This is a genomic window from Pseudomonas reactans (genome assembly GCF_013385825.1).
In the GTDB taxonomy this organism is placed as follows: Bacteria; Pseudomonadota; Gammaproteobacteria; order Pseudomonadales; family Pseudomonadaceae; genus Aquipseudomonas; species Aquipseudomonas reactans.
In genome coordinates, this window is the sequence record NZ_JACAPG010000008.1 from 336,999 (window position 1) to 394,669 (window position 57,671).

The window sequence follows — 57,671 nt, forward strand, 5'->3', positions numbered from 1 at the left end:
CGTCAAAGAGTTCGTTGCTCCGCTGGCTGCACTGAACAAAGAGTGGGGCGAGTTGACCATGAAGGTCGGCATGGCCGCGATGAAAGACCGCGAAGAAGTGGGTGCCGCCTCGGTGGACTACCTGATGTACTCCGGTTACGCGTGCCTGGCTTACTTCTGGGCCGACATGGCGCGCCTGGCTGCCGAAAAACTGGCTGCCGGCACCACCGAAGAGGCGTTCTACACCGCCAAGCTGCAGACTGCGCGCTTCTACTTCCAGCGCATCCTGCCGCGTACCCTGGCCCATAAAGCCACCATGCTGTCGGGCGCAAACAACCTGATGGACATGAAAGAAGAAGACTTCGGCCTGGCTTACTAAGCCTTACCGGGTTCACTTCAAGAGCCGCCGCTCCTTCACGGGAGCGGCGGTTTTTTCGTTTCTCTGTAGGAGCGAGCTTGCTCGCGAAAAAACCACAAGCACCGCGTTTATTCAGGCGCCCCCCGTCATCGTTGACGACCTTCGCGGGCAAGCCCGCTCCTACAGAAAGCGTTGCAACAAAAAGCTCAGGGATTGGCGAAGCCTGCCGTTACAGTGATGGCAATGTGATACATGCGTGCCAGGTTGTGCTTAACTGTCGGCGTAAGGGCACAGTGCCATCATCTTTTTGCGGGTCGGAGTTTTACCCTTGTCGCGCGTGTCTGCTGTACGTTTCAGTCATTTTTTACCTTCGTTGCTGCTCTTGCTGGCCGGGCTCTCGGCTGCGTATGTCAAGGACCTCAACGTCTTCTTCACGTCACTGTTCAATGTGTTGCCGACCCTGGTGCTGTTGCTCGGCGGTTCGTATTGCGCGGTGTATCGTCGTCAGCGCGAACTGTTCCTGATGATCACGGTGTACATCGCCTACTTCCTGCTGGATACCCAGACCGACTTCTACCGCGACAACGGTCGCGTGCGCGAAGACGCGGCTGTGGTGTTTCATTTGTGTTGCCTGCTGTTGCCGTTGTTGTTCAGCATCTACGCGCTATGGCAGGAAAAGACCCACCTGTTCCGCGACTTCGTCGCCCGTGGCGCGGTGCTGCTGGCGGTGGGCAGCGTGGCGCTGGCGCTGGAGCAGAGTTATCCCCAAGCCGTGCTGAACTGGTTGGCGGAAATTCGCTGGCCGGCGCTGCATGGCAGTTGGATGAGCCTGATCCAGCTGTCGTATCCGATGTTCCTGATCGGTTTCCTGACCCTTGCGGCACAGTACTGGTACCAGCCGCGCCCGCTGCACGCGGCGCAACTGGTGGGCCTGCTGGGCCTATTCTGGATGTTGCCGCAGACTTTCATCTTGCCGTTTACCCTGAACATCATGTGCAGCCAGGTGATGCTGATGATCGCCGCCGGCGTGGCCCACGAGGCTTATCAAATGGCCTTTCGCGATGAACTCACCGGCTTGCCAGGGCGCCGCGCGCTGAACGAGCGCATGCAGAGGCTGGGGCGCAACTATGTGTTGGCGATGAGCGACGTCGATCACTTCAAGCGCTTCAACGACACCCACGGCCATGATGTCGGTGACCAGGTGCTGCGACTGGTGGCGAGCAAGTTGTCCAAGGTCAACGGCGGCGGGCGGGCTTATCGCTACGGTGGTGAAGAGTTCGCCGTGGTGTTCGCCGGCAAGACGGTCGAGGAGTGCTTGCCGCACCTGGAGGAGATCCGCGAGATCATCGCGGATTACGATATCAAGCTGCGCAATGCCGACCGCCCTCAGGACGACCACCAGGGCCGTCAGCGCCGTGCGGGCAGCGGTGCATCGAGCGTTTCGGTGACCATCAGCATCGGCGTGGCCGAGCGCCAGGCCGAGCAGCGCACGCCCGAAGAAGTGCTCAAATCCGCCGACCAGGCGCTGTACGCCGCCAAAGGCGCCGGGCGTAACTGCGTGGTCGCGGCCGGGCAAACCCGTCGTGGCGCAGTGCGCACGGAAGGCGCTGCCAGTTGAGTGATGGCGCTGTATTCAGCAGCGCTACAGTGATTGTCCGAGGCAATGCCCGGCAGTAGGTTGAAACATCTGCTGACGGAGACATTGCCATGCCTGACTACAAAGCTCCCCTTCGTGACATGCGTTTTCTGATCGACAACGTGTTTGATTTCCACGGCCATTACGCCGCGTTGGGCGTGACCGACGCCAGCCCGGACATGGTCAGCGCGATTCTTGAAGAAGGCGCCAAATTCTGCGAAAACGTGCTCGCACCGCTCAACCGCAGCGGCGACGAAGAAGGCTGTCATTTCGACAACGGCGTGGTCACTACGCCCAAGGGTTTCAAGGAAGCCTTCGCCCAGTACGTGGAAGGCGGCTGGCACGGCCTGGCGGCAGACCCGGCCTATGGCGGCCAGGGCTTGCCGTCGTCGCTGGGCCTGGTGCTCAGCGAGATGATCGGTTCCAGCAACACCTCCTGGGGCATGTACCCAGGGCTGACCCACGGCGCGATGTCGGCGATCCATGCCCACGGCACCGCCGTGCAGAAAGACACGTTCCTCACCAAACTCACCGCCGGCGAATGGACCGGCACCATGTGCCTGACCGAAGCCCATTGCGGAACCGACCTGGGCCTGATCAAGACCCGCGCCGTGCCCCAGGCGGACGGCAGCTATGCGGTCACCGGCAGCAAGATCTTCATCTCGGCCGGCGAACATGACATGAGCGCCAACATTATCCACCTGGTGCTGGCCAAACTGCCGGACGCACCGGCGGGCACCAAGGGCATCTCGCTGTTTATCGTGCCCAAGTTCCATGCGGATTCGGGCGAGCGCAACGCGGTGCACTGCGGCTCCATCGAACACAAGATGGGCATCAAGGGTTCGGCCACCTGCGTGTTGAACTTCGACGGCGCCAAGGGCTTTTTGATTGGCGAGGCGAACAAAGGCCTCAACTGCATGTTCACCATGATGAATCACGCGCGCCTGGGCACCGGCATGCAGGGCTTGTGCAATGGCGAAGCGAGCTTCCAGGGCGCGATCAAATACGCCAACGACCGCCTGCAGATGCGCTCGTTGACCGGCGCCAAGGCTCCGGATAAAGCCGCCGACCCGATCATCGTGCACCCCGATGTGCGCCGCATGCTGCTGACCATGAAGGCCTTCAACGAAGGCAACCGCGCACTGACCTACTTCACCGCACAGTTGCTCGACACCGCGCACCTGAGCCGCGACGCCACGCAGCGTCAGGACGCCGAAGACCTGCTGGCGTTCCTCACGCCGATCTGCAAAGCCTTCATGACCGACACTGGCCTTGAGGTGACCAACCACGGCATGCAGATCTTCGGTGGCCACGGCTACATCCGCGAATGGGGCATGGAACAACTGGCCCGCGACGCACGGATTGCGCCGATCTATGAAGGCACCAACGGCATCCAGGCCCTCGACCTGCTGGGGCGCAAAGTGTTGGGCAGCCAGGGCAAGTTGCTGCGTGGGTTTACCAAGATCGTGCATAAGTTCTGCGCGGCGAATGCCGAGCACCCGCAGATCAAGGCCTATGTGGCGCAGCTCAACCAGCTGAACGGGGAGTGGGGCGAACTGACCACTAAAGTCGGCATGGCCGCGATGAAGAACCCCGATGAAGTCGGTGCGGCGGCCGTGGATTACTTGATGTACAGCGGCTACGTGATCCTTGCCTACCTGTGGCTGCGTATGGCGATGGCTGCCCTTGAGCAACCGGACTCGGATTTCTCCAAGGCCAAGCTCGCGACCTGCGACTTCTATTTCAAGCGCCTGCTACCGCGTACCGCCACCCACCGTGCTGCGGTGGAAGCGGGCAGCGAATGCCTGATGAGTCTGCCTGCGGAGGCATTTGCGCTGTAGTGACTTAAAAATACCGATCAGTCACAAGTGGACCCTATGTGTCTGAAAAGTTGTTCGGGTACACTCTGAGCCTGTAAAACCGACTCTTACCGAATTACTTTTCACGTTCTCACGAGGTTTGCCATGGCTGATTACAAAGCGCCGCTGCGTGATATGCGCTTCGTCCTCAACGAAGTCTTTGAGGTCGCCACCACTTGGGCCCAATTGCCGGCATTGGCAGACACCGTTGACGCCGAAACCGTAGAGGCCATCCTCGAAGAAGCTGGCAAGGTCACCGCTAAATCCATCGCCCCGCTCAGCCGCGGTGGCGATGAGCAGGGTTGCCGCTGGGACAACACCGCGGTGTTCACGCCGGACGGTTTTCCACAGGCCTACAAAACCTATGCCGAAGGCGGCTGGGTTGGGGTAGGTGGTGACCCGATGTTCGGCGGCATGGGTATGCCCAAGGCGGTGTCGGCCCAGGTTGAAGAGATGATCAACTCGTCGAGCCTGGCGTTTGGTTTGTACCCGATGCTGACCTCCGGCGCCTGCGTGTCGATCAACACCCACGCCAGCGAAGAACTGAAAGCCGCTTATCTGCCGAAGATGTATTCCGGTGAATGGGCCGGCTCCATGTGCCTGACCGAAGCCCACGCCGGTACTGACTTGGGGATTATCCGCACCAAGGCCGAGCCACAGGCGGACGGTTCCTACACAGTCAGCGGTACCAAAATCTTTATCACCGGTGGTGAACACGACCTCACCGACAACATCATCCATCTGGTGCTGGCCAAGCTGCCGGACGCACCGGCCGGTCCCAAGGGCATATCGCTGTTCCTGGTGCCGAAATTCATGGTCAATGCCGACGGCAGCCTGGGCGCGCGCAACACCGTGAGCTGCGGTTCCATCGAGCACAAGATGGGGATCCAGGCGTCGGCGACCTGCGTGATGAACTTCGACGAAGCGGTGGGCTACCTGGTGGGTGAGCCGAACCGTGGCTTGGCGGCGATGTTCACCATGATGAACTACGAGCGTCTGGGTGTGGGTATCCAGGGCCTGGCGTCCGGCGAGCGTTCCTACCAGAACGCCATTGAATATGCGCGCGACCGCGTGCAAAGCCGTGCACCGACCGGCGCACAGCATAAAGACAAAGTGGCCGACCCGATTATCGTGCACCCCGACGTACGGCGCATGCTGTTGACCATGAAGGCCGCGAACGAAGGTGGCCGGGCGTTCTCCACCTATGTGGCGACGCAGCTGGACATCGCCAAGTTCAGCGACGATGCCGTTGCGCGTGAGCGCGCCGATAACCTGGTTGCGCTGCTGACTCCGGTAGCCAAGGCGTTCTTGAGCGACCTGGGCCTGGAAACCACCGTGCTCGGCCAACAAGTGTTCGGCGGCCATGGCTACATTCGCGAGTGGGGCCAGGAGCAATTGGTGCGGGACGTGCGCATCACCCAGATCTACGAAGGCACCAACGGCATCCAGGCCCTGGACTTGATGGGGCGCAAGATCGTCGGCAGCGGCGGGGCGTTCTACACCCTGTTTGCCGATGAGATCCGCGCGTTCATTGCCTCGGCGGGTGCCGAGCTGAGTGAGTTCACCAAACCGCTGGGCGCAGCGGTGGATAACCTGGATGAGCTGACCGCCTGGGTGCTGGACCGCGCCAAGACCAACCCGAATGAAATCGGCGCGGCGTCGGTGGAGTACCTGCACGCCTTCGGCTACATGGCCTACGCCTATATGTGGGCACGCATGGCCAAGGCCGCGTTGGGCAAGGAATCTGAAGAAGATTTTTACGCCAGCAAGCTGGGCACTGCACGTTTCTATTTCGCCCGCTTGTTGCCACGCATCCACTCGCTGAGTGCGTCGGTAAAATCCGGTAGCGAATCGCTGTTTTTGCTGGATGAGGCACTGTTCTAAGGGCTTGGAGGGCGTGTAAGCATTCTCTTACATGACGTGCTGCTAATCGTCCTCTATCGCCATATTGGATCCACGGATAATCTACTTCACATGGACGTCGCGCAGGAAGCGCAAAGCAACAACACGGACACGTAGGATTCTGCCAGGACGGCGGAGTGAAATGGATGTCAGGGAAACAGTCTGCAAAGCCCCGCTTCGGCGGGGTTTTCTTTTGCCCGCGAAAAAGTCAGCCCGCTTGAGTTCAGGGCTGTGCCTGCGGGGCATTCATCACGTCTTCCAGCAGAGTGCGCAGCAACGCCACTGTCGCTTGCTGGCGTTGCACATCGCGGCACACCAGGCCGACTTTCAGCGGCACTCTGGGTTCACTCAAGGGTTTCCATAGCAGCGACTGACTGTTGTGTTCGTCCTGCGAGCGCCCCGGCAGCACCGTCGCCAGTTTTGTGTGCGGCAGACTGTCGAGAATCCCCACCATGGTGTTCAACTCTGCCTGAACTTGCGGGCGTCTTCCGAGGTTGGACAGCTGTCCTTGCCAGATCTGCCGGACCTGGAACTCCTCCCCCAGCAGCAACATCGGCAGCTCCGCCGCCTGCTTCAGCGAGACTTTCTTGAATTCCCGCAGGGGATGGTCTTCGGGGATGACGACTTTCAGCTCATCTTCGTACAGCAACACGCCGTGCAGCCCCGGCTGGCGTGGCGGCAAGTAGCTTATGCCGATATCCAGCGAGCCGTTGAGCAGTCGTCGCTCGATCTCAAGTCCGGTCAATTCGTAGATCTGCACCACCAGATGTGGCTGGGCCTTGCGCACGCGCTCGAGCATCTGCGGCACCAGGCTGGTGTGCACGGTTTGCAGCACGCCGATAGCCAGGGTGCGCATCGCCTGGCCCTTGAAGTTGCGCAGGGCTTCAACCGCCTGTTGCATGCCATCGATCAGCGGCAAGGCATGGTTGTACAGCGTGTGCGCCGCAAGCGTCGGCAGCAGCCGCTTGCTGCTGCGCTCGAACAGACTCACATCCAGGTTCTGCTCCAACTGGCGAATCTGCTGGGACAGCGCCGGCTGGGAGATCGACAGGCGCTCGGCGGCACGGCCTACGTGGCCTTCCTCATACACCGCGACGAAATAACGCAGTTGCTTGAAATCCATAAGACTTACTTATCGAAAAAGCTGGAAAAACGAAATGGCTGTTGGCCCCTGAGGAGCCTAGTCTAGCGCCTATTCGCAGGGCTTACAGGGCCGGATCGGGCAATGAACAGCGTTTATGTTGATAGCGTTTACATAGGCAAGGCAAAAAACCTGAAGGCAGTATTGGCGTGTCGCAACGACCAAAGTCCGGTTGCTATTGGGGGTGAGCTATGAATCTGTTCCGTCGCCCCGCGCCGAGCCTGGACGATTTGATTCTCGAGGCGCCCGGCGATACGTCTTCCAGCGAATCCCTGATGCCCTCCGTCGCTCGCCCGCCGCAAGTTTTCGTACGCGGCCAGGGTTCCTGGCTATGGGACAGCGACGACCGTGCCTACCTGGATTTCAGTCAGGGCAACGCGGCCAACAGCCTCGGCCACAGCCCTCAGGCGCTGATCAAGGCGCTGGCTGACCAGACCCAAGCGCTGATCAACCCCGGCAACGGCCTGCATAACCGCGCTCAACTCAACCTTGCTGAACGCCTGTGCCATCGCACCGGCAGCGATCAGGCATACCTGCTCAACAGCGGTGCGGAAGCCGTTGAAGCCGCGATCAAGTTGGCGCGCAAATGGGGCCAGCTGCATCGCGGGGGAGCGTATCGCATCCTCAGTGCCAGCGCTGGTTGCCACGGCCGCAGTTTTGCAGCGATGTCGGCGTCGGCGGGTGGTCCAGAAAACCGTTTCGAACCGCAATTGCCCGGCTTCAGCCATGTGCCCTTCAACGACCTGCCGGCGCTGCATGCGGCCGTCGACGCGCAAACCGTCGCGATCCTGCTCGAACCGATCCAGGGCGAAGCGGGCGTCATCCCTGCGACCGAGCATTACCTCAAAGGCGTCGAGCGCTTGTGCCGTGAACTGGGGATCCTGCTGATCCTCGACGAAGTGCAAACCGGCCTGGGCCGCTGCGGCACCTTGCTCGCCGAGCAGCAATACGGCGTACGTGCCGACATCATCACCCTCGGCAAAGGCCTGGGCGGCGGGGTGCCCCTTGCAGCGCTGCTGGCACGGGGCAAAGCCTGTTGCTTCGACGTGGGCGAGTTGGGAGGTACTCACCACGGTAATGCGCTGATGGCTTCGGCCGGGCTGGCAGTACTCGACTCCGTGCTGGAGCCCGGCTTTATGGATCACGTGCGCGAGTCCGGCGTGTACCTGGGCGAAGGTCTTGCGCGCCTGGCCTACCGCTACGACCACGGTCAATTGCGTGGTCACGGCCTGATGTGGGGCCTTACGTTGTCGGATGATTCTGCGGATGCTGTTGTAAAAGCGGCGCTGCACGAAGGTCTGATCCTCCAAGCTCCGCAACCCAACTGCCTGCGCTTCACCCCGGCCCTGACTGTGAGCAAAAGCAACATCGACGAAATGCTCCTGCGCCTGGCCCGCGCCTTCTCCCGCGTGCGTACCGCCCAACTGCAATGCCGCAAGGGCATCGCCGTTTAACCCCCTACTCCTGAACCGTCTCGCGGTCTACGCGGCGCCTCCGGCCTGATTCTTTTGGCTGGGGGCGTTTTTTTGGGCGTGTCATTTTTGGATTGAAAATGTTGATTGAGCGTTTGTGAAAACAATGGCTTTTTAGCGGGCGTCGGCAAGGACTGCCGATGGGGCACAGCGTGCTCTACTTCTAATCTATACCACTGGGTGGTATGTTTGTGGGCAGGGATATCCATGAGGCTGAGGTTATTCAAGACACGGCGGTTTGCTGATGCGGCCAGCAAGGCCTGGATTTGTGATTCGGAGTTGAGGGAGGCATTTGGCGAATTTCTGAAGGGGCAGGCAGATAATCTGGGGGGAGGTGTTTGGAAAAAACGTCTCAACCAGAATAGGCATCGCTCCATAGTGTTGGCTAAGGGCAGACATTACTGGGTCTATCAGATGCTGTTCGCCAAGCAGGACCAAGGCAATATCAGTCAGAGCGAATTGGCTGGGTTCCGGTCATTGGCTAAGACGTATGAAAGTTTTAACGAAGCGCAGATACAGCAGATGCTGGATCTCAAGGAGTTTGTGGAGATACATCATGACCAAAAAATATAAAAGCGAGGCATTTGAGTCTATTCACCATTCCGCCGAAGCGCTCTATGCCATCGGCGCCATCAGCAAAACCACGCTTCGCGAATATGACGAGGCCTGCTTATCTGCGGTCCCTGAGCAAATCCCGGCCGACCAAATCAAGCAGCTTCGTGAAAGCAGCCATGTGAGCCAACCTGTGTTCGCCCGCTACCTGAACACCAGCGCTTCCACCGTGAAAAAGTGGGAGTCCGGCGAGAAGCAACCCAGCGGCATGGCGCTCAAGTTACTGAGCATCGTGAAGAAACACGGCTTGGAGATTCTCGCCTGAAAGTGGCCCAACGCCAGATCCCACTGAACCCTCACGAACGCCCAAGGTCGATTAGCTACACGGCTCACACGAGCCGATTTTCTGGAGCTTACCCATGGACATCATTCGTATCATCATCGCCATTCTGCTGCCGCCACTGGGTGTGTTCCTGCAAGTGGGTTTCGCCGGTGCATTCTGGTTGAACATCCTGCTGACCTTGTGCGGGTACTTCCCGGGCATCATCCACGCGGTGTACATCATCGCCAAGCGCTGAGGCCGTCAGCCTTTTGCGATGAGCCGTGAGTTGCGCTCGTTGCGAAAGGCCAACTGCTCGATGGTCTGGGTGGCGTGTTCGGCATCTTCGCGCGCTTGCAGGATGATGCCGTGCTGCTCGGACTTGCTGCACACCGGGTCGGCATTGCTCGCGTCCCCCGTGAGCATGAAGGCCTGGCATCGGCAGCCGCCGAAGTCCTTTTCCTTTTCATCGCATGACCGGCATGGCTCGGGCATCCAGTCGTAGCCGCGAAAGCGGTTGAAGCCGAACGAGTCGTACCAGATGTGCTGCATGCTGTGGTCGCGCACATTGGGAAATTGCACCGGCATCTGTCGGGCACCGTGGCAGGGCAGGGCGGTGCCGTCCGGTGTCACGGTCAGAAAGATACTGCCCCAGCCGTTCATGCAGGCTTTCGGGCGTTCTTCGTAGTAATCCGGTGTGACGAAGATCAGCTTGCACGGGTGACCTTCGGCTTCCAGCTTGGCGCGGTATTCGTTGGTGATGCGCTCGGCGCGCACCAGTTGTGCCTGGGTCGGCAACAGCCCGACACGATTGAGTTGGGCCCAGCCGTAGAACTGGCAGGTGGCGAGCTCGACGAAGTCTGCCTCAAGCGCAATGCACAGCTCGATGATGCGGTCGATCTTGTCGATGTTGTGCCGATGGGTCACGAAGTTCAGCACCATCGGGTAGCCGTGGGCCTTCACCGCACGGGCCATTTCCAGCTTTTGCGCGAAGGCTTTTTTCGAGCCTGCCAGCAGGTTGTTCACCTGTTCGTCGCTGGCCTGGAAGCTGATCTGGATATGGTCCAGGCCGGCTTTCTTGAAGTCGCTGATCTTCTGTTCGGTCAAGCCGATGCCGGAGGTGATCAGGTTGGTGTAGAACCCCAGCCTGCGGGCCTCGGCGATCAACTCGGCCAAGTCTTGACGCACCAACGGCTCACCGCCGGAAAATCCCAGTTGTGCCGCGCCCATCTCGCGGGCTTCGCGAAACACCTTGAACCATTGCTCGGTACTCAGTTCCTTGCCCTGCTCGGCAAAGTCCAGCGGGTTGGAGCAGTACGGGCACTGCAACGGGCAGCGGTAGGTCAGCTCGGCCAGTAACCACAGCGGCAAGCCAACCGGCGGTTTTTCAGGCAAGGGTAATCCAGTGCTCTGCACGGGCGACCTCCATGAAATCCTCGATGTCTTTACCGAGTTCTGGCACGCCGGGGAATTGTTTATCCAGCTCGGCGATGATCGCCGCCACGTCGCGCTCGCCGTCGATCAAGCCACCGATCAGCGCGGCGCTGTCGTTGAGCTTGATCATGCCTTCGGGGTAGAGCAACACATGGCCCTTTTGCGCAGGCTCGTACTGATAGCGATAGCCCTGGCGCCAGGTGGGTTTCTTGCTGCGATCAAAGCTCATAGGGTGATCCCTTTATGCCATACCCGCTGGTCGGTCACGCTGTGATACGGCGGACGCTTGAGTTCGTAGGCCATGCTCATGGCATCCAGCATGCTCCACAAAATATCCAGTTTGAACTGGAGAATTTCCAGCATGCGCTCCTGGCCTTCACGGGTGGTGTAGTGCTGCAGGGTGATCGCCAAACCATGTTCCACATCGCGACGGGCCTGGCCCAGGCGGGTGCGGAAATATTCATAACCGGCCGGGTCGATCCACGGGTAATGCTGAGGCCAGCTGTCGAGGCGCGACTGGTGGATTTGCGGCGCGAACAGCTCAGTCAGCGAACTGCTGGCGGCTTCCTGCCAACTGGCGCGACGGGCGAAGTTGACGTAGGCGTCTACCGCAAATCGTACGCCGGGCAGTACCAATTCCTGCGAGCGCAGTTGGTCCGGGTCGAGGCCAACGGCCTGGCCCAGGCGCAGCCAGGCTTCGATACCGCCGTCTTCACCGGGGGCGCCGTCGTGGTCGAGCAGGCGCTGGATCCACTCGCGGCGGATCTCGCGGTCCGGGCAATTGGCCAGGATCGCAGCGTCTTTCAGGGGGATGTTCACCTGATAGTAGAAACGGTTGGCGACCCAGCCCTGGATCTGCTCGCGGGTCGCGCGGCCTTCGTACATCGCCACGTGGTACGGGTGATGGATATGGTAGAAGGCGCCCTTGGCCCGCAGGGCGGCTTCGAATTCAGCGGTGGTCAATGGCGTATCAGTCATGTCGGTCGCTCCTACAATTCAATGCTCATGCCGTCGTAAGCCACTTCGACATTGCGCCGCACCAGTTCCGCTCGCTCGGCAGAGTCTTCATCGAGGATCGGGTTGGTGTTGTTGATGTGGATAAGTACTTTGCGCTGCTCGGGCAGTTGCTCCAGCACTTCCAGCATGCCGCCGGGGCCGTTCTGTGCCAGGTGGCCCATTTCGCGGCCGGTGCGGGTGCCGACGCCGCGGCGCTGCATTTCGTTGTCGTCCCACATCGTGCCGTCCACCAGCAGGCAGTCACTGCCGGCCATGATCTCCAGCAATGGCGCGTCGACCTTGCCCAGCCCCGGCGCGTAGAACAGTTTGCCGCCGGTGCGCAGGTCTTCGACGATCAGGCCGATGTTGTCGCCGGGGTGCGGGTCGAATCGATGCGGCGAGTAGGGTGGAGCAGCGCTGCGCAGGGGCAGTGGGGTGAAACGCAGGTTCGGGCAGGCCGGAATGGTGAAGCTGGCGTCCAGCTCAATGCGATTCCAGGCCAGGCCACCGTTCCAGTGGGTGAGCATGGTGAACAGTGGGAAGCCGGTGCTCAGGTCTTCATGAACCATGTCGGTGCACCACACCTGATGCGGGCAGCCTTCGCGCAGGCTCAACAGGCCGGTGGTGTGGTCGATCTGGCTGTCCATCAGGATGATTGCGCTGATGCCGGTATCCCGCAGTGCGCGGCCGGGTTGCATGGGTGCAAAGCCTTGGAGTTGCGCGCGGATATCTGGCGAGGCGTTGCACAGCACCCAGTTCACGCCATCGTCGGAGATCGCGATGGACGACTGGGTGCGCGCCTGGGCCCGCAGGCTGCCATCACGAAAACCCGCGCAGTTCACGCAGTTGCAGTTCCACTGCGGGAACCCACCGCCGGCGGCGGAACCTAGAATCTGGACAAACATGGCAGCTCCATCAAGCTCAAAACAAAAACGCCCCGGGCGAACCGAGGCGTTGTATTACCCAGCGGATTAACGGCTGGCGAAGTACATGGTGACTTCGAAGCCGATGCGCAGATCAGTGTAAGCAGGTTTGGACCAAGTCATATTCTTACTCCTACGAAGGGATGGGACGTTTACTACCAAGGAATACATATAGTCCACCTCCAGTCGGAGATGTTCAGATGTGTGCGTATGAATGTTACGCAATTCTTTTCAAGTTAGCGCTGTCTTGGTGGAAAAAGCCTTTTGCAGGGGCGGCAATGATCAGTCTGCCGCTTGCCAGGCATCCGAGATGCGCGGGCCGTTGGCCACGCAACGCCAGCCGCCTGCGGCGTCGTTCAGTTGCTGGGCGGCAAGCTGCACTGTTTCGCGGGCGCAGGTTTGGATGTGGGATTGAAGGTCGGTCAGGTATCCCGACGAGTGGCCCGCCAAATGGGCATGCCACAGCAGCTCGGCGGCTTGGGCGTTGGGCAGTGTCTGTGCTGAGAATTGCTGCGCCAACGCCGTGTTGCCCAAGTCGTCGCTGCTATCGATCAGTGTCGGCAGTTGTTTCAGGAATACTTGCAGGTGATCAACGATGACTTCCCGCGGCACGCTGGGGGATTGCACGCCGAATAGCAGGCCGGTCTGGCCATTGATCTGCCGGATACCGCTGAACACCGCGTAGCCGATTTGCAGCTCAACGCGCAGGCGCTGGTAGAACGGGCCTTGGATCAGATGGCCAAGCAGTCGCCAAGCGGCTTCGTCCGCCAGGGATTGGCTCGGCGTTGGGCAAAACAGCAGCAGTGCGGCTTCATCAGAGTCGGTTTTAATCCCATGCCAGATACGCTGGCCGCTGAGAGAGGGCAGAACATGATCGAGGTGTGCAGGCTGCCCTGGCAGACGGGCCGCTGCGGTCTTGATCGCGGCTTCATACGCTGCCGAGAAACCCAGTCCCAGACCATGCCAGCGCGCAGTGGACCACGATGCCGATTCGGGATTGTGCCCGTTGCAGCAAGCGGGCAGCGCCTTGAGCAATTCACGGATGGCAATCATCTGCGGTGAGTTGGGTGGGGCCTCTTGCGGTTGATTCAGGCTTTGCGCCAACGCGTCCAGCACCGCCGGCATGGGCTCCTGCAGCCCGATCATTTTCACCTGCCAGTCCTGGCCCAAGCTTTCGAACGACAATTCGACGCCTGCCTGACGGGCATTCTCACGTAACGGCTGCAAAGTGTTTTCCAGGCCGGAAGGCGCTGAGCGCCATTGCAGATACAGGGCACCTTCATCACCGTCATCTGCGAATGCCTGACTGAAGGTCAGCGCCGACACTTCCCTACGTCCACGGGAGCGATCCTGGGCAAAGGTGCGCAAGCCACGGTGAGCGCTGGTCTGGCCGCGAATCAGGCCGGCGCGTTCTTCCTTGGCCGGTGGGCGCAGGAACGGGTTGTTCGGCGGCAACTGCCAAGTGTGTGTGGAGGGCGGCAGGTACAGCGAATCAAGCATGGCCTTGAGGGCGACAACGTCCTGTTCCGATAGGTCTTGGCTGTCGTTCCGGGCCAAGGCCAGGGCGCCTTGGACCTGCTGTTGACGAGCGGCCAGTAGCGCGAACTCTTCACGCAATGACGTCCAGTCGCTGTGTGCGAAAAAGCTCAGCCAGTCGTGCAGCAACGCCTCGATCTGCGTGGCTGATTCATCTTGGATGGTGAAGTCGATATCCAACACGGCTTGCCCGGCGAAGTGATAAATCACTGACGCCTGCAGTGCACTCGCCAGTTGCTGCGTCTTCAGTTCAGCCAGCAATCCGCCGGGTGCCGAGGTGTTAAGCCAGGTGCAGAGAAACGCCAGTGCTTCCCGTGGCGCATCGCAGGGGATGACGTGGTGCAGGTGATGGTGGGTGATGTGCTGATAGCTCCAAGCATCGCCCTGCATCAATGCCGGTGGAGCGGATTGTGGGCGTAGCGGTCCTGAGGTGAGTTGCTCGCTGAAGTGCTGTGCCAAGGCTTCCAGCACTTCCAGTGATTGCGGGCCCGCCAAGCTCAAGGTCATCTGCCCGCTCTGATAGAACTGTGTGTGGAATTCCTGCAACGCTTGCTGAAATGCCTCACGCTCCACCGGCAGGCTGTCGCGGTTGCCTGCGTGGAAGCCCCGCAGCGGATGATCAGCCGCGAGTCCTTCAAGCAAAGCGACCTGCCGCTGCGCCTTGGCGTCCTGGGACCAGGCGACGAACTCGGCGTGCAGCACCTCGCGCTCACGCATCTGGTCCTCCAGCGCCAGGCGTGGATGGGTCAGCATGTCAGCCAAGCGCTCCAACCCACCGGCAAACGTTGCATGCGGCAATTCAAAGAAAAAATCCGTGGTGCGCTCACGGGTACTGGCATTGACCTGGCCGCCATGACGTTGCACGTAGGCCATCAACCCTTCGTTCGTGGGAAAACGCTCGGTGCCGAGGAACAGCAGATGTTCCAGGAAATGCGCCAACCCCGGCCACGCCAGCGGCACATCATGGCTGCCTGCCGCTACGCTCAAAACGGCGGCGCAACGTTTCAGACGTGACGCATGCTGCAAGGAAACCCGCAAGCCATTGGCAAGGGTCAGGTGAAGGTGCTGAGGGTAGGCCGGCGCAGGCATGGGCAGTTCCGAAACGTAGAATCTGCCTATGCTAACAAACCGGCTGGATCACGGCTTGTGCAGCGCTCCATACAGCTCGGGGCGACGGTCTTGCAGGTAGTGATTGGCGGCACGGGCCTCCAGGATCGACTGACGATCCAGCTCCCCGACGATCAAGGCTTCATCCAGGCCCGCCTGGGCAATGCGCTGGCCATTCGGCGCGGCGATGCTGCTTTGCCCGCAGTACTGGATCTCGGCTTCGTGCCCGCAATAATTGGCGTAGGCCACATAACATTGGTTTTCAAAGGCCCGTGCCCGCACGGTGACGTCGGCGACGAAGTCAAATGGCACCATGTTGGCGGTGGGCACCAGAATCAGCTCGGCACCGGCCAGGGCCAGGCGTCGGGTGTTTTCCGGGAACTCCAAGTCATAGCAAATCAGGAAACCCAGCTTCCAGCCGTTGAGCTCCACCAGTGGGAAATCATCGTCGCCGGGGCTGAACATCGAATGGTCCAGATCACCAAACAGGTGCGTCTTGCGGTAGTTGCACACGCGCTGGCCGTGGGCGTCGATCAACTGCACGGCGTTGTAGATCTGGCCATCCGCGGCCCGTTCCGGGTAACCGTAGAGAATCGCCAGCCCGGCGCTCTTGGCCAGTTCGCCAATCGCCTGCGCCGACGGACCATCCTGCGCCTCGGCCAAGGCGCCAACCGCCTCGGCGCCGATGCTGTAGCCAGTGAGGAACATCTCCGGCAGCACCAGCACATCGGCGCCGGACGCCTCATGCGCCAGCGAGTGCAGACGCTTGAGATTGCCAGTCACATCCAGCGGCAGCGGTGGGCATTGGTACAGGGCGACGCGCATGTTCAACTCCTCAATCGGCCAGGGCGATCGGCCCGATTTCATCGAATACGTCACCCGGTCCTGGGTTCTCCGGGTGAGTGCTGCCACCGAAGTGGGTCATGATGCCCCACACCGCGTTCAGCGAGGTCTGCACGGCGCCTTCGACCCAGGCTGGGGTCCAGGACACATCATCACCGGCAATGAAAATCCCACGTTGTTCGGCGGGCATGTCCTTCTGCATAAAGTGTGCATACATGCGCTGGTTGTAGCGATAGTGGCCGGGCAGCGCGCCTTTGAAGGCCCCGAGGAAATGCGGGTCGGCTTCCCATGACACGGTGATCGGGTCGCCGATGATGCGCGCCTTGATGTCGACTTTCGGGTAGATCTTTTTCAGCGCGTCGAGGGCCAGCTTCACACGCTTATCGATGGGCTGCGGCAGCATTTTCAGCGCGTCGCTCATCCACGAGTACGACAAGCAGATCACTCCCGGCTTGTCGTCGCCGTTATCGAACAGGTAGGTGCCACGGGTCAGGCGGTCGGTGAGGGTCATGCTCATCAGATCGCGGCCGGTCTCTGGGTCTTTGTCTTTCCAGAACGGCCGGTCGACCATCACGAAGGTTTTCGACGATTGCATGTAGCGCGTGCGGTCCAGGGCCATCCACATTTTTTGCGAGAACAGGGTTTCGTCGCATTCGATCTGGGTGGTCAGCAGCCAGCTTTGGCAGGTGGTCAGTACCGCGGCGTATTCGCGGGTGTCGCCATAGTTGTCGGTGACGGCGAAACGGCCATCGGCGGCATGGGCGATGCGCTTCACCCCGGCCCTTGGTGCACCGCGATGCAGCGAGCTCAGGCTGGTGCCGGCCGGCCAGTGGGCGCAGCGCTCCGGTACATGACGCCAGATACCCATCGGCACCTGAGCCACGCCGCCGACTACCAGATGCTGGTGGTCATCGCAGTTGGTCATTACCACACGGAAGATTTCCAGCATGGAGTTGGGGAAGTCCGAGTCCCAGCCGCCAGTGCCGAAACCGACCTGGCCAAACACTTCGCGGTGATGGAAGGACAATTTGGCAAATGCCTTGGAGGTGGCGACGAAGTCGTAGAAGGTGCGGTCATCCCACAGCGGCACGAGCTTGTTCCACAGCTCCTTGAGGCGTGGCACGTCACGGTCGCGGATGGCTTGCTGGATATCACCGAACTGCGAACCGGCTTCCAGAGCATCAGCCCAGGCGTCCGCCACTTCCTGGAACAGCACCGGCAAGTCGGAGAGTTTTTGCGCGTAGTGGGTCTGGCCCTCAAGGTCGATGACCGTGCTGCCGGAGGCCGGCGTCAACGGGTTGGGGAAAGGTTTGGTTTCCAGGCCGAGCTTGTCCACATAGTGGTAGAACGCGGTGGATGACACCGGGAAGCGCATGCCGCCAAGCTCAGCGATGATGCCTTCGGCGCCTTCAAAGGCCTGGGAGCGCAGGCGGCCACCCATTTTCGAGGCTTCGTACACCACCGGCTTGAGACCGAGTTTCATCAGCTCGTAAGCGGCCACCAGGCCCGCGATCCCGGCGCCGACGATCGCCACTTCGGCGCCGTGGTTGGCAGCAGGAATGCTGCCGAGGCCGGCCGGGTGCTCGATCCAGTCATCAAAGGCAAACGGAAAGTCCGGGCCGAAAATGGTGATGGGTTTTTTACCGTCGGCGGGGTGGCGATTGGTTTTGCTGATGGTGCTGGACGGAATGCTCATGGCTGACCTTACTGACGACTCGACGGGACGCGGCCCGTTGAGTATAGGAAAAGATGGCAGTCAGTTTAGGGAGCGTTGCGCTCGTTATTAAGACGCAATGTGTCGTCGAATTGATCTGTTTTTAGTCATAGTGACGAGGTCGGTGATCAGATTGGTTGTCCGCGATCCAATTTATTACTGAGGATGATCGAAGTGGTGGTTTTCTCCACGCCGTCGACGCTGCCGATCTGATCGAGCAATTGGTCCAACTGTTCCGGCGAATCCGTGCGCAGCCACGCCACGTAATCGAACTCGCCACTCACCGCACACAGCTGTTGAACCTGCGCCATTGCACTGAGCCTGCGCAGCACTTCCTTGCCCGAACGCGCTTGCACGGTAATGCCCACATACGCCTGCAAACCACCATCGACAACCCGTTGGCCAAGGCGTACGCCGTAACCGGTGATCACGTTGGTTTTCTCCAGGCGCGCCAGGCGCGATGTGACGGTGGTACGCGCGATGCCCAACTGCCGGGCGAGCATGGCCACGCTTTCGCGGGCGTTGATCTGCAGGGCGGCGATCAATTGGCGATCGATTTCATCTAGGGCGGGCAAAGTGAGGGCTCCGAAACGGGGGGCAATGAGCAGGCATCTTACAGGCAGATGTCGGCAAGCAGGCCGCGGGGTGTACTCGGTCAAATTTGAGTTGAGCGAAAAAACCAGCCTATTTAAAACGGTGGGGGCGGGGCTAGACTTAGATGCACTGAACGCTCATAGAGGTTTGACCTGATGACACTTGCGCCTTTTCACCTGGCAATCCCCGTATTCGACCTGGCCGCCGCACGGCACTTCTACGGCGAAGTCTTCGGCCTGGAGGAGGGGCGCTCCAGCGACCGTTGGGTTGACTTCAACTTCTTCGGACACCAACTGGTGATCCACGAGCACCCGAAAACCGCTTCACAAGAGGCGGTTCATACCAATGCCGTAGACGGTCACGATGTACCGGTGCCGCATTTTGGCGTGGTGCTGGGCTGGGAAGATTGGCATGCCTTGGCGGAGCGCTTGCAGGCGCGGCAGACCCAGTTCGTGCTGGAGCCGCACATTCGCTTCAAGGGGCAGGTGGGGGAGCAGGCGACGCTGTTTCTGTTTGATCCGTGTGGGAATGCGCTGGAGTTCAAGGCGTTCAGGGATATTGGGCAGTTGTTTGTGAAGTGAGGCTCTACGGCGGTTTTTGAGATTAGGCGCGTCCATTCATGAAAAGCATTAGCGATTCTAGACGAGGATGATGGCAAAAAGTTATCATTGCTGGTTGCTGACACCTTGAATTTTAAGCTGTCGAAGCAGACTGATTTGTCATTCATTTATTCAGGGAAGAAATAGAAGTGGGTAAATTAAGTTTTAAGAAGGCTTTTTTTGGGGTTGTTGGTGTTTGGTTAGCTTTGATGGTGGTGGCTTTTGTATATTCAAGGCTTGTGACGGTAGGGGCTTTAATAGTTTATACCGGTGCGATTCCTTTTCTGCTGACTGTATTTTGGGTGTCGCTTTCTGAACCGGGTTTGAAGTTAAAAGAGTCGCTGAAAGCTTGGCATTGGGCCGTGATCGCTTCTTGGTTATTATTTCTATATACCTTGTATGCGAGGAAGTGGAGTGCGGCTACTCTTAATAGTATCTTTCACGTCGACCCTGAAAAGTTCAGCATCACCTACGATTTTCTCGCGTTTGCCTATGCTCCGGTCTCTATTCTGTATCAACCAGATCTCACTTTAGGATTGCTGATAATCTCTGTCGCCCTGGCAACCGGGCTCGCGCCACTAATCATATTTTCACTGATCGCAAACATCGGATGGAGAACCGTGCTTAAGTGGTATGGGCTTCTCTTGGCATGCGTATACTTGATTTCATTCTTTCTGACTATTGCGGGTAATATTTCAAGGGATGTTAACAAGGTCGCGGTACAGTTTGCATTGTGGGCGGATTTCAATGAAAAGCACACATGTACTGACAGTTGGAGCAGCTTTTCCAAAGGCGTGATTTTTTTGGAGGGTGGGAAGGTTCTTTCCTATTTTCCTGATGCTGGCGATGGTAAGTATTTCGAGATCAAATCCTGCGATATGAAAGAAAGATTTTAAATTGTACGGGCCCGGCAGGCGTTGGGGAATTGATAAGGGCCTACGTCAAGGGGCAAGCAGCATGAGTGATGATGACCCTTCTATAAACTTTGTAGCGGGTCACGTTACTGTCGAACTTATCTGGCCCTGGCCGATCAAGCTGGCCGTTAACCCGACGCCGGTCCGGGTAGGGTTAGAGGTATCCCTGATACCTTGATCCTGAGGCCAAAAACAAAAAAAAGCCGCGCAATGCGCGGCTTTCTTGTTTGGTGGGCCCAGTAGGACTCGAACCTACGACCAAGGGATTATGAGTCCCCTGCTCTAACCAACTGAGCTATAGGCCCTCAGTAGGTCGCGGATTATAACGATGGTTTACCCGCTGTGCCATCCGAATAATCCTCAATGCGCATACGAAGAAACGTAGCAGCAAAAAGCTCCGGCGGTAGCGGCAGGCTGACGATGTAGCCTTGCATTTGTTCGCAGCCTTCAGCGGCCAGGAAAGCTTGCTGTGCGGGGCTCTCCACGCCTTCGGCGATGATGGTGAATTGCATGCTGTGGCCCAGGGCGATGATGGCGCGGACGATGGCGGCGTCGTGGGGGTCGTCGGGCAGGCCGCGGACGAAGGATTGGTCGATCTTGAGGAAATCCAGGGGCAGGCGCTTGAGGTAGCTGAGGGACGAGTAGCCGGTGCCAAAGTCATCAATCGCAAGCTGTACGCCGAGGTCTTTGAGCTGGTGCAGCACCTCCAGCGCCTCTTCAGCCTGGCTCATGATGAAGTTTTCGGTGATTTCCAGTTGCAGGCGGCCGGGGGCGAGTCGGTAGTCATGCAGCAACTGTTTGATACGGCCCAATAAGCCGGGGTGACGTAACTGCGCGCCGGCCAGGTTGACCGACAACGGGCCGAAATCGTCGAAGTGGCCTTGCCAGGCGTGCATTTGCCGGCAGGCTTGTTCCAGCACCCAGTCACCGATCTGCAGAATCATGCCGTTTTCTTCGGCCAGGGCGATGAAGTGTTCGGGCGGTACGTCGCCAAAGGTGGGGTGACGCCAACGAATCAGCGCTTCGGCACCGATCAATTCGTGGGTCGTCAGGCTCAGCTTGGGCTGGTAGTAGAGGCTCAGCTCATCGCGCTCGATGGCGCGGCGCAGTTCGTGCTCCAGTGCCACGCGTTCGTTGGCCTGGGCAGTCAGGTCGCGGGTATAGCTTTCGACCCGGTTACGGCCCTTGGCCTTTGAGCGATACATCGCCGCGTCGGCGTTCTTGACCAGGGTGGCGACGTCGGTGCCGTCCTCGGGGTACAGGCTGGTGCCGATGCTGGCGCTGATAAAAAACTCGTGCTCACCCGCCTGGAACGGCGGCGTGAAGCAGGCCAGCAGTTTATTGGCCAGGTATTGGGCGTCGCTGGCGTGCTGCAGGCCGGGGAGCAGGATGATGAATTCGTCACCGCCCAGGCGGGCGACGGTGTCAATGTCGCGCAGTTGCTCCTTGAGGCGCACGGCGATGTCTTTGAGCAGCAAGTCGCCGATGGGGTGTCCGAGGCTGTCGTTGATGTGTTTGAAACGGTCCAGGTCGAGAAACAGCACGGCGCCTTGTTTGCCGGTTTCCTGATGGCCGTTGAGGGCAGCTTGCAACCGGCTTTCGAACAGCGTGCGGTTGGGCAGGCCGGTCAACGGGTCGTGATGCGCCTGGTAGTCGAGGCGGGCCTGGGCGAGTTTGAGACTGGAGATGTCGGCAAACACTGCGACGAAGTGCGTGATCAATTGGTCGCGGTTGCGCACGGCGCTGATCGTCAACCAGCTTGGGTACACTTCGCCGTTCTTGCGGCGGTTGGAGATCTCGCCCTGCCAGTGTCCCTGGGCGGTCAACTGGTGCCACATGGCTGCGTAGAAGGCGCTGTCATGCAGGCCGGAGGCCAGCAGGCGCGGGGTGTGGCCGAGGGCTTCGGCTTCGCTGTAGCCAGTGATCTCGGTGAAGGCACGGTTGACGGCGCTGATGTTCTGCCGGGTGTCTGTGATCAACACACCTTCAGCGGTGCTCTCGAACACCGTGGCGGCTTGTTGCAGTTTTTCCTGCATCAGCTGGCGCTCGGTGATGTCCCGCGCGATGGTCAGCATGCAGTCTTCATCGCCAATCGGCAGCGGGCGGCTGGACAGCTCGCACAGTCGGATCTGCCCATCGCTGCGGCGTATATGGCAGATGAAGTCACGCACAAAACCATCGCGCTGCATCATCTCCAGCATGTGTTTGCGTTCGTTGAGGTCGACCCATATACCCAGGTCCAAGCTTGATTGGTCCAGGGATGTGGCACTGTTGAAACCGGTGATCCGACTGAAACCGTCGTTGACCTCAATCAACAGGCCATCGCGCTGTCGGCTCAGCAGTAAGCCGTCGGGGGAGGCGTGGAAAGCCTTGGCGAATTTCTCTTCGGAGGTTTGCAGTTGTTGCTGGGTTTCCTTGAGTTGGGTGATGTCGCGCACCACCACCACGATGGCCTCTGTAGTGTCGAGTTGGAACGGTTCGGCGGAAATCAGGCCGGTAAAGGCCTGGCCATTGCTGCGCAGAAAGGGCATTTCCAGGTTGCGGATGCTAGTGGTTTGCACCCGTTGCAGCAGGTCGGGACCGACACCCTGGATACCCCAGATATTCAGCTCGGTAGCGGTTTTACCGATGACCTGTTCGGCCGTCAGGCCAATCTGGTCTTCGAACGCCTTGTTCACCTCCAGCAGGCAGCCATCGGATAACCGAGCAATGACCAGCATGTCAGGGCACTGCTGAAACACCGAGGCGAATTTCTGCTCGGATAGCTGCAAGGCCTCCTCAGTGCGCTTGGCCTCGCTGATATCGATCATCAAGCCGCGCAAAACCGGCTCATGACCATGTTCGATCAGGCTGACAATGTCGCGCACCCATAGGCAACGGCCGTCAGCGGTGATCACTCGGTAATCAATGCTGTGGTCGCGGTTGGCGCGGGTTTCCCTATAGCAGTAGGCCTCGGTGCGGATCAGGTCGGCGGGGTGAATGATATTGCGCCAGAACCCTGGAATCAGCCAATGCGCGCGTGGGTAACCCAGCAAATCTTCGGCGTGGGGCGACACGTAGCTGTAGGTGAAGTCGGTGATACTGGCTTCCCAGGCAATGGCTGACAGGCTCTCGACCAAACCGCGATAGTGATATTCGCTACTGCGCAGTTCCTGTTCGAGGGCTACGCGGCGGGAAATTTCCGAACTAAGTCGGCGATTGATCCTAATGACCACGGCCAGCACGGTGCTCAGCAACAGCACGGCAGGCAGGCCGTAAAGCAGCAGGTCGGTCCAGAAGGTGCGGTGATCGGTAAAGCTGCCGACCCAATGCTGCTGGATGGCGTCGGTTTCTTGCGTGCTGAGGTCGGCGAGTACCTTGTCCAGGATGCCCACCAGCATTTTGTTATCGCGCGGTACACCCATTGCCAATTGGTAGCGGTAGGGGGTTTCGCCGCTAACGTACAAGCCATCGAGCTTGAGTTGGCGCAGGCTCCAGACACTGGAGGCGAGATCGCCGACCACTGCATCTACTTCATCGGTGGCCAGGGCTTGCAGCGTCGAGCTGACATTTGGCATGGCGACCAGGTTGAGATCGGGATGATGGGTGCGCAGCAGTTCATGGGGGGCGTAGTTTTCCACCACGGCAATCTTCAAGCCGTAGAGGTCTTTCAGGGTGCGCGGTTTGGCGCCGCCCTCATGGGCCAGGATAACGATGGGGAAGTCCAGGTAAGGCCGGGTGAACGCCATATAGCCCTGGCGTTCCGGCGTGGACATGATGCCCGGCAGCAGGTCGAGTTGGTTGTTGCGGGCCTGCTCCAGTACTGCACTCCAGTTTGCCGGCTCGATCAATTTGACGCGCACGCCGAGGCGATCCTGGATCAGGCGCACATAATCTGCCGCCAAGCCTTGGTAGCGGCCACTCTCGTCACGGTATTCAAAGGGTGGCCATGACGCATCCACCCCGAGGCGCAACTCCTGATGGTCCGCCAGCCAGTCACGCTCATCATCGCTAAGAGTCAATGCGCCAGCCGTTGCGGTCCAGGTCAGCAGCCACAGCAAAAACACAGCCGGCAATCTGGGCATAACGGTCTCGTTATGGCACGGGGAATGTTTCGAGTGTAGACGGGCATTGCGGGGGAGGGGTGTTGCGCGAGGTTTTATCGATACAAAACAAAACCCCCGGCCTGGGCCGGGGGTTCTGGTATCACTCGTCGAGGAAGGAGCGCAGATGCTCGCTTCGCGTCGGGTGGCGCAACTTGCGCAGCGCCTTGGCTTCGATTTGACGGATCCGCTCACGGGTCACGTCAAACTGCTTACCGACTTCCTCAAGGGTGTGGTCGGTATTCATGTCGATGCCGAAACGCATGCGCAGTACCTTGGCTTCACGTGCAGTGAGGCCGGACAGTACGTCGCGAGTCGCTTCTTTCAGGCTCTCAACGGTGGCGACATCGATTGGCGACTGCATGGTCGAGTCTTCGATGAAGTCACCCAGATGGGAGTCTTCGTCATCACCAATCGGGGTTTCCATGGAGATCGGCTCTTTAGCGATCTTCAATACCTTGCGGATCTTATCCTCAGGCATTTCCATGCGTTCGCCCAGCTCTTCCGGGGTCGGTTCGCGACCCATTTCCTGCAACATCTGCCGGGAAATACGGTTGAGCTTGTTGATCGTCTCGATCATGTGCACCGGAATACGGATGGTGCGGGCCTGGTCGGCGATCGAGCGAGTGATCGCCTGACGGATCCACCAGGTGGCATAGGTCGAGAACTTGTAACCACGACGGTATTCGAACTTGTCCACAGCCTTCATCAAGCCGATGTTGCCTTCCTGGATCAGGTCGAGGAATTGCAGGCCACGGTTGGTGTACTTCTTGGCGATGGAGATCACCAGGCGCAAGTTCGCTTCAACCATCTCTTTCTTCGCACGGCGGGCCTTGGCCTCACCGATCGACATGCGACGGTTGATGTCCTTGATCTCGGCAATCGTCAGACCGGTTTCGGTCTCCAATGCTTGCAGCTTTTGCTGGCAACGGATGATGTCCGGCTGCAGGCGACCAATGGCTTCGGCGTACTTCGCCTTGCCCTTGGCCAGTGCGTCGGTCCAGCTTTCATCTACTTCGTTGCTCGGGAACTGACGCAGGAAGTCGGCACGCGGCATGCGCGCGTCACGGACACAGAGCTGCATGATCGCACGCTCTTGTGCACGCAGACGCTCCAGGGCGCTGCGAACCCGCTCAACCAGGCCTTCGAATTGCTTCGGCACCAGCTTGATCGGCATGAACAGCTCAGCCAGGGCCAGCAGCTCGGCGATGGCCTGCTTGTTGGCGCGACCGTGCTTTTTCAGGGCCTTGCGGGTGATTTCCATTTGATCGGAAACCGCACCGAAACGCTGGGCAGCGATGATCGGGTCTGGACCGCTTTCAACTTCGTCTTCGTCGTCGCCGCTGGCTTCAGCGTCGTCGTCTTCGGAGTCGTCGTCCGCTTTCGCAGCCTTGGCATCGACAGGCGGCGGCACTTCGGCGGCAGGCGGCGCAATGCCGTCGTCCGGGTCGATGTAGCCACTCAGCACGTCGGACAGGCGGCCACCTTCGGTGGTGACGCGGGTGTACTCGGAGAGAATATGGTCAACCGTGCCAGGGAAGTGCGCGATTGCGCCCATCACTTCACGGATGCCCTCTTCGATACGCTTGGCGATTTCGATTTCGCCTTCGCGTGTCAGCAGCTCGACGGTACCCATTTCACGCATATACATGCGCACAGGGTCGGTGGTACGACCGATATCGGTCTCCACAGCAGCCAGCGCGGCAGCCGCTTCTTCAGCGGCAGCCTCGTCGGTATCGGCGTCCGCCAGCATAAGGGAATCCTTATCTGGCGCAGCTTCGAATACGTTGATCCCCATGTCGTTAATCATGCGGATGATGTCTTCCACCTGCTCTGGATCTGAAATATCCTCAGGCAGGTGGTCGTTGACCTCCGCGTAAGTCAGGTAACCCTGCTCACGACCGAGAACGATCAACTCTTTGATACGAGACTGCTGTTGCGCTTTTCCGGACATAACACCCTATCCACTGAAGGTCTTGGCGGGCAAAAAACAAGCCGAGGATTATACCTGAGCTATGACCTCACGCGCCAGTTGAGGTCGGGTTTGATGCGCAAACGTTCTGTTTTAAGAGGTCGCGCATCTGTTTTGCTATCTGAATCTTCTCTTCAGCCGATAAATCCGGCTGCCTTGCTTTCTTGATCAGGTCATCGAGGGTCTGTGTGTGCTGACCCGCGGATAACCTAGTAATGGTGTCTAAAAACTGTTGTTCAAGGTTATCGCCGTCAATTAGCCACTCCTTTTCCGCGAGGGCTTTCAGCAGTCGGCCCTGTTCGGTGCCGTGCCAGCGCGCCATCAACTGGATTGAGTTTAGCTTAGGATTTTTCTGTACCGCCTCGATCAGGGCGATCAGTACCTGGGCGTAAGTGTTGCTCGCATTGGCAAAATGATCAGCACTCTCGACCTTTTCCGCCAGTTGCGGGTGATGGATGAGTGTGCGCAGCGCAATGAGCGTTGGAGCCTCTACGGCGACAGGAGTTCGCGGAGCGTAGGCTTCATCGCGATCACCGCGCTTGCCGTTCTTGCTCCAGGGTTTCTTTTCCCATTTCTTGCCGTCGCTGCCAGACTTTTTCGGTGTCCACTCTTGCTGGGGCGCGTAGGCCTCCTGCGGTTGATGGAAGTCGGAATAGTCCGGCATGGCGTCGTAATCCATGCCTGGGTCATAGGCCGGTGGCGGCGCATCATGCGGGGTGTTGTGCACCAGTTGGCTGACGGCTTCGCCGCTTAACCCGGTGATTTCCTGCAAGCGCATGCGCATCAGCGATTTCAGGTTGGCGCCGGGTACTTTGTCGATCAGCGGCGCCGCGAGGGTGGCCATGTGGGCCTTGCCTTCAAGGGAGCGCGGGTCGGCTTCTTCGGTCAGTTGCTGGAAGAAGTAGTCGGCCAGCGGCTGTGCATGCTGGTTGATGCGCGCGCGGAACGCGTCGGTGCCTTCGGAGCGGACCAGGGTATCCGGGTCTTCGCCTTCAGGCAGGAAGAGGAAGCGTGCGCGACGCCCGTCCTGCAGGCTCGACAGCGTGGCTTCAAGTGCGCGCCAAGCGGCATTGCGGCCTGCTTGGTCACCGTCGAAACAAAACAGCACACTGGGCACCACGCGAAACAGGCGTTTCATGTGCTCTTCGCTGGTGGCGGTACCCAAAGTGGCAACGGCGTTGCGCAGGCCTTGCTGGGCGAGGGCGATCACGTCCATATAGCCTTCAACCACGATGATTTCATCGAGATTGCGGTTGTTCTTGCGTGCTTCAAACAGGCCGTAGAGTTCTTGGCCTTTGTGGAACACCGGGGTTTCCGGGGAGTTCAGGTACTTGGGCTTGTCGTCCCCCAGTACGCGGCCACCAAAGGCGATGATGCGGCCCCGGCTGTCGCGGATCGGGAACATCACCCGGTCGCGGAAACGGTCGTAGCGCTTGCCGGTCTCGGCGTTTTCCACCAGCAGGCCGGCATCGATCATGGCCTTTTGCTGGAGAGTGTCGCTGCTCAGGTGTTTGTACAGGTTGTCCCAGCCGGGCGGTGCGAACCCCAAACCGAAGTCCCGGGCGATTTCCCCGGTGAGGCCGCGGCCTTTCAGGTAATCGACAGCGGCCTTGCGCTGCGGATGGCTTTTAAGCGCTTGACGATAAAACTCGGCAGCGGCTGTCAGCAGCGGGTACAGCGGCGAATCGGTGGGCTGGCGCGGCTTGTGTGGGCGGCCACTTTCTTCGCGTGGGACTTCCATGCCGGCGGCTTTTGCCAGGTCCTCGATGGCCTGGGGAAAATCCAGGTTGTCGTGGTCCATGAGAAAACCCAGTGCGTTGCCGCCTGCGCCGCAGCCGAAGCAGTAATAGAACTGCTTGTCGGGGCTGACGCTGAACGACGGGGTTTTCTCTTTGTGGAACGGGCAGCAGGCGGTGTAGTTCTTGCCGGCTTTTTTCAGTTGCACGCGCGAGCTGACAACATCGACGATGTCGGTGCGGTTCAGAAGGTCGTCAATAAAGCTCTGGGGAATCAGCCCGGCCATGGCGTTCTCGTCATCACTGCGTGTCAATGAGGGCCCAATGATTGCTCAAGCGAACGCAGTGCGTGGCTCGTTCATCAGTTGTCTGCTTGGGCATTCAGGAAGTGTATCTGCCGTTCATTCACTGACGTTAGTTTCAATCAGGTTTTTGGCATGGAAATGTTGCCCCGGCATCCGGTCTAGGCCAATGGCGGCCTCGGAAGCTCATCGTCGGGCACAGTCGATACAGTTGATCGCCTGTTTGAAGAATAAGTGTGCTCGTCAGTAGCCTTGATAGGCTCGTCAGAAGAGACGTGCACCGCTGGCAAAAGAGCCAGTCCTGACGTGTGAAACAGTTGTATCGGTCGCATGTGCGGCGTCAACAGTGAAGCATCAAGCGATATCCGCAAATGCCATTAGCCCGGCTGAGGGCCGGGCTTGGCAGAAGCTTGCTACGAACGTCTGTGTATTAGTACAGACGAACGGCGCGGCGCTGTTCGCGCTGAACTTTCTTGGCGTGACGCTTAACAGCGGCTGCTGCTTTACGCTTACGCTCAGAAGTTGGCTTCTCGTAAAATTCGCGGCTACGAACTTCAGCCAGTACACCGGCTTTTTCGCAGGAGCGCTTGAAACGACGCAGAGCTACGTCGAAGGGTTCGTTCTCTTTAACTTTGACGGCTGGCATCCAGAGCTACCTTCTTTCATTACCGGGATCAACGTTCTCGTCGCAAAAAATTCGCGGCTGAGGTCGTCGGTTTTTAAGGGTTGCGGATGTTAACCCCTCATTGCCCGGAATGCAAAGCCTCTGATCGAAAACCGCTAGTCGGGAGGGGGAGTGGCGACTATTATGCGCGCCTTCGAATTCAGCCTCTACAAGGCGCAAACCCATGCTAGTACTGGGACTTGAAACCTCCTGCGACGAAACCGGTGTCGCACTTTACGACAGTGAACGCGGGCTCTTGGCCGATGCGCTGTTCAGTCAGATCGACCTGCACCGTGCCTATGGTGGCGTGGTGCCGGAGCTGGCTAGCCGTGATCACGTCAAACGCATGCTGCCCCTGATCCGCCAGGTGTTGGATGAGGCCGGCTGCGTGCCGACCGAGATCGATGCAATCGCCTACACCGCAGGCCCCGGATTGGTCGGAGCCCTGCTGGTTGGGGCCTCTTGCGCCCAGGCGCTGGCGTTTGCCTGGGGCATTCCGGCCCTCGGCGTGCACCATATGGAAGGCCATCTACTGGCACCGATGCTGGAAAAAACACCGCCAGAGTTCCCGTTCGTCGCATTGTTGGTTTCGGGCGGCCATACGCAGTTGGTTCAGGTGGATGGAATCGGCCAATACACCCTTTTGGGTGAATCTTTGGACGATGCTGCCGGTGAAGCCTTCGACAAGACCGCGAAGATGATGGGCCTCAATTACCCCGGTGGCCCGGAAATCGCCCGTCTCGCCGAAAAAGGGGTCGCCGGTCGCTACACCTTCCCGCGACCGATGTGTGATCGCCCAGGCCTGATGTTCAGCTTCAGCGGTTTGAAAACCTCTGCGCTGAACACCTGGCAGCAAAGCGTCAGCGCCGGAGACGACAGCGAGCAAGCCCGTTGCGACATCGCTCTGGCGTTCCAGCAGGCCGTGGTGGAGACTTTGACCATCAAGTGCAAGCGCGCCCTGAAACAGGCGGGCATGAAGCGCCTGGTGATCGCTGGCGGCGTCAGCGCCAACAAGGCCTTGCGCACTTCGCTGGAAAAAATGCTCGGCGACATGAAGGGCGACGTGTTCTACGCGCGCCCCGAGTTCTGCACCGACAATGGCGCGATGATCGCCTATGCCGGTTGCCAGCGCCTGCAGGCTGGGCAGCACGAAAGCCTGGCAATCAGCGTGCAGGCGCGCTGGCCGATGGAGCAGTTGTCGCCGTTGTAGGGCGCCAAGGTGGGCAGGGCTCGTCGACGGTATTTAAAAATGCCGTTCGCGCCCGGCAAACAGGTCGCGTAAATTGCTCCGGTGGCGCCAGACGATCAGCAGCGTCAGCACGCTCATCGGCAGCAGTGCCGCCGGTTCTTGCCAGGCCAGTAGCGGCAGGGTGAGCGGGGTGGCGATCAGCGCGGCGAGCGAGCTGGTGCGGGTCAGGTAGAAGGTCAGCAGCCAGGCGAGTACGGCCAGCAACGCCGCCGGCGGGTAGATCCCCAGCAACATGCCGGCTGCCGTGGCGACGCCTTTGCCACCGCGAAAACGGAAGTACAGAGGAAACAGATGGCCGAGGACCGCGCATACGCCGATCCAGGCCTGCTGTTGCAGGGTCAGGCCGGCGAGGCTGGCGATCAGCACGGGCAACAGGCCCTTGCATAGGTCGCCCAGCAGCGTCAGTACGGCGAGTTTCTTGCCGGCCAGGCGCAACATATTGGTGGCGCCGGCATTGCCTGAGCCACTCATTCGCGGGTCGGGATTTCCCGTCAGGCGGCTGAGCAAAATGGCGAAGGACAGCGAGCCGAGCAGGTAGGCGAAAATCGCCAGTAACCAAAACATGCTAACTATTCCGGGCGAGGACGCCCTGATTCTAACGGGGCATCGCGCCCTTGTCGTGCTGCGGAGAAGAGTGCTTGGACAGAGTGTTTATCGAAGGCCTGGAAGTCGACACCGTGATCGGGGCCTACGACTGGGAGCGCGGAATCCGCCAATGCCTGCGCCTGGACCTGAGCTTTGCCTGGGATAACCGCCCGGCTGCGGCCGGTGATGACCTGACGTTGGCGCTGGATTACGCCAGTGTATCCGCGCGTATCCAGGCCTTTGCCGAGCAATCCCAGTACCAACTGGTGGAAACCTTTGCCGAGCGCTTGGCCGAAGTATTGATGAGTGAATTCCAGATTCCCTGGTTGCACCTCAAACTGACCAAGCCAGGCGCCGTACCGGCGGCCAAGGGTGTGGGCGTGGAGATCGAGCGCGGATGCCGCTAACTCAGGTTTACCTAGGTCTAGGCAGCAATATCGAGCGCGAGTCTCACCTCTGCGCTGGCCTGGATGCGCTGGCGGGTTTTTTGACGGATGTGCGCTGTTCAGCGGTGTTTGAAAGCCAGCCGGTGGGCATCAAGAGCGGGCCGTTCTTCAATCTGGTGGTGTCGGCCTACACCGATCTGTCGCTGATGGAGTTGGACCGCCGGTTGAAATTCATCGAGGCGGATAATGGTCGTTATGCGCCGGATCGCAAGGGCTTGCCGCTGGATATCGATGTGCTGTTGTATGGCGATCTGGTGGGTAACTTCGATGGTTTGATCCTGCCGCGTGCAGAAATCCTCAAGAACGCGTTTGTGCTGTGGCCGCTGTCGTTGATGGCGCCGGAACGTGTGCACCCTGAGGCGGGCAAGACGTTGGCCGAGTTGTGGCGCGAGGCGCAGATTGACCAGGTGCTGGCGCCTGTCGCATTTGAATGGCAAGGCCAGCAACTCACGCCGAACATTTTCCTGTAGGAGCTGGCTTGCCGGCGATGGCGTTCCTGAGGTCGCTATCGCCGGCAAGCCGGGCTCCTACAGTGCGTGGCTTTCTTTGTAGATTTTTAGGGCCTTGAGCCTTTCGCGCTTGAGCGCTTCGCCCAGTTCCGGGCCTTTGAAGCCTTTCTCCAGCAAAGGCGCCACCGCGACTTCGCGGGCAACCTTCGCGGCCCCGCGCAAGTAATCCGCTTGTGGATAACTTCTCTGCTCCAGACCCTTGCGGCCTCGGGCGTCCATTTCGCAAGCGACCACGAACTCTTCAAAGCGCTGCGGCCGACGGTAAACGTCGAAGCTTTGCAGCAACTCCAGCAATGTCGAGGCTTTCAGCTCCAGTGCACGATGACCGTGGGTGTGATACTGGCCCACCAGCAACGCCAACTCCTGGCAATCCCTTGGCACCTTGAAGCGTTCGTTGACGGCCTTGATCAGCTTCAAACCCCGCTGTTCATGGGCGATGTGCTGCGGCAACTTATCCACAGGCGTCGTGCCTTTGCCCAGGTCGTGCAGCAGGCAGGCCCAGCGCACGGTAAGGGGCTGCTGGTGCAAGGCCGCTTGTTCCAGCACGCTCAAGGTGTGAATGCCGGTGTCGATTTCCGGGTGATGGGCTTCGGGTTGTGGGACGCCGAACAGGGCATTCACTTCTGGCATCAAGGTTTTCAGTGCATCGCAGTCGCGCAGTACCTGGATGAACACGTGGGGTTGGTCTTCCATCAGTGCGCGGGAGATTTCTTTCCAACTGCGCTCGGGCGTCAGCGCCTCCAGTTCGCCGGATTCGCTGAGCTGGCGCATCAGTTCAAGTGTTTCTGATGCGACGGTAAACCCCAGTGCCGCGTAACGTGCGGCGAAGCGTGCAACACGCAACACTCGCAGGGGATCTTCGGCGAACGCCGGAGAAACATGGCGCAGAACGCGGGCTTCAAGATCTCGCTGACCGTGATAAGGGTCGGTCAAGTTACCGTCGTCGTCTTCCGCCATAGCATTAATGGTCAGGTCGCGGCGAATCAGGTCTTCTTCCAGCGTCACCTCGGGGCTGGCGTGAAAAACAAAGCCGCCGTAACCCCGGCCGCTTTTGCGTTCGGTGCGGGCGAGGGCGTACTCATCTCCGTTTCGCGGGTCGAGGAACACCGGAAAGTCAGAGCCCACTGGTTTATAACCGTCGGCGAGCATTTCTTCAGCAGTCGCACCCACGACAACACGGTCAATATCGGTGACCGGGATGCCCAGCAGGCGATCCCGCACCGCACCGCCGACTTTGTAGATTTTCATGAAAAAGCCTCCATTAGCGGCACAGGATACCGCCTGTGCCTGGCCAATGGAGGCTTTGCTGCTTCAGAGGTGAACGACGGCCAGGTCCAGGCGGCCGTAGTCGTTGTCGTTGTGATCGGTACGCGGTGGCACGTGGTGGGTTTTCATCACTTGGTCGCCCTGCAGGGTTTCCAGGTGGATATCAAAGCCCCAAAGCCTGTGCAGGTGTTTGAGCACTTCCTCGGTGGACTCGCCCAGGGGTTTGCGGTCGTGCTGCTGGTGACGCAAGGTCAGCGAGCGGTCGCCGCGCACATCGATGCTGTAGATCTGCACGTTGGGCTCGCGGTTGCCTAGGTTGTACTGCGCTGCCAGGGTTTCGCGAATGGTGCGGTAGCCGGGTTCATCGTGGATGGCCGGTACCACCAGGTCATCCTTGAGGTCATCATCGAGAATGCTGAACAGTTTCAGGTCGCGAATCACCTGCGGTGACAGGTACTGCAGGATAAAACTCTCGTCCTTGAAGCTGCTCATGGCGAACTTGATGGTGGACAGCCAATCGCTGCCGGCGATTTCCGGGAACCAGCGGCGGTCCTCCTCGGTGGGGTGTTCACACATGCGCCGGATGTCGCGGTACATGGCGAAACCCAAGGCATAGGGGTTGATGCCGTTGTAGTAAGGGCTGTCGAAGCCGGGCTGGAACACCACGCTGGTGTGGGAGGTGAGGAACTCCATCATGAAGCCGTCGGTCACCAGGCCTTCGTCATACAGGTCGTTCATCAGTGTGTAGTGCCAGAACGTCGCCCAGCCTTCGTTCATCACCTGGGTCTGGCGCTGTGGATAAAAGTACTGGGCGATCTTACGCACAATACGCACGATTTCACGCTGCCAGGGTTCCAACAGCGGCGCGTGTTTTTCCAGGAAATACAGGATGTTTTCCTGAGGTTCGGCGGGGAAGCGTGCATTGTCCTTATCGCTGTTCTTGCCGGTTTTTTTCGGAATGGTGCGCCACAGGTCGTTGATCTGTTTCTGCAGGTGTTCCTCGCGCTCCTTCTGGCGCAGGCGTTCTTCCTCGGCCGAGATTGGATACGGGCGTTTGTAGCGGTCGACGCCGTAGTTCATCAGCGCATGGCAGGAATCGAGCAGGTCTTCCACCGCATCGATGCCGTGGCGCTCTTCGCATTGCATGATGTACTGCTTGGCGAACACCAGGTAATCGATGATCGAACTGGCGTCGGTCCAGGTGCGGAACAGGTAGTTGCCCTTGAAGAAGCTGTTATGCCCATAGCAGGCATGCGCCACTACCAACGCCTGCATGCAGATGGTGTTCTCTTCCATCAGGTAGGCGATGCACGGGTCGGAGTTGATCACGATTTCGTACGCCAGGCCCATCTGGCCCCGGGTATAGGACTTTTCGGTGCTGAGGAAGTGTTTGCCGTAGGACCAATGGTGATAACCCAGCGGCATGCCGACCGAGGCGTAGGCATCCATCATCTGCTCGGCGGTGATCACTTCGATCTGGTTGGGGTAGGTGTCCAGGGCATAACCCGCCGCAATGCGGCTGATTTCCCGGTCATAGGCCTGGATCAGTTCAAAGGTCCACTCGGAACCCGTGGAGATCGGTTGGCGTCTTTGCTCTTTTTTGGCGGTCATGTCACTAACCTGCGCTGGAAGAGTTCACGGAAGACCGGGTAGATATCGCCGGCCGAGACCAGTTGCTGCTGGACGAACGTGTCGGCAAAGGCTTCGCCGATGCGCTCGTATTCGAACCACAGGGCCTGGTGCTCACGGGGGGTGATTTCAACATAAGTGTAGTACTGCACGAACGGCATGATCTGATTGATCAGGATGTCACGGCAGATTGGGGAGTCGTCGTTCCAGTTGTCACCGTCCGAGGCCTGGGCGGCGTAGATGTTCCATTCGTTGGCCGGGTAGCGCTCGGCCATGATCTCCTGCATCAGCTTCAAGGCGCTGGAAACGATGGTGCCGCCGGTTTCCCGCGAATAGAAGAATTCCTCTTCATCGACTTCCCGGGCGCTGGTGTGGTGGCGGATGAACACGACGTCGATCTTGTCGTAGTTCCGCTTCAGGAACAGGTACAACAGAATGAAGAAGCGCTTGGCGATGTCCTTGGTGGCTTGGGTCATGGAGCCCGACACGTCCATCAGGCAGAACATCACCGCCTTGGAGCTGGGGTTGGGTTGTTTGACCAGCAGGTTGTATTTCAAGTCGAAGGTGTCGAGGAACGGCACGCGGTGAATGCGCGCGCTGAGTTTCTCGATTTCTGCCTCGATTTTCTGGATATCGCCGAAGTTGTCCGGTTCTTCGCGCTTCAAGCGCGTTAATTCTTCCTTGGCTTCCTTCAACTTGGCGCGGCTGCTGCCGGACAGGGCGATACGCCGGGCATGGGCCGAGCGCAGGGTACGGATGATGTTGATGCGGGACGGGTTGCCCTCGTTGCTGATCCCGGCGCGTACGGTCTTGAAGGTGTCGGTGCCGGTCAGGTTGCGTTTGACCAGGTTGGGCAGTTCCAGGTCTTCGAACATGAATTCGAGGAATTCTTCCTGGGTGATCTGGAACACGAACTCATCCATGCCTTCGCCGGAATTGCCCGCCTTGCCCGGGCCTTTACCGCCACCACCACCTTGGGGGCGCTGGATATGTTCGCCAGTGGTGAATTCCTTGTTGCCGGGATGAACGACGGTCTGTTTGCCGCCCCGGCCGTGGTGCAGCACCGGTTCGTCGATGTCCCGTCCGGGGATGCTGATTTGCTCGCCATGCTCCATATCGGTAATAGAACGGCGGCTGACGGCCTCTTCGACGGCCTTTTTGATGTGGTCACGGTAACGCCGCAGGAAACGCTGACGGTTTACCGTGCTCTTGTTCTTGCCATTGAGGCGTCGGTCGATCACATAGCTCATGGGGAGCCCTCCGGGCAGCTTCACGTTACAAGCTTCAAGCCGCGAGCTGGAAGCTTAGAGACAAGCGGTCAGCTGCCAGGCCAGTGGCCCGGCAGTGCACGCCTGTCGCTGCCTTACTGCGATTTGCGAACCCGCAGGTACCACTCGGAGAGCAGCCGTACCTGTTTGTCGGTGTAGCCGCGCTCGACCATGCGTGTGACGAAGTCGTTGTGTTTTTGCTGATCCTCCTTGCTGGCCTTGGCGTTGAAGCTGATGACCGGCAGCAGGTCCTCGGTGTTGGAGAACATTTTTTTCTCGATGACCACGCGCAGCTTCTCGTAGCTGAGCCAGGTCGGGTTCTTGCCGTTGTTGTTGGCGCGGGCGCGCAGCACGAAGTTGACGATTTCGTTGCGGAAATCCTTCGGATTGCTGATGCCGGCCGGTTTCTCGATTTTTTCGAGTTCCTCGTTGAGGGCCACGCGGTTGAGGATCTCGCCGGTTTCCGGGTCGCGGTATTCCTGGTCCTGAATCCAGAAGTCGGCGTACAGCACGTAGCGGTCGAAGATGTTCTGGCCGTACTCGCTGTAGGACTCCAGGTACGCGGTCTGGATTTCCTTGCCGATGAACTCGATGTAGCGCGGTGCCAGGTATTCCTTGAGGAAACGCAGGTAGCGTTCGCGGGTTTCGGCCTGGAATTGTTCCTGTTCGATCTGCTGTTCCAGCACGTAAAGCAAGTGCACCGGGTTGGCCGCAATCTCGTGTGGGTCGAAGTTGAAGACCTTGGACAGGATCTTGAACGCAAAGCGCGTCGACAAACCGTTCATGCCTTCATCCACACCGGCGGTGTCGCGGTACTCCTGGATCGATTTGGCCTTGGGATCGGTATCCTTGAGGTTTTCGCCGTCGTACACGCGCATCTTCGAATAGATGTTCGAGTTCTCCGGCTCCTTGAGGCGCGACAACACGGTGAATTGGGCAAGCATCTTCAGGGTGTCGGGCGCGCAATGGGCCTTGGCCAGCGAACTGTTGAACAGCAATTTGTCGTAGATCTTGATTTCATCGCTGACCCGCAGGCAGTAGGGCACCTTGACGATATAGATCCGGTCGATGAAGGCTTCGTTGTTCTTGTTGTTGCGGAAGGTGTGCCACTCCGATTCGTTGGAGTGCGCCAGCAGGATCCCGGTGAACGGAATCGCGCCCAGGCCTTCGGTGCTGTTGTAGTTGCCTTCCTGGGTGGCGGTGAGCAGTGGGTGCAGCACCTTGATCGGTGCCTTGAACATCTCCACGAACTCCATCAGGCCCTGGTTGGCCCGGCATAGCGCGCCCGAGTAGCTGTAGGCGTCGGCGTCGTTCTGTGGGAATTCTTCAAGCTTGCGGATATCGACCTTGCCCACCAGCGCCGAGATGTCCTGGTTGTTCTCGTCGCCCGGCTCGGTCTTGGCCACGCCGATCTGGTTGAGGATCGATGGGTAGAGCTTGACCACGCGGAACTGGCTGATGTCACCGCCGAACTCAGCCAGGCGTTTGGTGGCCCAGGGCGACATGATGGTGTTGAGGTAGCGGCGCGGGATGCCGAAGTCTTCTTCGAGGATCGCGCCATCTTCCGTGGCGTTGAACAGGCCCAGGGGTGACTCGAACACCGGTGAGCCCTTGATGGCGTAGAAGGGCACCTTCTCGATCAGTTGTTTGAGCTTTTCAGCCAGGGACGATTTACCGCCGCCGACGGGGCCGAGCAGGTAGAGGATCTGTTTCTTCTCTTCCAGGCCCTGAGCGGCATGGCGGAAGTAAGACACGATCTGGTCAATGCATTCTTCCATGCCATGGAAGTCTTCAAAGGCCGGATAGCGGCGGATCACCTTGTTGGAGAATATTCGCGACAGCCGCGAGTTGTTGGCGGTTTCCACCAGCTCCGGCTCGCCAATCGCCAATAGCAGGCGCTCTGCGGCAGACGCATAGGTGCTGCGATCTTGTTTGCACAGCTCAAGATACTCTTGCAGCGTGAGTTCTTCCTGCTGTGTGGATGCGAAGCGTTGTTGGAAGTGGCTAAAAATACTCATGACGTCGTCACCTCGCTCGATACGTGGAGCCGACGCCGGATCAATCAGTCGATGCTGGCAGACATTGGCAGACGCCAATGGCCGTTTTCCCCCCAGAACACCCTGAAACGCTACCGATGACCCGCACGCCGGTGTACCGGCTCTCCCCTGATTCGGATGGCCTGCGCTTAAGGATAGTTCGGAATCGGAGAGGTCAAGGCGCGATGCGCAATTAGTTTGGCTGCGCCGTTCGTCAGAAACGGCGCGAGCCCAAGCGTCACGCGGGGTAGCGGGGTGTGAAAAAAATTATTGCGAATTGCCGGAAGAAATTTCTGCAGGATAGGTCGTACGCCACAGCTCAAAGCCGCCGTCCAGGCTGTAGACGTCGGAGAAGCCCTGGCTGATCAGATAGGCGGCTGCACTCTGGCTGGAATTACCGTGGTAGCAGGCCACGATCACAGGCGCGTCAAGGTCGGCGGCGCGGATGAAGTCGGCAATGTTGACGTTGTCCAAGTGCCGGGCACCGGTGATGTGGGCGGCCACATAAGTCGGCTGGTCACGGATATCGACCACCACGGCACCTTGCTCGCGCAGGGCCTGGGCTTGTTCAGGGGGGATACGTTTGAATTCGCTCATGGCGGGCTCCTATGGCTTGGCAGTAGCCGGCAGTGTAACGGGAAGGGGGGATTCGCACTGGCAGCTGTAACGCTCGCCCGTGTCGATGTTCATCAAGGTCATGGCACCGCCCCACACGCAGCCGGTGTCGAGGGCGAACACGCCGGGTTCATCGCACTTGCCCTCAAGGGCCGCCCAATGGCCAAAAATGATCTTGGTGTCACGGGTCTTGCGCTCTTTGTGAGCGAACCACGGCTTGTAGCCCGGCAACGCGGTGTCAGCGCCTTCCTTGCTCTTGAGGTCGAGTTTGCCTTCGGCGGTACAGAAGCGCATGCGCGTGAAGTAGTTGGTGATGACCCGCAGGCGCGTGACGCCGCTGAGGTCATTGTCCCACTTCACCGGCTCGTTGCCGTACATGCCGTCGAGGTAGGAGGTATAGAGGTTGTCATCGGCCAGGGCGCTTTCGACTTCGGTGGCGCACTTGAGGGCTTTCTTCAGTGTCCATTGAGGCGGGATGCCCGCATGGACCAGGGCCATGTTGCGGGCTTCGTCGTAATGCAGGATTTTTTGCCGGCGCAGCCAGTCGAGCAGCTCGGTTCGATCCGGCGCTTCGAGGATTTCCCGCAGGGTATCGCCCTTTTTCAGGCGCTCGATGTTATTGCCCGCGGCCAGCAGATGCAGGTCGTGGTTGCCCAATACGCAGACCAAAGAGTCGCGCAGGCTATATAAATAGCGCAGCGTTTCCAGGGATTGCGGGCCGCGATTGACCAGATCGCCGACCAGCCACAGGCGATCGTGGGTTGGGTTGAAGGCTACGCGTTCAAGCAGGCATTTGAGCGGTTCGAGGCAGCCCTGCAGGTCGCCGACCGCGTACGTCGCCATCAGTGCAGGGCTCCCGGCACGGCAAGGCGGAAGGGCGCGATGATAGCGTCGAACAGTTGGCCGTCGGTGGCTTTCATCTGATACGAGCCTTGCATGGTGCCCACTTTGGACGTCATCACCGTGCCGCTGCTATAGGTATGGCTGGCACCGCTGTCGATCAACGGCTGCTGACCAACCACGCCGGAACCACGCACTTCTTCGACTTGGCCGTCACCGTCAGTGATGACCCAATGGCGTGACAGCAGCTTGGCCGGTACCAGCCCGTTGTTTTTCACGGTGATGGTGTAGGCAAAGGCGAAGCGGTTCTGCTCAGGTTGGGATTGGTCCGCGAGGAAGCGGGTGACGACGCTGACGTCGATCTGGTAGCGAGGATCGGACATGCAAGAGGCCTTAAAAGCGGAGGACAGCAGATGCGAGTCAGTCTAGGCCAAGAGGAGGGCACTAGGCCAGACATGTGTCTGGCCTTGCTCGGTGCTGTCAGTCCGCGGTTGGCGCAGGCTGGATCGCCAATTGGTCGGCCAGGCGCACGAAGGCGGCGAGGTCCAGTTGCTCGGGGCGCAGGCTGCCGTCGACGCCAGCGGCTTCGATCTCGGCAGTGCTCAGCAGGGCCTTGAGCGTGTTGCGCAGGGTCTTGCGGCGTTGGTTGAACGCTTCGCGTACGACCCGCTCCAGCAGCTTATGGTCCTTGGCCGGGTGTGGCAGCACGGCGTGGGGCACCAGGCGCACGATGGCCGAGTCGACCTTTGGCGGCGGATTGAACGCACCAGGGCCGACGTTGAACAGATGCTCTACGCGGCAGTGATACTGAACCATGATCGACAGACGGCCCCAATCGCCACCCCCTGGGCCGGCAGCCAAACGTTCCACCACTTCCTTTTGCAGCATGAAGTGCATGTCGCGGATGATTCCTGCGTTGTTCAGCAGGTGGAAAATCAGCGGGGTGGAGATGTTGTACGGCAGGTTGCCCACCACCCGCAGGCTGTTCGGCGCTGCATTGAGGCTGTTGAAGTCGAACTTCAGCGCATCACCCTGATGCAGGTTGAAGTTGGACTTGCCGGCGAATTGCTGGTTGAGGATCGGGATCAGGTCCTTGTCCAGCTCCACCACGTCCAGTTGGCCGCCACTGGCCAGCAGGCCCTGAGTCAGCGCGCCCTGGCCCGGGCCGATTTCCAGCAGGCGGTCTTCAGGCTTGGCATGGATGGAACGCAGGATGCGATCAATAACGCCTGCGTCGTGCAGGAAGTTTTGCCCGAAGCGCTTGCGCGCCCGGTGTTGGTAATGCTCGGTCATATACGGGTCTCGGCCATCTGATAGGCGGTTTCCAGGGCCACGTGCAGGCTGCCGGTATCGATCTTGCCGCTGCCCGCCAAATCCAGGGCGGTGCCATGGTCGACGGAGGTGCGGATGATCGGCAGGCCCAGTGTCACGTTGACTGCGGCGCCGAAGCCTTTGTATTTAAGCACCGGCAGCCCCTGGTCGTGGTACATCGCCAGCACTGCGTCGCAGTGCTCCAGATATTTTGGGGTAAACAGAGTGTCCGCAGGCAGTGGGCCGCGCAGGTCCATGCCTTCTTGGCGCAGACGCTCCAGGGTGGGTTCGATGATGTCGATTTCTTCATGGCCCAAGTGGCCGCCTTCACCGGCGTGGGGGTTGAGCCCACAGACCAGGATGCGCGGTTGGGCGATGCCGAATTTCTGCTGCAGGTCGGCGTGCAGGATGCGCGTCACACGCTCCACCCGCTCGGGCGTGATGGCGTCCGCAATGTCGCGCAGCGGCAGGTGAGTGGTCACCAGGGCGACTCGAAGGCCGCGCGTGGCCAGCATCATGACGACTTGTTCGGTGTGGGTCAGTTCGGCGAGGAATTCGGTGTGGCCGGAAAAGGCGATGCCGGATTCGTTGATCACGCCCTTGTGCACCGGAGCGGTGATCATGCCGGCGAAGTCGCCGTCGATGCAGCCTTGCCCGGCGCGTGTCAGGGTTTCCAGTACGAACGCTGCATTGGCCGTGTTCAGTTGCCCTGCCACCACGTTGGCCTGCAGCGGGGTGTCCCACACATACAGGCTGCCGGCGGGGGCGGGAAGGTCCGGCCAATTGCCTGGCGCTACCTCCAGCAGAGTGACGGCCACACCCAGCTGCACGGCCCGCTCAAGGAGCAGGTCGCGGCTGGTAATGGCAATCAGGGGGTGTGGCTGGGGTTGCGAGGCGAGCAGCAGGCACAGGTCAGGACCAATGCCGGCCGGCTCGCCGGGTGTCACCGCGAAACGCTGGGGTTTCACTGAACTGCCTGGTCGGTGCCTGTCTGGGCGCCTGGCAGCTTGTTCTCAACATAAGCTTCGTCGCGGATCTGACGCAGCCAGGTTTGCAGCTCTTCGTCGTATTTGCGGTTACGCAGTACGTTCAGCGCTTGTTGCTCGCGGGCCTGGTTGGTGTTGTCGGTGGCGCGACGGCCAAGGACTTCCAGCACATGCCAGCCATATTGGGTCTTGAACGGCTTGGACAATACGCCCTGCGGGGTATCGGCCATCACCTGTTGGAACTCCGGCACCAGCGCTTTCGGGTCGATCCAGTTCAGGTCGCCGCCGTTGAGGGCAGAACCCGGGTCTTCCGAGAAGCTCTTGGCCAGGGTGGCGAAGTCTTCACCGCTCTGGATGCGGTCATAGATCTTTTGGGCCAGTTCCTTGGTTTGGGCTTCGGTGCGAATTTCGCTCGGTTTGACCAGGATGTGGCGAACGTGCACCTCATCCTTGAGCGATGTTTCGCCGCCACGTTTTTCCAGGAGCTTCAGGATGATGAAGCCACCCGGTGTGCGCGCAGGTTGGGTGATGCCACCCACTTCCATTGCGCTCAGCTCGCGGTCGAACGGAGGAGGCAATTGAGCCGCTTTACGCCAGCCCATGTCGCCGCCTTCCAGTGCGTTGTCGCTACCGGACTGGGCGATCGCCATTTGGGCGAAGTCGGCACCCGCCTTCAAGCGATCATAGATAGCTTGGGTCTTGGCGGCCGCTGCATTGAGCTGCTCGGAGTTGGCGCTGTCCGGTGTCGGGATCAGGATGTTGGCCAGGTGCAGTTCTTCGGAAAGCTGCATCTTGCCCAGGTCCGACGCCAGGAAGTTCTTAACTTCCTGCTCGGACACCTGAACCCGCTCGGCCACACGGCGCTGACGCACACGGCTAATGATCATTTCACGGCGGATCTGGTCACGGGCATCCTCATAGGACAAACCGTCGTGGGCCAAGGCTGCACGGAACTGGTCGATGCTCATGTTGTTGCGCTGGGCAATGGTGCCCACGGCCTGGTTCAGTTCTTCGTCCGAAATACGGATGCCGGAACGATCGCCGATCTGCAGTTGCAGGTTCTCGACGATCAAACGCTCGAGTACCTGCTGGTCCAGGACGCTGGTCGGTGGCACGCCACCGCCACGCTTGGCGATGGTTTGCTGGACTTCCTTGACGCGCTGGTCCAGTTGGCTCTGCATGATCACGTCGTTATCGACGATGGCCACTACCTTATCCAGTTCTTGAACCGCAGCGTGCGCCGATGCGGTGCCCAGGAACAGTGCGCCCAGCACTAGCGGGCGCAGACAATCAGAAAGCTTGGTCTTCACGTTCACGATAACCTTCAATGCCTTTGTCGAGGAAGCTCTCTACCTTGGCGCCGGTCAGGCCGCCGAGTCCTTTGAGGACGATCTGGAAGAAGAGCCCGTGGTCACCCTTTTCGTTAAGCGGGGCGATCTGGCTGTATTCGTCGTTGGAAACCCAGTAACGGTTGATGACGCGCAGTTTCCAGCAGCAGTTGTCGTACTCGAAACCACCGAAGGCTTCAAGGGTACGGTTGCGAGCGTAGTCATACTGCCAGCGGGTGATCAGGTTCCACTGAGGAATGATCGGCCACATCATCGAGAAGTCGTGTTGCTGGATTTTGTAGTAATCCTTCACGAAGTTCGCATCGCCTGGCTGGCCGTAGTCGCCACCGAACTGCCATTTGCCGGTCAGCTGGTTGTAGACGACCTGGTCGTTACGGTAGCGATAACCGACGTTGATGATCTTGTTCGGGTTGTCTTCCGGCTGGTAGTGGAGCATTGCGCTGCCGGAACGAGGGCTGTGTTCCTCGGTGTCCCAGTTGTAGTCGGCAGTGGCGCGCCAGTCGCGGTTGAAGCGGAACTCGTAGTCCAGGGCAACCGGCGAAACGTCGGACTGTGCATCGGCACGGTCAGCCGCCAGGATACCCGGCAGTTGAACCTCACGGTCCTTGAAGTACACGGCCTGGCCGACGGATACGCGCTGACGTTCGAAGCCGTTCTCTTCGATCCAGCGGCTGGTCAAGCCCAGGGACAGCTTGTTCTCGTCGCCGATGCGGTCGGTGCCGCTGAAGCGGTTATCGCGGAACAGCGATGCGTAGCTGAACGAGTATTCGCTGGTGTCGAAGACTGGGATATCAGCCTGGTCCTTGTTCGGTACGTACAGGTAGAACGCACGCGGCTCAAGGGTCTGGCGATAATCTTTGCCGAACCAGTTGGTGTTGCGGTCGAAATAGAGGCCGCTGTCGACGCTCGCAATGGGCACGGCGCGGTCTTGCGAACTCTTGAAGTCGCCACCAGCGTACGGGTTGGCCGCAGTGGCAGCTGCTTGCTGGGCGATGATCTGGTTCTTGCCGATGTTGTCCAAGTCAAGATCGTACTTGGTGTAAACGTACTTGAGCTTTGGCGTGATAAACCCGTAGGTCCAGTTCATCGGGTAGTCGACGGCTGGCGCAACATTCAACCGCGTGCCGTTGGCGCGGGTCAGGCCGGTGACGTAGGTATCCAGACGAGGCGACACAAGTCCGTCCTGATCGGTAAACGTGCCTTTTTCAAGGCTGCGTTCAAAGCGAACAGCTTCAGTCTCATAGGTAAAGTTCAGCCCGCCCGGATGGTACGGCAGCGCACCATTGAAGGTGATCTGCGGCAACCGGTCATACGGCGTGATCTGGGAGATCGTCGCCAGTTGGTAAGCCTGGAGGTTCAGGCGCGCCTGATAAGTGTCGCCGCGGTAGGTCACGGAACCCTGTTGATTGAGGGCATCCCGGCTTTCAACGCCTTCCTGGAACGACTTCAGATCCTGGAAGTAGTAAGGGTCGCTGATGCGCGTGTAATCCACCTGGGTCGCTACACGCGAATCCAAACCGCCCTTGTGCTGCCAATTGAGCATGTAGCGGGTTTTTTCGTAATCGGTCTGCTTTTTGCGTTCGTCGTTGTCGTCGTTCAGGTACGCGCCGCCGAACTGGCCTTCGCTGGATTTGGTGAGGTAGCGGAATTCGCCTTCCATCAACAAGCCGCGCTTGGTCATGTATTGCGGGTACAACGTGGCGTCGTAGTTGGGCGCCAGGTTGAAGTAGTACGGCGTCACCAGAGTGAAGCCGGTTTCGCTGCCGGTGCTGAAGCTTGGCGGCAGGAAGCCGGATTGACGACGGTCGTCGATCGGGAAATAGATGTAAGGGGTGTAGAGGATCGGGATGTTCTTGATCCGCAACGTCGCGTTGGTGGCGGTACCGAAACCGGTGGCCGGGTTCAACGTGATGTTGTTGCCCCTGAGCTGCCAGGCGTTGCTGTCTGGCTCGCAGGTGGTGTACGTACCGTCCTTGAGACGGATGATCGCGTTTTCAGCACGCTTGGCGTACAGCGCGTTACCGCGGATGCGCGACTTGTGCAGCACGTATTCGGCGTTGTCGATCTGGGCCGCGCCGGTGTCGAGTTGCACTTCGGCGTGGTCGCCCACGATCAGCGCACCGTTGTCGCGCAGACGGACCTTGCCGTTCAGCTCGCCACGGTTCTCGGCCTGGTACAGGCTGGCTTCTTCAGATTCCAACTGCATGCTGCCCTGGCGCATGACCACGTCACCGGCCAGGGTCGCGACTTGCTGTTCCTGCTCGTAACGCGAGGCCTTGGCGCCGATGAAGGTGGGCGCATCGCTCTTGTTCGTCTTGTCGTTCATGCCAGGACGAGTCGGCTCGATGTACGCACCGCCGCAGTACGGGCCGGTTTCGGCCAGCTGCGCTGCGGTCAGCTTCTCGCGGGGCACCCAGTCCAGGTGACTGTAGTCGGCGCTGCGCGAGCGCAGGCCACGGCCCTTGGATTCGGTGACCAGTGCGGTCTTGGGCTCGGCCTCGGCTTTGCCGCCAGCATCGGCCTGCGCCGTGCTGTTGGCGGAGCTGATGGCGGCGCCATCATGCACCGGGCGCGGTGGTAGCGGGGCTGCGGCGGTTTTCGGCGCGCAATCCCAGGCACCCGAAGCAGAGACTGAGCAGTCATACTGTTCCGCGGCGACCACGAATGAGGTGGCGAAGGGTTGCAAGGCCAGCAGACTGCCGGTTACCAGCAACGGAAATTTTCTACGAAACGCGGGGGATTTCAATGCCATCTTATTAGTCCGGGCTTCCTGCGTGCCATCTGCCCGCGGTTTGGGCCGCACGCCTCTCGATGGTCTGAAAAAGATGCGTGATAATAAAGCATGCCCCGCTTGACGGCTAGCGCCGTCGGAGACCCTTGTAATGCCCGAGCAAGATCTACGTTTACAACAGCTGGAAGTCTGGCTGGATGAGCAGTTGCCGATCCTTTTCAACGCTCAAGGCTGGGGTGCCGTACCCCCGGCCACATTGACCGCGGCCAGCAGCGACGCGAGTTTCAGGCGCTATTTCCGTTGGGAAGGCGGCGGTCGGACCTTCGTGGTCATGGACGCTCCGCCCCCCCAGGAAAACTGCAAACCTTTCGTCGATATCGCACATTTGCTGGCAAAGTCGGGGATAAATGTTCCAAAAATTTACGCAGAAGATTTGCCGCGCGGCTTTCTTTTGCTCAATGACCTGGGCAGAAAAACCTATCTCGACGTGATTGACGACAAAAACGCCGATCAATTGTTTGCCGATGCCATCGACGCCTTGTTGGCCTTCCAGCAATTGCCGATGGACGCACCTTTGCCCAGCTACGACGTCGCCTTGCTGCGCCGCGAGCTGGAATTGTTTCCTGAGTGGTACGTGCGCCGCCACCTGGGTATCGAACTGGATACGCAGCAGCAAGCGCTTTGGCAGCGGGTCAGTGATCACCTGATCGACAGCGCCCTGGCGCAGCCAAAAGTGTTGGTGCATCGCGACTATATGCCGCGCAACCTGATGATCAGCGAACCCAACCCTGGCGTGCTGGATTTCCAGGATGCGGTCTACGGACCGGTCACCTATGACATCACCTGTTTGTTCAAGGACGCCTTCCTCAGTTGGCCCAAGGCCCGCGTGCGGGAATGGCAGCGCGGGTATTGGGAGCGTGCGGCGCAACTGAGCATCCCGGTGCAGGCGGATTTCGACGATTTCCTGCGCGCCAGTGACCTGATGGGGGTACAGCGTCACCTCAAGGTCATCGGTATCTTTGCGCGCATTTGCCATCGTGACGGCAAGCCTCGCTACCTGGCTGACGTGCCGCGCTTCTTTGCTTATATAGAAGCAGTGCTGGCCGACCGTCCGGAGCTGAGTGAGCTGGGTGAGTTGCTCGCCAGCCTGCGCCACCCCTCCGAGGCCCGCGTATGAAGGCGATGATCCTGGCCGCCGGCAAGGGCGAGCGGATGCGCCCGCTGACCTTGCACACGCCCAAGCCGCTGGTGCAGGCCGGCGGCAAGCGCCTGATCGAGTATCACCTGGAGGCCCTGGCCAAGGCTGGTTTCACCGATATCGTGATCAACCATGCCTGGCTGGGCCAGCAGATCGAAAGCTATTTGGGCGAGGGCGCGCAATTCGGTTTGCGTATCCGTTACTCCCCCGAAGGCGAGCCACTGGAAACCGGCGGTGGGATTTTCCAGGCGTTGCCGTTGCTGGGGGATGAACCCTTCCTGGTGGTCAATGGCGATATCTGGACCGACTACGACTTTACCCAGCTCAAGCAGCCGCTCAAGGGCCTGGCCCACCTGGTGATGGTCGACAACCCGGCCCATCACCCCTCGGGCGGTGATTTCTACCTTGATCACGGTTTGCTTCATGATGCAGCGGCCGGTGCCGATAACCTGACCTTCAGTGGCATTTCAGTGCTCGACCCCAAGCTGTTCGCGGGTTGCAGCGCGGGTGCCTTCAAGCTGGCGCCGCTGCTGCGGGCCGCCATGACCAAAGGTCTGGTAACGGGGGAACACATGGCGGGACGCTGGATTGATGTCGGCACGCTGGAGCGCTTGGCGCAGGTCGAAACCCTGCTGACAGCGGGGCAGTAACATGCTGTGGCCAGGGACGCTGATCGGCGCCGGGGCTGGCTTTGCCATTGCCAGTATTCCGGGGGCCATGTTGGGTGCGCTGTTGGGGCAGGCGCTGGACCGTCGCCTGCAATTGCACAGTTGGGCGCAGTTGCGCGAGCGCCTGGGTGGGCGCCCGGCGTTGCGCAATGACGAGCTGTTATTTGTGTTGCTGGGGCGTTTGGCCAAGAGCAATGGTCGGGTGGTGGATGGGCATATCCAGCAGGCGCGTCAGGAGATGCGCTCGCTCGACATGACCGACTCGGCCCAGCGCCGCGCGATTGCGGCGTTCAATCGCGGCAAGTCCGGCTCCGACCGCGTGCGCAGTTATCTGCGTGTGCTCAAGGCTCAACCCCATGCGGCGGAAGGCGTATTACGCGCCTGCTGGCGCATGGTCTGGGCAGACGGCAAGGCGGATGACGCCGAGCGAGACCTGATCGACCTCTGGGGCAAATGGCTGGGCTGGACGCCGCAACAGTTGCAGGCACTGGCGGCCGACTACACCCCGGAGCGCAAGCCGCTGGTCAGCCGGGGGCCCACTTATCAGGACGCGTTGCGCCTGCTGGGCGTGACGGCCACCACCGAGCCATCGGTGATCAAACGGGCTTATCGCCGCCTGCTCAGCCGTCATCACCCGGACAAGATCGCCGGCACCGGTGCTAGCCCCGCGCAAGTGCGTGAAGCCACTGAACGCACTCGCGAACTGCACAATGCCTATGCATTGATTCGCGAGCGCCGGGACTTCAGGTAGCTTTCAATCGGCGCTTGCCTGCGGGCTCAACCAGCCACGAATGCGTCGATACAACTGTTCCTGCCCGGCGGCGCTGTTGCCGGGCAAGGCTTTCAACGACACCTGCTTGTAACTGTCATTTTTCAAACGCTTGGCGGCCTGGGCACGGGCCAGGGCGTTTTTGCGTGATTGGGCGTTGTCCTGATAGAAGACATCGGCGGTCGGCAACTTCAGGCCGGGGGCCAGTTGTTGCACATCCGGATGCCGTCCGGTAGGCGTCTGCGCCGCGACCATGACGAACTTCTGTACCTGGGACGGTTGCTTCTCGCTTAAATAACGTGCGGCCCACCAGGCACCGGTGCCATGGCCGAGCAGCACCACACTGCGTGCGCTCTGGGTCTGGGCGAAGGCCACGGCGGCGTCGATGCGCGCGAAGATGCGTGATGCGTCGGTCTTGTCCTGCTCATCGGCACCGGGCACCACCGCCGGGTCCGTGCCTTCGGCTTCGGCGCTGGCGGCTTGCTCGATGGGCTTGTCGGCGGTGCTCGCTTCCTTGCTGCTGGTGTCCACAGTCGCCTGCGGCGCTTCCATCACACGGGGTGGCAGCGTATCCACGCTTACATCTGGTAACGACAGGCTGAGGCTGCCCCAATTGGCATCCGGAAACTTATGCCGCAACGGGCTGATTGCTTGCGGCCAGTCAGCATTTTCGCCGGCGCCCGGTACGATAATCACCACGCCTTCGGGCTCGGCGCTGTTGGCGGGTTTCCACAGGGCGAGGAATGAATCGCTGCCCGCCTGCAATTGTTGCTGTTCTTGTTGCGGAATCTTGCGTTCCAGAGCGCTGGCTTCTGCCTGGCTGCGTTCGGACAAGGGCTGGCGCTCGACCGGTTTTTCCGCGGCAGGTGCGGGGGCGTCAGCGGCCTGTACAGAAAAGGCACTGGTAAAAAGCAGCGACAGGCACAATGCTGGCAGTGCTGAACGGTGAAAAAAGGGCATCGTAAATTCCCGGCCAGAAGTGATTCCAGCAGCCTAATGGGTTGGTCAGTATTTGTCAGTGATGTGAGACGTGGATCATGGGTTTTCGCTGTCTGCTGGTTATCGGCTGTTTGTGCCTTGCCTTGATGGCAACTGCCGCCCCTGCGCCCGTCGCGCCCCAGGTACAGCTTAATGCGCAGCAACGCGAATGGCTGGCCCAGCACCCGGAACTGCGGGTGGGCCTGGTGTTGCAAGCACCCTACGCGCAATACGATCGGCGTTTGCAGCGGCTGTCCGGGGCGAATGTCGAGTTGATGCAGTGGCTAGCCAAGGCGCTGAATATCGAGCTGACCTGGCGCAATTTCCCCAATCAGGAACAACTGGAAGCCGCCGTGCGTGAGGGCGAAGTGGACATCGCCCCCGGCCTGCAACAAACCCCAGCGGGTTTGCGCCTCTGGTTGTTCACCGATCCTTACATGCGTGTGCCGCAACACATCGTCGGCATCCGCGAGGGCGGCGGCGCCGTGGAGCTGGAAAAGCTCGATGAGCAATCCCGCGTCGCCGTGCGCATGCCCAGCGCAGTGGCTGATTACCTGCGCAGTACCTACCCCAGCCTCAATCTGCAAGGCGTGCCCATGGAGCGTCAGGCCCTGCAATTATTGGTGAGCCAGCAAGCGCGTTATGCGGTGGTGGATGAGGCGCAATTGAGCCGCTTGTCCGGCGAGGCGGAGTTTGCCGGGCTGGCAGTGGTGGGCGATATCGGCCTGCCGCAATTACTGCGCGTGGCCACGCGGCGGGAATGGCCGGAACTGGCCGGCATCATGGAAAGTGCCTTGCGTACGATTCCCGCCCGCGACCTCGACCAACTGCACAACCGCTGGCTGCAACCCAAATACCCACGGCTGGCGGAATCCCCTGGCCTGTGGCAAAACCTCAGCCTGTTGCTGGGGCTGCTGTTGCTCGCCAGCCTGGCGGTGGTGTTCTGGCAACGCCGCCAGCAACGGGTGCTGGAACACGGCCTGTTGGCCGCGCGGGAAGAAAGCGCTGCCCGCGCTGCCGGTGCCGAGGCCTTGCGACTGACACAGTTTTCCATCGACCAGAGCACCGTCGGTATTCTCTGGGTCAACTGGGACAGCCATGTGCGCTACGCCAATCACGCGGCCGAAAGCATGCTCGGCTACGGTCCCGGTGCGCTGATCGAGCGGCCGCTGGTCGAGTTCGATCCCACCCTCACCATGGATCGCTGGCTGAATCTGTGGCGACGCGCCCGCGCCAGTGAAGAGGGGCCGCAGAGTTTTGCCACTGACTGCCTGCGGGCGGACGGCAGCGTGTTGCCTGCGGATGTGTCCTTGAGCTTCCTACGATTTGCCGACGGCGAATACCTGGTGGTTTATCTGAATGACGTCACCGAGCGGCGTCGCGCGTTGGCGGCCTTGCAGGAGAGTGAGGCACGCCTGCAGGGAATCGCGGCGAACGTGCCGGGGCTGGTGTTCCGCCTGGAGCGCTTGCCGTTGAGCGACGAAATCGAATTTGCCTACATCAGTGAGGGCAGCGAAAGCTTGGTGGGTTACGCGCCTTCGGTGCTGAGTCGGCCGGAAGTGGGGATTCGCAGCGTGGTGCATCCAGACGACCGCGCCAGTTACCTCGGCACGCTGGATCAGGCCACTGACACTGAGAGCAACTGGTTCTGGCAAGGTCGGATTCTTCCGCGCCAGGGCGAGCAGCGTTGGGCCGAGATCAAGGCGGTCACCCGACGCCTGGAAGACGGCTCGGTGGTGTGGGATGGGATTGTGTGGGACATCAGCGAGAGCAAGCGCATCGAGCTGGAACTGGATGCCTCCCGTGCGCAACTGCGCGAGTTGTCCGCCCACCTGGAAACCGTACGCGAAGAAGAAAAAGCCCGTATCGCCCGTGAAGTGCACGACGAACTCGGGCAAATGCTCACCGTGCTCAAGCTTGAAACCTCCATGTGCGAGCTGGCCTACGCGCAACTTGACCCCGGTTTGCACGAGCGCTTGAACAGCATGAAGCGTTTGATCGCCCAGTTGTTCCAGTTGGTGCGCGATGTAGCGACGGCCCTGCGCCCGCCGATTCTGGATGCGGGTATCGCTTCGGCCATTGAATGGCAGGCGCGGCGCTTCGAAGCGCGCACGCAAATTCCCTGCTTGGTGCAGGTTCCGGATAACCTGCCGACCCTCAGCGATGCCAAGGCCATTGGCTTGTTCCGCATCCTGCAGGAGTCGCTGACCAATGTGATGCGCCATGCCCAGGCGCATACTGTGGAACTGACCCTTGCCCTGGAGGGCACGGACTTGCGCCTGACCATCAGCGACGATGGCGTCGGTTTCGTCCAGGCCCAGGGCCGTCCGGTGTCGTTTGGCCTGGTAGGCATGCGCGAGCGCGTGCTGATCATGGGCGGGCAGTTGAGCCTGGACAGCGAATTGGGGGAAGGCACCACCCTGAGTGTCACGGTGCCGTTGGATGCATAACACCATGAGGAAGTCCCTGTGATTCGCGTACTGGTAGCCGAAGACCACACCATCGTTCGTGAAGGCATCAAGCAATTGATCGGCCTGGCCAAAGACCTGTTGGTGGTGGGGGAGGCCAGCAATGGCGAGCAATTGCTGGAAACCCTGCGCCACGTGGCCTGCGAGGTGGTGTTGCTGGATATCTCGATGCCCGGCGTCAACGGCCTGGAAGCGATTGCGCGGATCCGTGCGCTGAACAATCCGCCGGCAATCCTGGTGCTGTCGATGCACGACGAAGCGCAAATGGCCGCCCGCGCCTTGAAGGTCGGCGCGGCCGGTTACGCCACCAAGGACAGTGACCCGGCGCTGTTGCTCACGGCGATCCGCAAGGTGGCGGCCGGCGGGCGTTACATCGACCCGGACCTGGCCGACCGGATGGTCTTCGAAGTCGGCCTCACCGATGCCCGCCCGTTGCATTCATTACTGTCCGAGCGCGAGTTCTCGGTGTTCGAACGCCTGGCCCAGGGCGCCAACGTCAACGACATTGCGCAGCAGCTGGCGCTGAGCAGCAAGACCATCAGCACCCACAAGGCGCGGCTGATGCAAAAGCTCAATATCACCTCTCTGGCGGAGTTGGTGAAGTACGCCATGGAACACAAGCTGCTCTAGGCGGGTCAGGATGCCAGAGGCAAAAACCAGCGCTGCGCCAGCGGTTTGCCGATAAGCCCACGATGTATCTCCACTGCACCTTGGTTACCTGAAGACTTGGCCAGCAGCGAGTAGTAGCTTTCCTTGCGCTGCTGAATCGATTTCAAATGAGCGATGGAGTAGGACTGCTTCGGTGTGTTGGCATTGGGGTAGTGGAAATGGGCATACCACAGTGGCTTGCCCTGACGGTCGTTGACGGCGTACTCCTGGATAAAGTCCTTGCGCTCGCCGCGCAGGGCTATACGTTCACCCAGTCGGGCCACTTGCACAAGTTTCAACTCGAACAAATAGGCCAGGTTGGCGTGGGTTGGGGGGAGCGCCAACGATATTTGAATGCGCAGCTCCTGGCCTTTTTTGATCAGCGTTTCGGCCGCCTTTTCCAGCTCATCGAGCAAAGGCTGATCCGATTTTTTTTTCTGCTCCAGCGCCCGCTGAAGCTCCGATGCGAGGTCGCGATAGCGGCCCGCTTCACGTTGCATGCTTTCCTCGATCTCCACCGGGAAGTGGGATTTCTGAGCGTAGCGCTTCTCTCGCTCCAGGGTTTGAGTGAGTCCATCCAGTCGCGTACGAGCAGCGCTTTTGATAGTGTTCAGCGGTCGGGTTGCAGGTGCAGGTGGTCTTGTCGCGGTCACTACGCGAACTTCATCCCAGACGCCATCGTGAAGCGTATAGGTGGCGAGTAACGTCTCGTCCTGTTCGGACCTGATTTCGACTTGCTCAATCGTTGAATTGTTATGCGTGGATTTCAGTTCCCCAATCAGCGTGCCTTGCTTTCGGGTCTTGATCACTTTTTTCTGCGGTTTTCCTTGCCTCGTCAACGGTTGTTTCACCTGAGGTGCCGGTGTTTGCGCGTCGGGTTTCAGCTCAACAGCCAGTTGCCGAGTAACGTCTTGGTACAGCGACTCAAGCAGCTTCTGTACTCGGCTGAAGTAAGTTGTGTCGAGCACTTCGGCATGAATGATTGCTTGACCTTGCAAGGCGTCGACGGCTTGGCCGTAGCGTTCGTCGAGGCTTTCGAGCACATTCAGGCGGTCGGAGGGCGTCAGTTCAAGCTTATTAAGTTCGGCGTGGGTACGAACCTGGGGGCCAAGCGGATCGAGGATCTCGGAGATTTCAGTTGGGAAGTCCACGAGGTTCTTGAATATCGAAAACTTCAAGCTCTGTAATTGGAGATACTTCACCCCCAGCACAGTGGTTTCGTCATCACGGTTTTCGGTGAGACTTTGATAGGTTTCGGCGCCAGGCTGGCCGAGCTCCCGTAGCTCCAATAGAGAGCGGTCTTGACGCTCAAGGGCTTGTATCTGGCTCTCATTGATCTCGACCAATTGCTCAACGAACTGCCTGTAGCGTCCGCTATGAGTAAGGATCTGTTGGGCAGCCTCATTGGCGCGATCAAAAAATATCTGGTGCTGCGCACAAAGTGCTTCACGGTCAGCACGTGCAATGAGTGATGATTTGCGAGCGTTTTTGGTGACGTTGCCCAAAAAAACTGCCACATGATTGGCGGGTACCGGGATTTGCAAATCGCGGCGTTCCTTGAGTGTGTCCAGTAGTTGAACGTAGCGTTGAGTCTGAGCGTCTAGGGCACGGCCAAACGCCAGGCGCGTTTGAGCGGTATTCGACGACTCCCAAGCGTGTTGCGCAGCGTCAGCGGCCGTCTGTAGCATTGTTTGATCGGCGATCAATTGTTGGTAATCAGAGCTCAACTGAGTTTTTCTGGCGAGTTTGCTTGCTCGTAAATCGGCTATTCGGCTTTTTGGCATTCCACCACGCAGCCGTAGTCTGAAGTCTAAAGACCAATGACCGTCGCGGTCGGATTTGAGTAAGGGGCCCGGCACGTTGGCGTCCGAGGGGAGTACTACGACGACTGAATCATCCGGGCGCATTTCAACGCGATACCAATGCCCATCCGCCTGTGCGTACCAATTGCCTTGAATTTCGTAAAGCCCTTTGCCAGGCCCGATTGACACCGGGAGCGGCAAATCATCCGGTTGCGGCACCTGCAGGGCCTGCAGTCGCCTCGCCTGGCTCGGGGTCAGCCGTTCACGGGCGCTTGAAAACCCGAGTTCGAACGGAACACCCGTAGAACCCAATGCGTCGCCGTCGAGTGAGACGATGCCCTCGAGCACCTCAGGTGGGGTTGGCGTTGGCCATTGGTCAGGTGGTCGACGTGGCCCTGGCGGCTGCAACGCCTTGGCCTGGATGTTCTCGTCCAGCAACTCGGGTGTTTGTTGAGTGGCCGAAGGGTGTTGGAGCAACAGCATGCCGACATTCAGCAATAAGTCGACCAATGCCAACTCTCTAGCGATCGGGTCCGGGCTGTTGAGCGCGGGTATATCGTGAAGTGCGCTGCTGATCAGCGATATCAGCCAACCTGTGAGCATGGCGGGCCCCCGCAATAAGGGCACCAGGAGTGCGCTGAACATCAAGTTGGCACCTTCCATCAATACCGCCCAACGGCTCTCGCTGTTGGAGACGGATTCACGATTTGCCTGGTCGACCAATGCACGGGCGCTGGTGCCGTACAAAAACTGCATTAGCTTACCGTTGGAGAGCAGGAGCGGTAACTCGCTGCTCATTTCGGCAGTGGCGAGAGCGGCAGGCTCGGGGGTCTCAATGGGTGCAAAATCACTGCCGCTGCCGAATCGTACGTAGTGGGGCTCAGTGAATCCGCCGTTATCGTAGATGGGCCTCGCCGTGTCGGATAGCCACGTCAGTACACTCGTCTGTAACGCCCCCGGCGTAGCCAGCGCTTGCAATAACAGCGAGCGCGTGGCGAATTCAAGCAATGGCTCGGCATAGAGGGGGCGATAAAGGAGGTGGGGGCCAACGTTGATGTCTTGCGTTTCGATGATAAACATATTGGTGACAAGGTCTGCGGCCGCGCCAGGCGCGCGTACCAAGGCCAGCGAGCGAATGACCACAGCTCGACCGTCGACATAGCGCTCTTGAGCATTCTCTCGCACCAGGGCCCAGACGTATTGCAGGCCTTTCTCGGTCAACCCGTTTTGCTTTTTGAGTTTCAGTTCAAGGGCCAGTAACGGCAACTGTGCTGATGTTTGTTCAGCAAAACGGGCCTCTCGTTGAGCAACCTTTGGGTCGTTACCGAGAAGGTGCTGCTCAAGCATCTCCGGATAGGTCTTGCCGATATTCACCCGTTCGATCAGGCCGCCACGGCGGTTGATGTACTCGAGGGTCAGCCAGTGCGGTAATGGCTCTTCATCACGATGTTTAAGTGCCGTGAGGTTCCCTGGCTGCCCGACCAGGTTATTGATTGCGAGGTCCGTCAGGCTCAGGGTGGTTGTTTGAATAATCCCAACCGTTTCCGGCAGACCCACGGCCTTTATGAAGGTCAGTTGCAAGTCTTCAGGGTTGAGGTTGCCGACTGTGGTGTGTTCGGCAGTCACCTGATCCAGGTTTGCTTCATCAAGCGCCATTTGTCGTCGCAACGCTTTGTTTGTGAAGGTACGGATGTCGTCGATTTCGCTGAGAAATGTGTGACCGTGACTGCGTTTTTTTGCGCTGGCCAGTGCCAGGCTGAGCTGGCGGTAAGCGATTCGGTCATGGGGGCTGGCCTGTTGCAGCCAGTCGGGCAACAACCCGTGCAAAGTGGTCAACACGGGGTGAGTGGTTCGAGAGGGGCTGTGAAAGTAATAGCCGGGGTCGGTGATTTGTCGATAAAGCATTTCCAACTGTTCGAAACCCTGAGTCGCTGGAATCTCTAGTGTTTGCAGGTTTTCCAACTGCTGGTTGAGGAGGGCGGCGGCGTAGCTGTCGAAGATATTGCCGTCAGGTTCGTAACGATTGACCGTGACCTGCGTAACCTCGTGTTCGGCAGCCATTCGCTGACCCCAGGTTTGGGTAAAAGCATGCAGTGACGGGAAGCTTTCGCAGCCCCCCGAGGTATTGCACAGCAGGACGCATGTTTGATTATTGACCGAACGAACAAGCAGTAAGAGTGGGCTCAACTGCCGCGTTACCTGCGTGCCATAGCTGAAAACCAGCTCCGGGCAATAGGCATGTACGGCTTCGCTTGCGAAGGTTCGCAGTCGTTGTTCCTTGTTCGGGTGGCAGATAAGTTGATTGAGGGTTTCGTGCTCAAGATCACTCAGTTCGTTGTGTTCTATGGAGCCGATACGCAGGTTTTCCATCAGTCGGTCGCTGAGCCATTGCCAGCGGCTGTTGCCGGTGTCGGTGGTGGCGCTCCAATAGTCCGCGAGGCTGTTTTGGAGCTCGGCGACTAAGGTCCAGGACAGTTCGAGGATCATTTGCTTGATCAGCGCCATATCTGGAAAGGTGTGCGGGTTATCCTGACGCCCGTTGGTGATCACGATCAGGTAATTAGTGATCAGGCGAGGGCTACCCCCATAACCGTCTGGAAAACTCGGCTCTAGGCCGCTGCCCAGAAAACCCTGTAAAAACTCCATGAGTGGTGTTGAGGTCAACGTGTTTTTTGCGCTTGGGATGCCTACCCAGGTGAGTTCTTGGTTAAGTGGGATCGTTGGGTACTTTCTTAAAATGGCCTCGGTTAACAGCCGCCAAGCTGTGTTTTCCAGGGTTGGACGTGAGGCAAACTGCGTGCTTATGGAATGCGGCATGGCCTGAGATGCTTGAAGGCTGCTCGTCATGGGAAATCCTTTTTCTTGAACCATATGACTGAAGCGCCAAGATAGTGTTTACGTTTTCAAGCGCTGTGGTGATTATCTATCGAAGGCGCTTTCGCCCATTTACGACACGAAGATGAGCGCGTGTTTGCCAGTTTTGGGCGTCTGCGCGTTCAGTTGGGTGCTGCGCTTACCTAATCACGCCATTCTTGTAGGGCAATCCCTACCCCAAACCTTCCATCCGGCTGATGCGATTCTCTCCTGGCCCCCGATTTCCGGGGCCTCGCACCTGGACTACGCTTGTCTCACAGCAGTCCAAAACAAAAAGGTGCGGGTATGAGCGAGGTGGATTCAAATGATGTGCTGGTCAGCTTTCGTGGCGTGCAGAAGAGCTACGACGGCGAGAACCTGATCGTCAAAGACCTCAACCTGGAGATTCGCAAGGGCGAGTTCCTCACCCTGCTCGGGCCTTCCGGTTCGGGCAAGACCACCAGCCTGATGATGCTCGCCGGCTTTGAAACGCCGACGGCCGGCGAAATCCAGCTAGCCGGGCGCTCCATCAACAACGTGCCGCCGCATAAGCGCGACATCGGCATGGTGTTCCAGAACTACGCGCTGTTTCCGCACATGACCGTGGCCGAGAACCTGGCGTTCCCGCTGTCGGTGCGGGGCTTGAGCAAGACCGATATCAGCGAGCGGGTCAAACGCGTGTTGAGCATGGTCCAGCTCGATGCCTTCGCCCAGCGCTACCCGGCGCAATTGTCCGGTGGTCAGCAACAGCGCGTGGCCTTGGCTCGGGCGCTGGTGTTCGAACCGCAACTGGTGCTGATGGACGAACCCCTCGGCGCCCTCGACAAGCAACT

At 59.5% G+C, this 57,671-nt stretch carries 47 protein-coding genes and 1 tRNA gene (2 of these 48 cut by a window edge); 19 read left to right on the plus strand and 29 right to left on the minus strand.

What is annotated here, in order from left to right; all coding sequences use genetic code 11:
• The 4 genes from HX868_RS09870 to HX868_RS09885 all read left to right on the plus strand — a co-directional run.
• Positions 1–358: the 3' end of a phenylacyl-CoA dehydrogenase gene (locus HX868_RS09870; RefSeq protein ID WP_016977848.1), read on the plus strand. 1,448 nt of this gene lie to the left of the window's left edge; 358 of the gene's 1,806 nt are visible here — the last part of the coding sequence; its start codon lies beyond the left edge, outside the window; its stop codon occupies positions 356–358.
• A gap of 307 nt (positions 359–665) precedes the next feature.
• A complete protein-coding gene (locus HX868_RS09875) occupies positions 666–1,955 on the plus strand; it encodes a GGDEF domain-containing protein (protein ID WP_177002706.1) in 1,290 nt (429 codons plus the stop codon).
• Between the two features lie 89 nt (positions 1,956–2,044).
• Positions 2,045–3,814: an acyl-CoA dehydrogenase C-terminal domain-containing protein gene (locus HX868_RS09880; protein WP_177002707.1), complete on the plus strand. Its 1,770-nt coding sequence runs from the start codon at positions 2,045–2,047 to the stop codon at positions 3,812–3,814.
• A gap of 123 nt (positions 3,815–3,937) precedes the next feature.
• Complete coding sequence (locus tag HX868_RS09885) at positions 3,938–5,716, plus strand: acyl-CoA dehydrogenase C-terminal domain-containing protein (RefSeq protein WP_177002708.1); 1,779 nt, start codon at positions 3,938–3,940, stop codon at positions 5,714–5,716.
• A 241-nt stretch (positions 5,717–5,957) separates the two neighbouring features.
• On the opposite strand, the gene HX868_RS09890 is transcribed toward HX868_RS09885, so the two are convergent.
• Complete coding sequence (locus HX868_RS09890; protein WP_016977852.1) at positions 5,958–6,857, minus strand: LysR family transcriptional regulator; 900 nt, start codon at positions 6,855–6,857, stop codon at positions 5,958–5,960.
• A 209-nt stretch (positions 6,858–7,066) separates the two neighbouring features.
• On the opposite strand from HX868_RS09890, the gene HX868_RS09895 reads away from it, so the two are divergent.
• The 4 genes from HX868_RS09895 (at position 7,067) to HX868_RS09910 (ending at position 9,477) form a co-directional block, all read left to right on the plus strand.
• A complete protein-coding gene (locus HX868_RS09895; RefSeq protein WP_177002709.1) occupies positions 7,067–8,329 on the plus strand; it encodes an aspartate aminotransferase family protein in 1,263 nt (420 codons plus the stop codon).
• A gap of 225 nt (positions 8,330–8,554) precedes the next feature.
• A complete protein-coding gene (locus HX868_RS09900; protein WP_177002710.1) occupies positions 8,555–8,920 on the plus strand; it encodes a type II toxin-antitoxin system RelE/ParE family toxin in 366 nt (121 codons plus the stop codon).
• On the plus strand, positions 8,904–9,224 hold the full coding sequence (locus HX868_RS09905) for a helix-turn-helix domain-containing protein (protein ID WP_177002711.1): 321 nt from the start codon (positions 8,904–8,906) through the stop codon (positions 9,222–9,224). Before HX868_RS09900 ends, HX868_RS09905 begins: the two co-directional genes overlap by 17 nt.
• 94 nt (positions 9,225–9,318) lie before the next feature.
• Entirely contained in the window at positions 9,319–9,477 is a 159-nt protein-coding gene (locus tag HX868_RS09910) for a YqaE/Pmp3 family membrane protein (protein WP_010207008.1), read from the plus strand.
• 5 nt (positions 9,478–9,482) lie between these two features.
• On the opposite strand, the gene pqqE is transcribed toward HX868_RS09910, so the two are convergent.
• From pqqE to HX868_RS09955, 9 genes are all read right to left on the minus strand, one after another.
• Positions 9,483–10,613: a pyrroloquinoline quinone biosynthesis protein PqqE gene (pqqE, locus tag HX868_RS09915; protein WP_095013758.1), complete on the minus strand. Its 1,131-nt coding sequence runs from the start codon at positions 10,611–10,613 to the stop codon at positions 9,483–9,485.
• Positions 10,606–10,881, minus strand: a complete 276-nt coding sequence (gene pqqD, locus HX868_RS09920) for a pyrroloquinoline quinone biosynthesis peptide chaperone PqqD (RefSeq protein WP_033898094.1) — start codon at positions 10,879–10,881, stop codon at positions 10,606–10,608. Before pqqD ends, pqqE begins: the two co-directional genes overlap by 8 nt.
• A complete protein-coding gene (pqqC, locus tag HX868_RS09925; RefSeq protein ID WP_016977856.1) occupies positions 10,878–11,630 on the minus strand; it encodes a pyrroloquinoline-quinone synthase PqqC in 753 nt (250 codons plus the stop codon). The genes pqqD and pqqC overlap by 4 nt, the downstream gene beginning before the upstream one ends.
• 11 nt (positions 11,631–11,641) lie before the next feature.
• The gene (pqqB, locus tag HX868_RS09930; RefSeq protein WP_177002712.1) at positions 11,642–12,553 is read right to left on the minus strand and encodes a pyrroloquinoline quinone biosynthesis protein PqqB; all 912 of its coding nucleotides are present in this window, start codon (positions 12,551–12,553) and stop codon (positions 11,642–11,644) included.
• 66 nt (positions 12,554–12,619) lie between these two features.
• Positions 12,620–12,694 carry a pyrroloquinoline quinone precursor peptide PqqA gene (pqqA, locus tag HX868_RS09935; protein WP_003194766.1) on the minus strand — a complete coding sequence of 25 codons (75 nt, stop codon included), beginning with the start codon at positions 12,692–12,694 and terminating at the stop codon, positions 12,620–12,622.
• A gap of 159 nt (positions 12,695–12,853) precedes the next feature.
• Entirely contained in the window at positions 12,854–15,196 is a 2,343-nt protein-coding gene (gene pqqF, locus HX868_RS09940) for a pyrroloquinoline quinone biosynthesis protein PqqF (RefSeq protein WP_177002713.1), read from the minus strand.
• Positions 15,197–15,244: 48 nt separating this feature from the next.
• Positions 15,245–16,039 (minus strand): carbon-nitrogen hydrolase family protein, encoded by a 795-nt coding sequence (locus HX868_RS09945; RefSeq protein WP_177002714.1) that lies wholly within the window; start codon positions 16,037–16,039, stop codon positions 15,245–15,247.
• 10 nt (positions 16,040–16,049) lie between these two features.
• Positions 16,050–17,732 carry a flavin monoamine oxidase family protein gene (locus HX868_RS09950; RefSeq protein WP_095017491.1) on the minus strand — a complete coding sequence of 561 codons (1,683 nt, stop codon included), beginning with the start codon at positions 17,730–17,732 and terminating at the stop codon, positions 16,050–16,052.
• A 167-nt stretch (positions 17,733–17,899) separates the two neighbouring features.
• Positions 17,900–18,346 carry an Lrp/AsnC family transcriptional regulator gene (locus HX868_RS09955; RefSeq protein ID WP_177002715.1) on the minus strand — a complete coding sequence of 149 codons (447 nt, stop codon included), beginning with the start codon at positions 18,344–18,346 and terminating at the stop codon, positions 17,900–17,902.
• Positions 18,347–18,520: 174 nt separating this feature from the next.
• On the opposite strand from HX868_RS09955, the gene HX868_RS09960 reads away from it, so the two are divergent.
• Both HX868_RS09960 and HX868_RS09965 read left to right on the plus strand, forming a co-directional pair.
• Positions 18,521–18,946 (plus strand): VOC family protein, encoded by a 426-nt coding sequence (locus HX868_RS09960; RefSeq protein ID WP_177002716.1) that lies wholly within the window; start codon positions 18,521–18,523, stop codon positions 18,944–18,946.
• Between the two features lie 167 nt (positions 18,947–19,113).
• Positions 19,114–19,860, plus strand: a complete 747-nt coding sequence (locus HX868_RS09965) for a hypothetical protein (RefSeq protein WP_177002717.1) — start codon at positions 19,114–19,116, stop codon at positions 19,858–19,860.
• Between the two features lie 246 nt (positions 19,861–20,106).
• Here the strand turns inward: HX868_RS09965 and HX868_RS09970 are convergent.
• The 5 genes from HX868_RS09970 to rpsU form a co-directional block, all read right to left on the minus strand.
• A tRNA-Ile gene (locus HX868_RS09970) sits at positions 20,107–20,183 on the minus strand.
• Positions 20,184–20,198: 15 nt separating this feature from the next.
• On the minus strand, positions 20,199–23,942 hold the full coding sequence (locus HX868_RS09975; protein WP_177002718.1) for a bifunctional diguanylate cyclase/phosphodiesterase: 3,744 nt from the start codon (positions 23,940–23,942) through the stop codon (positions 20,199–20,201).
• A gap of 121 nt (positions 23,943–24,063) precedes the next feature.
• Entirely contained in the window at positions 24,064–25,914 is a 1,851-nt protein-coding gene (gene rpoD / locus HX868_RS09980; RefSeq protein WP_016977864.1) for an RNA polymerase sigma factor RpoD, read from the minus strand.
• 67 nt (positions 25,915–25,981) lie between these two features.
• Positions 25,982–27,955: a DNA primase gene (gene dnaG, locus HX868_RS09985; RefSeq protein WP_016977865.1), complete on the minus strand. Its 1,974-nt coding sequence runs from the start codon at positions 27,953–27,955 to the stop codon at positions 25,982–25,984.
• A gap of 445 nt (positions 27,956–28,400) precedes the next feature.
• Positions 28,401–28,616 carry a 30S ribosomal protein S21 gene (gene rpsU, locus HX868_RS09990; protein ID WP_002551877.1) on the minus strand — a complete coding sequence of 72 codons (216 nt, stop codon included), beginning with the start codon at positions 28,614–28,616 and terminating at the stop codon, positions 28,401–28,403.
• Between the two features lie 202 nt (positions 28,617–28,818).
• Between rpsU and tsaD the strand changes: the two genes are divergently transcribed.
• Positions 28,819–29,844 carry a tRNA (adenosine(37)-N6)-threonylcarbamoyltransferase complex transferase subunit TsaD gene (gene tsaD, locus HX868_RS09995; protein ID WP_028618170.1) on the plus strand — a complete coding sequence of 342 codons (1,026 nt, stop codon included), beginning with the start codon at positions 28,819–28,821 and terminating at the stop codon, positions 29,842–29,844.
• Between the two features lie 33 nt (positions 29,845–29,877).
• On the opposite strand, the gene plsY is transcribed toward tsaD, so the two are convergent.
• Positions 29,878–30,447: a glycerol-3-phosphate 1-O-acyltransferase PlsY gene (gene plsY / locus HX868_RS10000; RefSeq protein ID WP_177002719.1), complete on the minus strand. Its 570-nt coding sequence runs from the start codon at positions 30,445–30,447 to the stop codon at positions 29,878–29,880.
• 74 nt (positions 30,448–30,521) lie between these two features.
• On the opposite strand from plsY, the gene folB reads away from it, so the two are divergent.
• Entirely contained in the window at positions 30,522–30,875 is a 354-nt protein-coding gene (gene folB, locus HX868_RS10005) for a dihydroneopterin aldolase (RefSeq protein WP_015886183.1), read from the plus strand.
• Positions 30,866–31,384 carry a 2-amino-4-hydroxy-6-hydroxymethyldihydropteridine diphosphokinase gene (gene folK / locus HX868_RS10010; protein ID WP_177002720.1) on the plus strand — a complete coding sequence of 173 codons (519 nt, stop codon included), beginning with the start codon at positions 30,866–30,868 and terminating at the stop codon, positions 31,382–31,384. The genes folB and folK overlap by 10 nt, the downstream gene beginning before the upstream one ends.
• Positions 31,385–31,441: 57 nt before the next feature.
• On the opposite strand, the gene HX868_RS10015 is transcribed toward folK, so the two are convergent.
• The 11 genes from HX868_RS10015 to HX868_RS10065 form a co-directional block, all read right to left on the minus strand.
• Positions 31,442–32,671 (minus strand): multifunctional CCA addition/repair protein, encoded by a 1,230-nt coding sequence (locus HX868_RS10015; RefSeq protein ID WP_177002721.1) that lies wholly within the window; start codon positions 32,669–32,671, stop codon positions 31,442–31,444.
• A 63-nt stretch (positions 32,672–32,734) separates the two neighbouring features.
• The gene (locus HX868_RS10020; RefSeq protein WP_177002722.1) at positions 32,735–34,300 is read right to left on the minus strand and encodes a SpoVR family protein; all 1,566 of its coding nucleotides are present in this window, start codon (positions 34,298–34,300) and stop codon (positions 32,735–32,737) included.
• Complete coding sequence (locus HX868_RS10025; protein WP_177002723.1) at positions 34,297–35,568, minus strand: YeaH/YhbH family protein; 1,272 nt, start codon at positions 35,566–35,568, stop codon at positions 34,297–34,299. The genes HX868_RS10020 and HX868_RS10025 overlap by 4 nt, the downstream gene beginning before the upstream one ends.
• A gap of 113 nt (positions 35,569–35,681) precedes the next feature.
• Positions 35,682–37,604, minus strand: coding sequence for a PrkA family serine protein kinase (locus HX868_RS10030; RefSeq protein WP_003194732.1), 1,923 nt, complete (start codon positions 37,602–37,604; stop codon positions 35,682–35,684).
• 285 nt (positions 37,605–37,889) lie between these two features.
• Positions 37,890–38,219 (minus strand): thiosulfate sulfurtransferase GlpE, encoded by a 330-nt coding sequence (glpE, locus tag HX868_RS10035; RefSeq protein ID WP_177002724.1) that lies wholly within the window; start codon positions 38,217–38,219, stop codon positions 37,890–37,892.
• 9 nt (positions 38,220–38,228) lie between these two features.
• On the minus strand, positions 38,229–39,080 hold the full coding sequence (locus HX868_RS10040) for a symmetrical bis(5'-nucleosyl)-tetraphosphatase (RefSeq protein ID WP_177002725.1): 852 nt from the start codon (positions 39,078–39,080) through the stop codon (positions 38,229–38,231).
• The gene (gene apaG, locus HX868_RS10045; RefSeq protein WP_177002726.1) at positions 39,080–39,460 is read right to left on the minus strand and encodes a Co2+/Mg2+ efflux protein ApaG; all 381 of its coding nucleotides are present in this window, start codon (positions 39,458–39,460) and stop codon (positions 39,080–39,082) included. Before apaG ends, HX868_RS10040 begins: the two co-directional genes overlap by 1 nt.
• Positions 39,461–39,557: 97 nt before the next feature.
• Positions 39,558–40,370: a 16S rRNA (adenine(1518)-N(6)/adenine(1519)-N(6))-dimethyltransferase RsmA gene (gene rsmA, locus HX868_RS10050; RefSeq protein ID WP_177002727.1), complete on the minus strand. Its 813-nt coding sequence runs from the start codon at positions 40,368–40,370 to the stop codon at positions 39,558–39,560.
• Positions 40,367–41,356, minus strand: a complete 990-nt coding sequence (gene pdxA / locus HX868_RS10055; RefSeq protein WP_177002728.1) for a 4-hydroxythreonine-4-phosphate dehydrogenase PdxA — start codon at positions 41,354–41,356, stop codon at positions 40,367–40,369. The genes rsmA and pdxA overlap by 4 nt, the downstream gene beginning before the upstream one ends.
• Positions 41,353–42,690 carry a peptidylprolyl isomerase gene (locus HX868_RS10060; RefSeq protein ID WP_028618161.1) on the minus strand — a complete coding sequence of 446 codons (1,338 nt, stop codon included), beginning with the start codon at positions 42,688–42,690 and terminating at the stop codon, positions 41,353–41,355. Before HX868_RS10060 ends, pdxA begins: the two co-directional genes overlap by 4 nt.
• Positions 42,665–45,475 (minus strand): LPS-assembly protein LptD, encoded by a 2,811-nt coding sequence (locus tag HX868_RS10065; protein WP_177002729.1) that lies wholly within the window; start codon positions 45,473–45,475, stop codon positions 42,665–42,667. The genes HX868_RS10060 and HX868_RS10065 overlap by 26 nt, the downstream gene beginning before the upstream one ends.
• Positions 45,476–45,605: 130 nt before the next feature.
• On the opposite strand from HX868_RS10065, the gene HX868_RS10070 reads away from it, so the two are divergent.
• The 3 genes from HX868_RS10070 to HX868_RS10080 are packed head-to-tail and all read left to right on the plus strand — an operon-like array spanning position 45,606 to position 48,071.
• On the plus strand, positions 45,606–46,631 hold the full coding sequence (locus HX868_RS10070; RefSeq protein WP_177002730.1) for an aminoglycoside phosphotransferase family protein: 1,026 nt from the start codon (positions 45,606–45,608) through the stop codon (positions 46,629–46,631).
• A complete protein-coding gene (murU, locus tag HX868_RS10075; RefSeq protein WP_177002731.1) occupies positions 46,628–47,302 on the plus strand; it encodes an N-acetylmuramate alpha-1-phosphate uridylyltransferase MurU in 675 nt (224 codons plus the stop codon). The genes HX868_RS10070 and murU overlap by 4 nt, the downstream gene beginning before the upstream one ends.
• Before the next feature lies 1 nt (position 47,303).
• Entirely contained in the window at positions 47,304–48,071 is a 768-nt protein-coding gene (locus HX868_RS10080) for a TerB family tellurite resistance protein (RefSeq protein ID WP_177002732.1), read from the plus strand.
• A gap of 3 nt (positions 48,072–48,074) precedes the next feature.
• Here HX868_RS10080 and HX868_RS10085 read toward each other — a convergent pair whose 3' ends face one another.
• Positions 48,075–49,049 carry an alpha/beta hydrolase family protein gene (locus HX868_RS10085; protein WP_177002733.1) on the minus strand — a complete coding sequence of 325 codons (975 nt, stop codon included), beginning with the start codon at positions 49,047–49,049 and terminating at the stop codon, positions 48,075–48,077.
• Positions 49,050–49,126: 77 nt separating this feature from the next.
• Here HX868_RS10085 and HX868_RS10090 point away from each other — a divergent pair, with 77 nt between their 5' ends.
• Both HX868_RS10090 and HX868_RS10095 read left to right on the plus strand, forming a co-directional pair.
• Positions 49,127–51,517 (plus strand): PAS domain-containing sensor histidine kinase, encoded by a 2,391-nt coding sequence (locus HX868_RS10090; protein WP_177002734.1) that lies wholly within the window; start codon positions 49,127–49,129, stop codon positions 51,515–51,517.
• 18 nt (positions 51,518–51,535) lie between these two features.
• The gene (locus tag HX868_RS10095; protein WP_038842984.1) at positions 51,536–52,165 is read left to right on the plus strand and encodes a response regulator; all 630 of its coding nucleotides are present in this window, start codon (positions 51,536–51,538) and stop codon (positions 52,163–52,165) included.
• A gap of 5 nt (positions 52,166–52,170) precedes the next feature.
• On the opposite strand, the gene HX868_RS10100 is transcribed toward HX868_RS10095, so the two are convergent.
• Entirely contained in the window at positions 52,171–56,832 is a 4,662-nt protein-coding gene (locus tag HX868_RS10100; protein WP_177002735.1) for a hypothetical protein, read from the minus strand.
• A gap of 312 nt (positions 56,833–57,144) precedes the next feature.
• Between HX868_RS10100 and HX868_RS10105 the strand changes: the two genes are divergently transcribed.
• Positions 57,145–57,671, plus strand: partial view of an ABC transporter ATP-binding protein gene (locus HX868_RS10105; protein WP_028618154.1) — the 5' portion only. It continues 586 nt past the right edge of the window; the window shows 527 of its 1,113 coding nt (coding positions 1–527); it begins with the start codon at positions 57,145–57,147; its stop codon lies off the right edge, out of view.

Coding starts and splice junctions, on each gene's coding strand:
- HX868_RS09880 (WP_177002707.1), top strand. CDS start 2,045: ATGCCTGACTACAAAGCTCCCCTTCGTGACATGCGTTTTCTGATCGAC.
- HX868_RS09885 (WP_177002708.1), top strand. CDS start 3,938: ATGGCTGATTACAAAGCGCCGCTGCGTGATATGCGCTTCGTCCTCAAC.
- HX868_RS09890 (WP_016977852.1), bottom strand. CDS start 6,857: ATGGATTTCAAGCAACTGCGTTATTTCGTCGCGGTGTATGAGGAAGGC.
- HX868_RS09895 (WP_177002709.1), top strand. CDS start 7,067: ATGAATCTGTTCCGTCGCCCCGCGCCGAGCCTGGACGATTTGATTCTC.
- HX868_RS09900 (WP_177002710.1), top strand. CDS start 8,555: ATGAGGCTGAGGTTATTCAAGACACGGCGGTTTGCTGATGCGGCCAGC.
- HX868_RS09905 (WP_177002711.1), top strand. CDS start 8,904: ATGACCAAAAAATATAAAAGCGAGGCATTTGAGTCTATTCACCATTCC.
- HX868_RS09910 (WP_010207008.1), top strand. CDS start 9,319: ATGGACATCATTCGTATCATCATCGCCATTCTGCTGCCGCCACTGGGT.
- pqqD (WP_033898094.1), bottom strand. CDS start 10,881: ATGAGCTTTGATCGCAGCAAGAAACCCACCTGGCGCCAGGGCTATCGC.
- pqqC (WP_016977856.1), bottom strand. CDS start 11,630: ATGACTGATACGCCATTGACCACCGCTGAATTCGAAGCCGCCCTGCGG.
- pqqB (WP_177002712.1), bottom strand. CDS start 12,553: ATGTTTGTCCAGATTCTAGGTTCCGCCGCCGGCGGTGGGTTCCCGCAG.
- pqqF (WP_177002713.1), bottom strand. CDS start 15,196: ATGCCTGCGCCGGCCTACCCTCAGCACCTTCACCTGACCCTTGCCAAT.
- HX868_RS09945 (WP_177002714.1), bottom strand. CDS start 16,039: ATGCGCGTCGCCCTGTACCAATGCCCACCGCTGCCGCTGGATGTGACT.
- HX868_RS09960 (WP_177002716.1), top strand. CDS start 18,521: ATGACACTTGCGCCTTTTCACCTGGCAATCCCCGTATTCGACCTGGCC.
- HX868_RS09975 (WP_177002718.1), bottom strand. CDS start 23,942: ATGCCCAGATTGCCGGCTGTGTTTTTGCTGTGGCTGCTGACCTGGACC.
- rpoD (WP_016977864.1), bottom strand. CDS start 25,914: ATGTCCGGAAAAGCGCAACAGCAGTCTCGTATCAAAGAGTTGATCGTT.
- dnaG (WP_016977865.1), bottom strand. CDS start 27,955: ATGGCCGGGCTGATTCCCCAGAGCTTTATTGACGACCTTCTGAACCGC.
- rpsU (WP_002551877.1), bottom strand. CDS start 28,616: ATGCCAGCCGTCAAAGTTAAAGAGAACGAACCCTTCGACGTAGCTCTG.
- tsaD (WP_028618170.1), top strand. CDS start 28,819: ATGCTAGTACTGGGACTTGAAACCTCCTGCGACGAAACCGGTGTCGCA.
- plsY (WP_177002719.1), bottom strand. CDS start 30,447: ATGTTTTGGTTACTGGCGATTTTCGCCTACCTGCTCGGCTCGCTGTCC.
- folK (WP_177002720.1), top strand. CDS start 30,866: ATGCCGCTAACTCAGGTTTACCTAGGTCTAGGCAGCAATATCGAGCGC.
- HX868_RS10015 (WP_177002721.1), bottom strand. CDS start 32,671: ATGAAAATCTACAAAGTCGGCGGTGCGGTGCGGGATCGCCTGCTGGGC.
- HX868_RS10020 (WP_177002722.1), bottom strand. CDS start 34,300: ATGACCGCCAAAAAAGAGCAAAGACGCCAACCGATCTCCACGGGTTCC.
- HX868_RS10025 (WP_177002723.1), bottom strand. CDS start 35,568: ATGAGCTATGTGATCGACCGACGCCTCAATGGCAAGAACAAGAGCACG.
- HX868_RS10030 (WP_003194732.1), bottom strand. CDS start 37,604: ATGAGTATTTTTAGCCACTTCCAACAACGCTTCGCATCCACACAGCAG.
- glpE (WP_177002724.1), bottom strand. CDS start 38,219: ATGAGCGAATTCAAACGTATCCCCCCTGAACAAGCCCAGGCCCTGCGC.
- HX868_RS10040 (WP_177002725.1), bottom strand. CDS start 39,080: ATGGCGACGTACGCGGTCGGCGACCTGCAGGGCTGCCTCGAACCGCTC.
- apaG (WP_177002726.1), bottom strand. CDS start 39,460: ATGTCCGATCCTCGCTACCAGATCGACGTCAGCGTCGTCACCCGCTTC.
- rsmA (WP_177002727.1), bottom strand. CDS start 40,370: ATGACCGAGCATTACCAACACCGGGCGCGCAAGCGCTTCGGGCAAAAC.
- HX868_RS10065 (WP_177002729.1), bottom strand. CDS start 45,475: ATGGCATTGAAATCCCCCGCGTTTCGTAGAAAATTTCCGTTGCTGGTA.
- HX868_RS10070 (WP_177002730.1), top strand. CDS start 45,606: ATGCCCGAGCAAGATCTACGTTTACAACAGCTGGAAGTCTGGCTGGAT.
- murU (WP_177002731.1), top strand. CDS start 46,628: ATGAAGGCGATGATCCTGGCCGCCGGCAAGGGCGAGCGGATGCGCCCG.
- HX868_RS10080 (WP_177002732.1), top strand. CDS start 47,304: ATGCTGTGGCCAGGGACGCTGATCGGCGCCGGGGCTGGCTTTGCCATT.
- HX868_RS10085 (WP_177002733.1), bottom strand. CDS start 49,049: ATGCCCTTTTTTCACCGTTCAGCACTGCCAGCATTGTGCCTGTCGCTG.
- HX868_RS10090 (WP_177002734.1), top strand. CDS start 49,127: ATGGGTTTTCGCTGTCTGCTGGTTATCGGCTGTTTGTGCCTTGCCTTG.
- HX868_RS10100 (WP_177002735.1), bottom strand. CDS start 56,832: ATGACGAGCAGCCTTCAAGCATCTCAGGCCATGCCGCATTCCATAAGC.